The 57,069-nt window shown below is 71.1% G+C and carries 49 protein-coding genes and 3 tRNA genes (2 of these 52 running past the window's edge); 35 read left to right on the forward strand and 17 right to left on the reverse strand.

All coding sequences use genetic code 11. The features are described from left to right. The 4 genes in view from AB0F72_RS23140 to gatB are tightly spaced (at most 10 nt apart) and all read left to right on the forward strand, a layout consistent with a single transcriptional unit that may run on beyond the window. A protein-coding gene (locus AB0F72_RS23140) for a bifunctional diguanylate cyclase/phosphodiesterase (protein ID WP_360434933.1) crosses the window boundary here: on the forward strand, nt 1-1,049 show its end. Its footprint begins 1,210 nt before the window's first position; 1,049 of the gene's 2,259 nt are visible here — the last part of the coding sequence; its start codon lies off the left edge, out of view; the stop codon is at nt 1,047-1,049. Nucleotides 1,050-1,059: 10 nt separating this feature from the next. Continuing rightward, a complete protein-coding gene (gene gatC / locus AB0F72_RS23145) occupies nt 1,060-1,359 on the forward strand; it encodes an Asp-tRNA(Asn)/Glu-tRNA(Gln) amidotransferase subunit GatC (protein ID WP_360434935.1) in 300 nt (99 codons plus the stop codon). 2 nt (nt 1,360-1,361) lie between these two features. Further along, on the forward strand, nt 1,362-2,825 hold the full coding sequence (gatA, locus tag AB0F72_RS23150) for an Asp-tRNA(Asn)/Glu-tRNA(Gln) amidotransferase subunit GatA (protein ID WP_360434938.1): 1,464 nt from the start codon (nt 1,362-1,364) through the stop codon (nt 2,823-2,825). Between the two features lies 1 nt (nt 2,826). After that, nucleotides 2,827-4,308: an Asp-tRNA(Asn)/Glu-tRNA(Gln) amidotransferase subunit GatB gene (gatB, locus tag AB0F72_RS23155; RefSeq protein ID WP_360434940.1), complete on the forward strand. Its 1,482-nt coding sequence runs from the start codon at nt 2,827-2,829 to the stop codon at nt 4,306-4,308. 324 nt (nt 4,309-4,632) lie between these two features. Here the strand turns inward: gatB and AB0F72_RS23160 are convergent, their stop codons facing one another. The 3 genes from AB0F72_RS23160 to AB0F72_RS23170 all read right to left on the reverse strand — a co-directional run bounded on the left by AB0F72_RS23160 (nt 4,633) and on the right by AB0F72_RS23170 (nt 7,977). Further along, nucleotides 4,633-6,237 (reverse strand): metallophosphoesterase, encoded by a 1,605-nt coding sequence (locus AB0F72_RS23160; RefSeq protein ID WP_360434942.1) that lies wholly within the window; start codon nt 6,235-6,237, stop codon nt 4,633-4,635. Nucleotides 6,238-6,322: 85 nt separating this feature from the next. Beyond that, entirely contained in the window at nt 6,323-7,486 is a 1,164-nt protein-coding gene (locus AB0F72_RS23165) for a PQQ-dependent sugar dehydrogenase (RefSeq protein ID WP_360435097.1), read from the reverse strand. Nucleotides 7,487-7,590: 104 nt separating this feature from the next. Continuing rightward, a complete protein-coding gene (locus AB0F72_RS23170) occupies nt 7,591-7,977 on the reverse strand; it encodes a PH domain-containing protein (RefSeq protein WP_360434943.1) in 387 nt (128 codons plus the stop codon). A 207-nt stretch (nt 7,978-8,184) separates the two neighbouring features. On the opposite strand from AB0F72_RS23170, the gene AB0F72_RS23175 reads away from it, so the two are divergent. Then, nucleotides 8,185-10,794 carry an EAL domain-containing protein gene (locus AB0F72_RS23175; protein ID WP_360434945.1) on the forward strand — a complete coding sequence of 870 codons (2,610 nt, stop codon included), beginning with the start codon at nt 8,185-8,187 and terminating at the stop codon, nt 10,792-10,794. On the opposite strand, the gene AB0F72_RS23180 is transcribed toward AB0F72_RS23175, so the two are convergent. Beyond that, a complete protein-coding gene (locus tag AB0F72_RS23180; RefSeq protein WP_360434947.1) occupies nt 10,791-11,804 on the reverse strand; it encodes a LacI family DNA-binding transcriptional regulator in 1,014 nt (337 codons plus the stop codon). The two genes, AB0F72_RS23175 and AB0F72_RS23180, sit on opposite strands and share 4 nt — an antisense overlap. A gap of 290 nt (nt 11,805-12,094) precedes the next feature. On the opposite strand from AB0F72_RS23180, the gene AB0F72_RS23185 reads away from it, so the two are divergent. The 4 genes from AB0F72_RS23185 (at nt 12,095) to AB0F72_RS23200 (ending at nt 16,018) form a co-directional block, all read left to right on the forward strand. Then, the gene (locus AB0F72_RS23185) at nt 12,095-13,369 is read left to right on the forward strand and encodes an extracellular solute-binding protein (RefSeq protein WP_360434950.1); all 1,275 of its coding nucleotides are present in this window, start codon (nt 12,095-12,097) and stop codon (nt 13,367-13,369) included. A 72-nt stretch (nt 13,370-13,441) separates the two neighbouring features. Then, nucleotides 13,442-14,422 (forward strand): sugar ABC transporter permease, encoded by a 981-nt coding sequence (locus AB0F72_RS23190; RefSeq protein WP_360434952.1) that lies wholly within the window; start codon nt 13,442-13,444, stop codon nt 14,420-14,422. Next, nucleotides 14,419-15,270, forward strand: a complete 852-nt coding sequence (locus AB0F72_RS23195) for a carbohydrate ABC transporter permease (protein ID WP_360434954.1) — start codon at nt 14,419-14,421, stop codon at nt 15,268-15,270. The genes AB0F72_RS23190 and AB0F72_RS23195 overlap by 4 nt, the downstream gene beginning before the upstream one ends. 277 nt (nt 15,271-15,547) lie before the next feature. Beyond that, nucleotides 15,548-16,018, forward strand: coding sequence for an NUDIX domain-containing protein (locus AB0F72_RS23200; RefSeq protein WP_360434956.1), 471 nt, complete (start codon nt 15,548-15,550; stop codon nt 16,016-16,018). A 140-nt stretch (nt 16,019-16,158) separates the two neighbouring features. Here AB0F72_RS23200 and ilvD read toward each other — a convergent pair whose 3' ends face one another. Beyond that, a complete protein-coding gene (ilvD, locus tag AB0F72_RS23205; RefSeq protein ID WP_360434958.1) occupies nt 16,159-18,006 on the reverse strand; it encodes a dihydroxy-acid dehydratase in 1,848 nt (615 codons plus the stop codon). 80 nt (nt 18,007-18,086) lie between these two features. On the opposite strand from ilvD, the gene AB0F72_RS23210 reads away from it, so the two are divergent. From AB0F72_RS23210 to serA, 5 genes are all read left to right on the forward strand, one after another. After that, nucleotides 18,087-20,468, forward strand: coding sequence for a bifunctional diguanylate cyclase/phosphodiesterase (locus tag AB0F72_RS23210; RefSeq protein ID WP_360434960.1), 2,382 nt, complete (start codon nt 18,087-18,089; stop codon nt 20,466-20,468). 141 nt (nt 20,469-20,609) lie between these two features. Next, nucleotides 20,610-22,439, forward strand: coding sequence for an acetolactate synthase large subunit (locus AB0F72_RS23215; RefSeq protein WP_360434962.1), 1,830 nt, complete (start codon nt 20,610-20,612; stop codon nt 22,437-22,439). Beyond that, complete coding sequence (ilvN, locus tag AB0F72_RS23220; protein WP_014447226.1) at nt 22,436-22,954, forward strand: acetolactate synthase small subunit; 519 nt, start codon at nt 22,436-22,438, stop codon at nt 22,952-22,954. Before AB0F72_RS23215 ends, ilvN begins: the two co-directional genes overlap by 4 nt. A 28-nt stretch (nt 22,955-22,982) precedes the next feature. Further along, complete coding sequence (gene ilvC / locus AB0F72_RS23225) at nt 22,983-23,996, forward strand: ketol-acid reductoisomerase (RefSeq protein ID WP_360434964.1); 1,014 nt, start codon at nt 22,983-22,985, stop codon at nt 23,994-23,996. A 236-nt stretch (nt 23,997-24,232) separates the two neighbouring features. After that, nucleotides 24,233-25,810 (forward strand): phosphoglycerate dehydrogenase, encoded by a 1,578-nt coding sequence (gene serA / locus AB0F72_RS23230; protein ID WP_360434966.1) that lies wholly within the window; start codon nt 24,233-24,235, stop codon nt 25,808-25,810. Between the two features lie 27 nt (nt 25,811-25,837). Here serA and AB0F72_RS23235 read toward each other — a convergent pair whose 3' ends face one another. Beyond that, nucleotides 25,838-26,200: a hypothetical protein gene (locus AB0F72_RS23235; RefSeq protein ID WP_360434968.1), complete on the reverse strand. Its 363-nt coding sequence runs from the start codon at nt 26,198-26,200 to the stop codon at nt 25,838-25,840. A 355-nt stretch (nt 26,201-26,555) separates the two neighbouring features. On the opposite strand from AB0F72_RS23235, the gene AB0F72_RS23240 reads away from it, so the two are divergent. After that, on the forward strand, nt 26,556-27,581 hold the full coding sequence (locus AB0F72_RS23240) for a 3-isopropylmalate dehydrogenase (protein WP_360435099.1): 1,026 nt from the start codon (nt 26,556-26,558) through the stop codon (nt 27,579-27,581). 146 nt (nt 27,582-27,727) lie between these two features. After that, nucleotides 27,728-28,825 (forward strand): branched-chain amino acid aminotransferase, encoded by a 1,098-nt coding sequence (locus tag AB0F72_RS23245; protein WP_360434969.1) that lies wholly within the window; start codon nt 27,728-27,730, stop codon nt 28,823-28,825. A 446-nt stretch (nt 28,826-29,271) separates the two neighbouring features. Here the strand turns inward: AB0F72_RS23245 and arfB are convergent, their stop codons facing one another. Then, on the reverse strand, nt 29,272-29,697 hold the full coding sequence (gene arfB, locus AB0F72_RS23250; protein ID WP_360434971.1) for an alternative ribosome rescue aminoacyl-tRNA hydrolase ArfB: 426 nt from the start codon (nt 29,695-29,697) through the stop codon (nt 29,272-29,274). A gap of 76 nt (nt 29,698-29,773) precedes the next feature. Between arfB and AB0F72_RS23255 the strand changes: the two genes are divergently transcribed. The 4 genes from AB0F72_RS23255 to AB0F72_RS23270 are packed head-to-tail and all read left to right on the forward strand — an operon-like array spanning nt 29,774 to nt 34,046. Beyond that, nucleotides 29,774-31,120 (forward strand): pitrilysin family protein, encoded by a 1,347-nt coding sequence (locus AB0F72_RS23255; protein WP_360434973.1) that lies wholly within the window; start codon nt 29,774-29,776, stop codon nt 31,118-31,120. Then, the gene (locus AB0F72_RS23260; RefSeq protein WP_360434975.1) at nt 31,117-32,445 is read left to right on the forward strand and encodes a pitrilysin family protein; all 1,329 of its coding nucleotides are present in this window, start codon (nt 31,117-31,119) and stop codon (nt 32,443-32,445) included. The genes AB0F72_RS23255 and AB0F72_RS23260 overlap by 4 nt, the downstream gene beginning before the upstream one ends. Before the next feature lie 51 nt (nt 32,446-32,496). After that, a complete protein-coding gene (locus AB0F72_RS23265) occupies nt 32,497-33,498 on the forward strand; it encodes an endonuclease/exonuclease/phosphatase family protein (RefSeq protein WP_360434977.1) in 1,002 nt (333 codons plus the stop codon). Further along, on the forward strand, nt 33,495-34,046 hold the full coding sequence (locus AB0F72_RS23270; protein ID WP_360434979.1) for a GNAT family N-acetyltransferase: 552 nt from the start codon (nt 33,495-33,497) through the stop codon (nt 34,044-34,046). The genes AB0F72_RS23265 and AB0F72_RS23270 overlap by 4 nt, the downstream gene beginning before the upstream one ends. On the opposite strand, the gene cimA is transcribed toward AB0F72_RS23270, so the two are convergent. Beyond that, on the reverse strand, nt 34,024-35,595 hold the full coding sequence (gene cimA, locus AB0F72_RS23275; RefSeq protein ID WP_360434981.1) for a citramalate synthase: 1,572 nt from the start codon (nt 35,593-35,595) through the stop codon (nt 34,024-34,026). The genes AB0F72_RS23270 and cimA overlap by 23 nt on opposite strands. Before the next feature lie 220 nt (nt 35,596-35,815). On the opposite strand from cimA, the gene AB0F72_RS23280 reads away from it, so the two are divergent. Further along, nucleotides 35,816-36,562, forward strand: a complete 747-nt coding sequence (locus tag AB0F72_RS23280; protein WP_360434982.1) for a tyrosine-protein phosphatase — start codon at nt 35,816-35,818, stop codon at nt 36,560-36,562. Nucleotides 36,563-36,767: 205 nt separating this feature from the next. Here AB0F72_RS23280 and AB0F72_RS23285 read toward each other — a convergent pair whose 3' ends face one another. After that, nucleotides 36,768-37,709, reverse strand: coding sequence for a 3-methyladenine DNA glycosylase (locus AB0F72_RS23285; RefSeq protein WP_360434984.1), 942 nt, complete (start codon nt 37,707-37,709; stop codon nt 36,768-36,770). A gap of 260 nt (nt 37,710-37,969) precedes the next feature. On the opposite strand from AB0F72_RS23285, the gene AB0F72_RS23290 reads away from it, so the two are divergent. From AB0F72_RS23290 to AB0F72_RS23315, 6 genes are all read left to right on the forward strand, one after another. Continuing rightward, nucleotides 37,970-38,212: a helix-turn-helix transcriptional regulator gene (locus AB0F72_RS23290; protein WP_360434986.1), complete on the forward strand. Its 243-nt coding sequence runs from the start codon at nt 37,970-37,972 to the stop codon at nt 38,210-38,212. A gap of 46 nt (nt 38,213-38,258) precedes the next feature. Then, entirely contained in the window at nt 38,259-39,053 is a 795-nt protein-coding gene (locus AB0F72_RS23295; protein WP_360434988.1) for a fumarylacetoacetate hydrolase family protein, read from the forward strand. 62 nt (nt 39,054-39,115) lie between these two features. Further along, the gene (locus AB0F72_RS23300) at nt 39,116-39,922 is read left to right on the forward strand and encodes an NmrA family NAD(P)-binding protein (protein ID WP_360434990.1); all 807 of its coding nucleotides are present in this window, start codon (nt 39,116-39,118) and stop codon (nt 39,920-39,922) included. A gap of 63 nt (nt 39,923-39,985) precedes the next feature. Continuing rightward, nucleotides 39,986-40,057 (forward strand) — tRNA-Gln (locus AB0F72_RS23305). A gap of 57 nt (nt 40,058-40,114) precedes the next feature. After that, nucleotides 40,115-40,187: transfer RNA gene (locus AB0F72_RS23310), tRNA-Glu, on the forward strand. A 201-nt stretch (nt 40,188-40,388) separates the two neighbouring features. Beyond that, nucleotides 40,389-40,461: transfer RNA gene (locus AB0F72_RS23315), tRNA-Glu, on the forward strand. A 162-nt stretch (nt 40,462-40,623) separates the two neighbouring features. Here the strand turns inward: AB0F72_RS23315 and AB0F72_RS23320 are convergent. The 4 genes from AB0F72_RS23320 to AB0F72_RS23335 form a co-directional block, all read right to left on the reverse strand. After that, the gene (locus tag AB0F72_RS23320; protein WP_360434992.1) at nt 40,624-41,376 is read right to left on the reverse strand and encodes an MBL fold metallo-hydrolase; all 753 of its coding nucleotides are present in this window, start codon (nt 41,374-41,376) and stop codon (nt 40,624-40,626) included. Further along, entirely contained in the window at nt 41,373-42,161 is a 789-nt protein-coding gene (locus AB0F72_RS23325; protein WP_360434994.1) for an alpha/beta hydrolase, read from the reverse strand. The genes AB0F72_RS23320 and AB0F72_RS23325 overlap by 4 nt, the downstream gene beginning before the upstream one ends. An 89-nt stretch (nt 42,162-42,250) precedes the next feature. Beyond that, entirely contained in the window at nt 42,251-45,022 is a 2,772-nt protein-coding gene (locus AB0F72_RS23330; RefSeq protein ID WP_360434996.1) for a LuxR family transcriptional regulator, read from the reverse strand. Nucleotides 45,023-45,053: 31 nt separating this feature from the next. Beyond that, a complete protein-coding gene (locus AB0F72_RS23335; RefSeq protein ID WP_014447202.1) occupies nt 45,054-45,740 on the reverse strand; it encodes an IclR family transcriptional regulator in 687 nt (228 codons plus the stop codon). Nucleotides 45,741-45,789: 49 nt separating this feature from the next. Here AB0F72_RS23335 and leuC point away from each other — a divergent pair, with 49 nt between their 5' ends. From leuC to AB0F72_RS23355, 4 genes are all read left to right on the forward strand, one after another. Next, nucleotides 45,790-47,244, forward strand: a complete 1,455-nt coding sequence (leuC, locus tag AB0F72_RS23340) for a 3-isopropylmalate dehydratase large subunit (protein WP_360434998.1) — start codon at nt 45,790-45,792, stop codon at nt 47,242-47,244. A gap of 19 nt (nt 47,245-47,263) precedes the next feature. Continuing rightward, entirely contained in the window at nt 47,264-47,854 is a 591-nt protein-coding gene (gene leuD / locus AB0F72_RS23345; protein WP_360435000.1) for a 3-isopropylmalate dehydratase small subunit, read from the forward strand. Between the two features lie 162 nt (nt 47,855-48,016). Then, nucleotides 48,017-48,799, forward strand: coding sequence for an HU family DNA-binding protein (locus tag AB0F72_RS23350; protein WP_360435002.1), 783 nt, complete (start codon nt 48,017-48,019; stop codon nt 48,797-48,799). 89 nt (nt 48,800-48,888) lie between these two features. Next, nucleotides 48,889-49,320: a hypothetical protein gene (locus tag AB0F72_RS23355; protein WP_360435004.1), complete on the forward strand. Its 432-nt coding sequence runs from the start codon at nt 48,889-48,891 to the stop codon at nt 49,318-49,320. Here the strand turns inward: AB0F72_RS23355 and AB0F72_RS23360 are convergent. The 4 genes from AB0F72_RS23360 to cofC are packed head-to-tail and all read right to left on the reverse strand — an operon-like array spanning nt 49,277 to nt 53,581. Next, nucleotides 49,277-50,155, reverse strand: a complete 879-nt coding sequence (locus AB0F72_RS23360) for an NUDIX hydrolase (RefSeq protein ID WP_360435006.1) — start codon at nt 50,153-50,155, stop codon at nt 49,277-49,279. The genes AB0F72_RS23355 and AB0F72_RS23360 overlap by 44 nt on opposite strands. Beyond that, nucleotides 50,155-52,668: an RNA degradosome polyphosphate kinase gene (locus AB0F72_RS23365; RefSeq protein WP_360435008.1), complete on the reverse strand. Its 2,514-nt coding sequence runs from the start codon at nt 52,666-52,668 to the stop codon at nt 50,155-50,157. The genes AB0F72_RS23360 and AB0F72_RS23365 overlap by 1 nt, the downstream gene beginning before the upstream one ends. A 56-nt stretch (nt 52,669-52,724) precedes the next feature. Beyond that, complete coding sequence (locus AB0F72_RS23370; RefSeq protein ID WP_360435010.1) at nt 52,725-52,922, reverse strand: cold-shock protein; 198 nt, start codon at nt 52,920-52,922, stop codon at nt 52,725-52,727. Between the two features lie 20 nt (nt 52,923-52,942). Next, nucleotides 52,943-53,581: a 2-phospho-L-lactate guanylyltransferase gene (gene cofC, locus AB0F72_RS23375; protein ID WP_360435012.1), complete on the reverse strand. Its 639-nt coding sequence runs from the start codon at nt 53,579-53,581 to the stop codon at nt 52,943-52,945. 333 nt (nt 53,582-53,914) lie between these two features. Between cofC and AB0F72_RS23380 the strand changes: the two genes are divergently transcribed. The 4 genes in view from AB0F72_RS23380 to AB0F72_RS23395 are tightly spaced (each overlapping or abutting the next) and all read left to right on the forward strand, a layout consistent with a single transcriptional unit that may run on beyond the window. Beyond that, complete coding sequence (locus AB0F72_RS23380; RefSeq protein ID WP_360435014.1) at nt 53,915-54,640, forward strand: lysophospholipid acyltransferase family protein; 726 nt, start codon at nt 53,915-53,917, stop codon at nt 54,638-54,640. Continuing rightward, the gene (locus AB0F72_RS23385; protein WP_360435016.1) at nt 54,637-55,629 is read left to right on the forward strand and encodes an NAD(P)H-dependent glycerol-3-phosphate dehydrogenase; all 993 of its coding nucleotides are present in this window, start codon (nt 54,637-54,639) and stop codon (nt 55,627-55,629) included. The genes AB0F72_RS23380 and AB0F72_RS23385 overlap by 4 nt, the downstream gene beginning before the upstream one ends. Beyond that, nucleotides 55,626-56,735, forward strand: a complete 1,110-nt coding sequence (locus AB0F72_RS23390; protein WP_360435018.1) for a cystathionine gamma-lyase — start codon at nt 55,626-55,628, stop codon at nt 56,733-56,735. Before AB0F72_RS23385 ends, AB0F72_RS23390 begins: the two co-directional genes overlap by 4 nt. Next, on the forward strand, nt 56,732-57,069 hold the 5' portion of the coding sequence (locus AB0F72_RS23395) for a hypothetical protein (protein ID WP_360435020.1). Its footprint extends 19 nt past the window's final position; the window shows 338 of its 357 coding nt (coding positions 1-338); its start codon is at nt 56,732-56,734; the stop codon falls past the right edge of the window. The genes AB0F72_RS23390 and AB0F72_RS23395 overlap by 4 nt, the downstream gene beginning before the upstream one ends.

Genomic DNA, 57,069 nt, shown 5'->3' on the forward strand with positions numbered 1-57,069 from the left:
GCCCGGCGTCGGCCCGCCGCATCGCGCAGCACCTCGGCGAGGCGCTGAGCCGCCCGTTCCCGCTGGACGGCATGCCGGTGGAGCTGAGCGCCTCGATCGGGATATCGCTGCAGTCCGGCCGCCGGGACGCCGGCACGCTGCTGCGCGAGGCCGAGGCCGCCATGTACGAGGCGAAGCAGCGCGGCGACCAGGTGGCGGTGCACGGGCCGGACGCCGCGCACCACTCCCCGGACCGGCTGGCGCTGCTGGCCGAGCTGCGGACCGCCCTGCGCGAGAACGACGACGGAATAACGCTCTTCTACCAGCCGCAGATCGCGATCGCGACCGGCGAGGTGATCGGGGTGGAGGCGCTGCTGCGCTGGTGTCACCCGCGGCGCGGCACGGTCGGGCCGGAGGAGCTGCTGCGGGTGGCCGAGCCGACCCCGGTGATGCGGATGCTCACCGCCCGCGTGCTGGAGGAGGTGATCGCCCAGCTGGCGCTCTGGTGCGCGGAGGACCGGCCGTTGCGGGCCGCGGTCAACGTGAGCGCCCGGGACCTGCACTCCGGTGACATCGCGGACCGGGTCGGCGCCCTGCTCCAGCGGTACGCGGTCCCCGCCGAACTGCTCCAGCTGGAGATCACCGAGAGCGCGTTGATGGTCGATCCGTTCCGGGTGCTGGAGACCGCCACCCGGCTCAGCCGGATGGGCGTGGCGATCTCGCTGGACGACTTCGGCACCGGGTACTCGTCGTTGCAGCACCTGCGGCGGCTGCCGCTCTCCGAGGTGAAGATCGACAGGTCGTTCGTGCTGGGTATGGCCACCGATCGGGGGGACGCGGCGATCGTACGCTCGGTGGTGGCTCTCGCCGATTCCCTGGGCCTGCGGGCCGTGGCGGAGGGGGTCGAGGACGAGGCGACCTGGCGGCTCCTGGCCGCCGCCGGGTGCCACACCGCGCAGGGCTGGTTCCACGCGCGCCCGATGCCGGCCGCCGATCTCGCCGAGTGGCTGGCCCGGTACCGGCCGGTCCAGCCCCGGAAAATAGAATCAGGCAAACCGTCGAACCAATAGAGGGGGCAGGATGGCCGCCATCTCCCGCGAAGAGGTAGCGCATCTGGCGCGCCTGTCGCGGCTCGCCGTGACCGAAGAGGAGCTCGATCGATTCGCGGGTCAGCTCGATGTGATCCTGCAGTCGGTCGCCCGGGTCGGTGAGGTGGCTGCGGACGACATCCCGCCGACCTCGCACTCGGTTCCGCTGACCAACGTGTACCGCGACGACGTCCCCACCCCGAGCCTGACGCAGGAGGCGGCGCTCTCCGGCGCGCCCGACGCCTACGAGGGCCGGTTCCGGGTGCCGCGCATCCTGGACGAGGAGGACTGATCGTGACCGATCTGACCAGGGAAAGCGCTGCGTCGCTGGCCAAGCTGATCTCGGCCAGGGAGGTGTCGGCGGTCGAGGTCGCCACCGCACACCTCGACCGGATCGACGCCGTCGAGTCGCGCGTCCACGCCTTCCTGCACGTCGACCGCGAGGGCGCTCTTGAAGCCGCTCGTAAGGTGGACAACGGGGAGATCACCGGGCCGCTGGCCGGTGTGCCGATCGCGGTCAAGGACGTGGTGACGACCAAGGGCGTGCCCACGACCGCTGCGTCCAAGATCCTTGAGGGCTGGAAGCCGCCGTACGACGCGACGATCGTGGAGCGTCTCAAGCAGGCCGGCATGCCGATCCTCGGCAAGACCAACATGGACGAGTTCGCGATGGGCTCGTCGACCGAGTACAGCGCGTACGGCGCCACGAACAACCCGTGGGACCTGGGCCGGATCCCGGGTGGCTCGGGTGGCGGTTCGGCGGCCGCGCTCGCGGCCTACGAGGCGCCGCTCGCGATCGGCACCGACACGGGTGGCTCGATCCGCCAGCCGGGCGCTGTCACCGGCACGGTGGGCGCGAAACCGACTTATGGCGGCACGTCCCGCTATGGCCTGATCGCCTTCTCGTCCTCGCTGGACACGCCGGGTCCCTGTGGCCGGACCGTCGAGGACACGGCCCTGCTGCACTCGGTGATGGCGGGTTACGACCCGCGTGACTCCACGTCGATCAACCAGCCGGTGCCGGCGGTGGTCGAGGCCGCGCGACTCGGCAAGAACGGTGATCTGTCGGGCGTCAAGCTCGGCGTGGTCAAGGAGTTCGCCGGTGACGGCTCCGAGCCGGGCGTGCTGCGCAGCTTCAACGAGTCCCTGGAGGCACTGGTCAAGCTCGGCGCCGAGATCGTCGAGGTCTCCTGCCCGAACTTCCAGTACGCCCTCCCGGCCTACTACCTGATCGCCCCCAGCGAGGCGTCCAGCAACCTGGCCCGCTTCGACGGCGTGCGCTACGGGCTCCGCGAAGGCGACGACGGCAACCGCTCGCTCGAAGAGGTCATGTCGCTGACCCGCGAGGCCGGCTTCGGGGCCGAGGTGAAGCGCCGCATCATCATCGGCACGTACGCGCTCTCCAGCGGTTACTACGACGCGTACTACGGCCAGGCGCAGAAGGTCCGGACGCTGATCACCCGCGACTTCCAGTCCGCGTTCGAGCGGGTCGACGTGCTGGTCTCGCCGACCACCCCGTTCGTGGCGTTCCCGTTCGGATCGCGGACCAGCGACCCGTACCAGATGTACCTCGCCGACCTCTTCACGATCCCGACGAACCTGTACGGCGGACCGGCCATCTCGGTACCCTGCGGGCTCTCCGAGGGCCTCCCGGTCGGCTTCCAGATCATGGCCCCGACCATGGCCGACGACCGGATGTACCGGGTCGCCGCCGCGCTGGAGTCCGCTGTCGGCTCGTTCACTCCTCCGGAGCTGTGAGATGACATACGAAGAGATCCTCACGAAGTACGAGCCGGTGATCGGGCTCGAGACCCACGTCGAGCTCGGCACGCGTACCAAGATGTTCTGTGGTTGCAAGACCGACTTCGGCGCCGAGCCGAACACCCAGGTCTGCCCGGTCTGCCTGGCCCTGCCGGGCGCGCTGCCGGTGATGAACAGGGCCGCCATCGAGGCGACCATCCAGATCGGCCTCGCGCTGAACTGCGAGATCGCCGAGTGGTGCCGGATGGCCCGGAAGAACTACTTCTACCCGGACATGCCGAAGAACTTCCAGACCTCCCAGTACGACGAGCCGCTCTGCGTCGACGGTTACGTCGACGTCGAGGTGGACGGCGTCACGCACCGGATCGGCATCGAGCGGGTGCACATCGAGGAGGACACCGGCAAGACGCTGCACGTCGGCGGCGCCACCGGTCGTATCCACGGCGCCACCGAGTCGCTCGTCGACTACAACCGGGCCGGCATCCCGCTCGTCGAGATCGTCACCAAGCCGGTCCCCGGCCTCGGCGCGCTCGCCCCGGAGATCGCCAAGGCCTACGTCGCCGAGCTGCGCGACATCGTCCGCTCGCTCGGGGTCTCCGACGTGCGCATGGAGCAGGGCTCGATGCGCTGCGACGTGAACACCTCGCTGAACCTGCCGGGGGAGGAGTGGGGCACGCGCACCGAGACGAAGAACGTCAACTCGCTGCGCTCGGTCGAGCGCGCCGTCCGCTCCGAGATCATCCGCCAGGCCGCCATCCTGGACGAGGGCGGCAAGATCTTCCAGGAGACGCGGCACTTCCAGGAGACCACCGGCGACACCCGTCCGGGCCGCTCCAAGGAGACCGCGACCGACTACCGCTACTTCCCGGAGCCCGACCTGGTGCCGATCGCGCCGGACAAGGCCTGGGTGGCCGAGCTCAAGGCGGCTCTCCCGGAGCGGCCGAGCGCGAAGCGGGCCCGGCTCCGCGAGGTCTGGGGCATCTCCGAGATCGACATGCAGTCGGTGGCGAACGCCGGCGCGGTCGAGCTGATCGAGGAGACCATCGCCGCGGGTGCGTCCCCGGCCGGCGCCCGCAAGTGGTGGATGGGCGAGCTGGCCCGCCGCGCCAACGAGCTGGACGTCGAGCTGGCCGCTGTCGGCGCCACTCCGGCCCAGGTGGCCGCGCTGCAGAAGCTGGTCGACGACGGCAAGCTGAACGACAAGCTGGCCCGTCAGGTGCTGGAAGGCGTCGTGGCCGGCGAGGGCGACCCGGCCGAGGTGATGGCGGCCCGTGGCCTCGAGGTGGTCAGCGACACCGGCGCGCTCACCAAGGCCGTGGACGACGCGATCGCCGCCAACCCGGAGATCGCCGCGAAGATCCGCGACGGCAAGGTGGCGGCCGCGGGCGCTCTGGTGGGCGCGGTCATGAAGACCACGCGCGGCCAGGCGGACGCCAAGACCGTCCGCGAGTTGCTCTTGCAGCGCCTCGGCGTTTCCTAGATCGGGTACGGACGTAGCCGTCCGCCGACGCACCAACCCCGTCCCGTGGCAGTCCGCGCGAGCGGACTGCCACGCCGGGCCGTCCGGCGACTTCCGCTACCGGTGCATGGCCAGGCGCCCAAAACCGCCCCAGCTCCCACCGAGTACCCTCGCTTCCGCCCCGCCTCCGCCCGCGTCCCCTCCGCGATCTTGGCGTTCTACGCGGTGACGGACGCGGTGACGGACGGACTCAACTCGCCAAGATCGCCCGGGTGCGGGGCGGGGTGTGCGGGACGCGGGGCGCGGGACCGGCCGGGGGAGTGGCGGCGTGGTGAGCTTGCGGTGTCAGCTTGTGGACGGGGTGGGGGAGGGCGACTCCTCCGGCGAGATGCCGACGACATTGCGCTGCATCTCCACGTTCGACTCCCCGGTACCCCCGAGCTGGATGTCGTCGTACGCCTTGAGCTCGTTGTTCTCGTCGAAGTAGAGGACCGACAACGCCAGCGGAGTCGGCTCGTCGTTCTCCAGGCCGCGCAGCCCGGCGCCGCCCGTCGAACCCTCCACCATGAGACGTGTGGTCATCAGTGGTTCGGTGGCCGCGGAGGGCGCCGGCGCCGGTGACGCGGACGCTGACGGGTCCGGGGCGGGTGCGGCCGGCGGCGGCAGGATCGCGACCGAGCGCTGATGTTTGTGGCCGGCCAGGACGAGCGGCACCAGGCCGGAGAGCGGCTGGGCCATGGCCGGGTCGTGGACGAGCGCGATGTCGACAGGGTCCGCCGAGCCGCGGACCGTGGTGGCGAGGGTCTCCCCGGCGGCGGTGAGCAGTTCCGGGCCGGCGTCGTCGCCGGTCGCGTCGTTGGACTCGCTCTTGTCCGGGGTGAACTGCGGGTCGCCGATGCCGGCGATGGTCAGCCCGTCGACCGTGGTGATCGCGTTGTCGAGGACGACCGCGTTGCGCTGGCGGGCCACGGCGGCCTGGATGGCCGTCGAGTCGTGGTTGCCGCGCACGTAGATGTACGGCACCTGGATCGACGGGATCGAGGAGACGTACGACGTCTCGGCCCCGCTGCCCCAGTCGACGATGTCGCCGGTGTCGATCACGGCGTCGATCTCGAAGGTCTCCACGACGGTCCGGATCAGGCCCCACGACGACGGGTTCAGGTGCAGGTCGGAGACGTGCAGCAGGCGGGTGGTGTTCCCGGCCGGCTCGTAGACGGGCAGTGCCGAGATCGTCGAGTAGACCCGGCTCACGTTGCTCACGATCGTCTGGAGCTGCTCCGCGTACCGGCCGTAGTTGTCCGCGATCCGGCGGGCGTCACCGACCACGGCGGGCGCGTTGATCAGCAGGCCCTCGTACCGGGGCTCGCTGATCGCGTCGGGCCGCAGCGTGCCGGCCGCCACGCCGAAGCTGCCGGCCGTGATCACCAGGGCGGTGACCCCGGCCGCCGCGGTGCGGCGGACGTCGCGGAAGACCAGCGCGGCGAGGATGAGCGCGCTGAGGACGGCCAGGCCGAGGGTACGCAGGCCGAGGCGGGTCACCCCGTCGACGACCTCGTCGACAGCGCGGTCACCGGCCGAGGTGATCCCGGCCGGGTTGTCGAGCAGGGCCTCGGTGCGGCTCTGGTCCAGGGAGCCGAGGGCGACCTTGAGGTGCAGCGGCCCGCGGTGGCTGTCCAGGTGCAGCGAGCCGAGCGGCGGGATGTCCACCTCGGTGCCGCCGTGCACGGAGGGCGCCACCGACATCTCCGCGCTGAACGGTCCGACGTTGATGCTCGCGTGCGCGAAGAGCATCACGCCGATCACCGCGCCGACCACGCTGACCAGCCCGACCGCGACACCGGTCCGGATCCGGCGGGTCCACCTGCTGCGCAGGACCCGCCCGGTCAGCCGGGTGGTGGAGCTCAAGCGGCGGCGCCACGCGGGCGGCGTCGCTGCGGTATCCGGAGTCATCGAGCGCTCACCTGCCCGAATTCGCGCCACGTGAAACAACCGTCAGCCGCCGGGCAACAACCGTCAGCGCCCCCTGAAACAGCCATCAGCTCCGGCCGGCGCCGCCGTCCGAGAACACCAGGCGGATCAGGCGGTCATCCTCCGGGCCGGGCTCACCGCCGTCCTCCTGGTTCGACGTGCTGACCCAGATCGAGCCGTCGGGCGCGGCGGCGAGCGCGCGGAGCCGGCCGAACTCGTCGGTGAGCAGCTCCTGCGGCTCGCCGAGCACGGTGCCGTTGCCGGTGACGGAGAGGACGTAGAGCTTCTCGCCGAGGAGGCAGGAGGTGGCGACCAGGCTCTCCACCGCGGCCACCCCGCCGCACGACGACTCGGCGGCCGGCCAGGAGACCATCGGGTTCACGAGTTTCGCGTCGGTGCTGTCGCCGTCGGCTTTCGGCCAGCCGTAGTTTCCGCCCTTGCGGATCACGTTCAGCTCGCTGGCCTTCGGCTGGGTGCTGTCCGTCGCGTACATCTTGCCCGTCGCGTCCCAGGCGAGACCCTGCACGTCGCGGTGACCCGAGGACCAGACCGCGGAGTTCTTCACCGGGTTTCCGCTCGCCGGTTTGCCGGCCGTGGTGATCCGCAGGATCTTGCCGCCGAGGCTTTTCGGGTCCGGCGCGAGGGTGCCGGTGGGTGTGCCGTCGCCGGTGCCGACGTAGAGCATGCCGTCCGGGCCGAAGGCGAGCGCGCCGCCGTTCTGCTGAGCGGATCGCGGGATGCCGGTGAGGATCGGCTGGAGCTTGCCGTCCACGAGCTTGCCGACCCGGTTGTCGCGCTCGGTGGAGTAATAGACGTACAGCGTCTTGTCGGTCTGATATTTCGGTGAGGCCGCGATGCCGAGCAGGCCGCCGCTGCCGGACGGGCGCACCTCGGCGAGCCGGTCCAGCTCGGTGACCTTGAGACCGCCGGCGTCGGAGTCCGGGCCGACCTTGAGGATCCGGGCGGTGTCCCGCTCGGTGACCACGGCCGATCCGTCGGGCAGGAACGCGATGCCCCACGGAACCTCGAGGTTCTTGGCGAGGACGGTGAGCGCGGCCTCCCGGTCACCGGTGTCCTGGCTGGAGGTGGGCGCCGCCGAGGGGCGGGGCAGGTTGGGCGGTGAGCCGGCCTGGTCCGGGCCGGGCGGTCCGAAGCTGCATCCGGTGGTCAGCGCCAGAACGGCACCGACCGTCACGACCGCGGCACGGCCCCGGCGGGAACGCACGACCAGACCACCCCCTCAGGCTGTTCCATCCAACCGCCCCCACCCGCCACCCTGATGCGGACCGAAGGCTGTCGACCAGGGTAGCCGTGCGCGCTGAGAGATCCCGGCGATCACTGGTCGGTCGCGGTGGTGGCGTCGACGGCCTGGCCGCCCGCGGCCAGCACCATCGGCAGGTTGTCGCTGGTGACACCGGTCAGGCGAATTACGTTGCCGTTGTCGAGAAGGGCTGAGACACGCCCCCGGGCGTCCGGCGCGAGCTCGGCGATCCGGCTCCACGGCACCCGGGTGCCGCCGAAGAGCGCACGCACCCGCAGCTCCTCGGGGTAGACGTCGGTGCCGGCCCGATAGGTCCAGATCAGCACAGCGAGTGGGATCAGCAGAATCGGGGCGAGTGCCCAGGACGACCCGGCCAGCGGCAACGCGCCGATCAGGGCGATCAGGGCCGCGACGAGCACGGCGCCGGATTTGCGGACACGAAGGGCGGGACGACTGCGCACGTATCCATCCTCCCACCACCGCTCGGACCGGGACCCGCAGCACCGCTCGATTTGACCACCGTCGTTGCATGGCTGACGATTTCGTTCGGGGCCCGCACCGTTACCCGTTCCGGGGACACTCGTTGACCGGGTGCCAGTCCCTCCTCCCGTAACCCGCCTCTCCCACCCTCCCCGGATCCCGCAGGGGAACACCGCAGAGGACACGCCGTGGCTGTGTCGCATCCCGCGCCGGCCCCGCCCCGAGTTCCTGGCCGGGCGGTCCTGGTCGCTGTGCCGAGCGTCGCTGCCGTGCTGCTCGCCGCCGGCGGCGCCGGCCTGCTGCCGGGCGCGTTCGCCCTGGCCTGCGCGGTGGGTTGCGCGGGTCTGTGCGCCGCGGCTTTCCTTTTCGGTACGGCGATAGCCCTGCACCGCTCCGAGCGGGCGTTCGTCTCCTGCCGCGGCGCGGGCATCGTCGGCCTCGGCACGGTCGCCGCGACCGCCACCGCGATGGTCCCGTGGTGGAACCCGCCGGACGTGACCGGATGGCTCACCGCCGGCCTGACCCTGGCCACCGGCTGTTACGTGGCAGGCATCTCGCTGCTGCCGGGCGCCGCGCGGGACTGGCCGGTCCGGTTGCGGCGGGCGTTCGACGGCGCCGGGCTCGGTGTGAGCCTCGGCTTCGCGGCGTACCTGGTGCCGGGTGTGTCGACCCGGCCGGCGGCCGTGCCGGCGATGCTCATCGCGACCGGCGGCGTCTCGATCGTCACGGTCATCGTGCTGCGGGCCCGGCCCCGCCCCCGCCCGGCCGTCTGGTGTGCCGCCGGCTCGGTCCTGATCCTGCTCGCGCTCGGCGTCGTGACGGCCCTGATCGATGCCGGCGCGGACGACGCTCTGCTGGCGCTCACCGGTGTGCCGATCGTCGCGGGGATGACCGCCGCGGCGGTCGGCGGCTCCCGTCGCGATCTCCCGCCGCCGGTGCTGGAGCCGCGCAACCCGGATCAGTACCTGGCGAGCTACCCGCTGCTCGCCGTGCCGGCCGCGGTCGGTGTGCTGTCCGCCGTCTGGCACCTCGCGACCGTGCGCAGCTTCGACAACAGGGCCATCATGTTCGGCCTCGTGATGGTCAGTGTGCTGGTGGTCCGGGAACTGCTCGTGGTCCGCGACATCCGTCGCTACGCCGGCCGGCTGCGGGTCGCCGAGGCGCACTTCCGCTCGCTCGTCGCCGGCGCGACCGACCTGACCCTGGTTCTCGACGAGCGGCTCACGGTCCGCTGGCAGTCGCCGGCCGCGGCCCGGCTCTTCGGCCTGCGCGACGACGAGGTGATCGGCCGGGAGTTCCGGGATCTGATCCATCCCGAGGACGTGGCGGACGCCCAGGCGGTGATCGAGTCGGTGCTGGCCGGTGAGCACGAGGGCGGGCCGCCGGTGCTGGTCAGCGCCCGGATACGGGACGGCGCCCGGCTCTGGCGCGACACCGAGTCCACCATCTCCGACCAGCGTGGCGTACCCGAGGTGGCCGCTTTGGTCGTGCACGTGCGGGACGTCGGCGAGCGGGTGCACCTGGAACGTACCCTGCACCGGCTCTCCTACCTGGACCAGCTGACCGGCCTGGCGAACCGCCGGGCGCTGATGCGCGACCTGCTGGCGTACCGCCGCCGCCCGGGCCGCCGCGGCAACGTCATCGTGATTGACCTGCACGGCCTCGCCGAGATCAACAACTCCCGGAGCCGGGAGGTCGGCGACGCGGTGCTGATCGAGGTGAGCCGCCGGATCAAGGGGCTGATCGGCGAAGAGGACGTGCCGGCCCGGCTCGCCGGCGACGAGTTCGCGGTGCTGACCACGGAGTCGGCCGTCGCGGCGTACGCGCTGGCCACCCGCATCGTGACGATCCTCAGCGAGCCGTTCCAGCTGCCCGGCGGCCCGGTCGACCTGCAGTGCAGCGTCGGTCTGGCCGAACTGGGCGGCGGCGCCGACTCCGACGAGGTGCTCCGCCACGCCGACCTGGCCCGGCAGCGTGCCCGCCAGCTCGGCCGTAACCGCGTCGAGTGGTACGACCCGGACGTGGAGATCCAGCTGCACCGCCGGATGGAGCTGGAGAAGCAGCTGCTCGGCGCGGCCGGCCGGGGCGAGCTGGACCTGGTCTTCCAGCCGGTGGCGGGCCTGCGCGACGGCCGCCCGGTCGGCGTCGAGGCGCTGCTGCGCTGGCGGCACCCGGAGCTCGGCACGATCCTCCCGGAGGAGATCCTGCCGATCGCCTCCGCGCTGGGCATCACCGCCGAGCTGGACGAATGGGTGCTCGACGCGGCCTGCCGCAGCCTGACCGCCTGGGACGGCGGTGACGAGGACTTCTGGCTATCGGTGAACGTGGGGCCGCGCGAGCTGCTCACCGCGCGCTTCCCGGACCGGGTGGCCGGCACCCTGAAACGTTACGGCCTCGCCCCGGAACGCCTGGTCGTCGAGGTCGCGGAGACTTGGATCGCCGAGGACGTCCCGGCCATCGTGGCGGCCCTTTCGGGCCTCCGGAAATTGGGGGTACGGGCGGCGCTGGACGACTTCGGCTCCGGGCAGACGTCCCTGTCCCACCTGCGGCGGCTGCCCGTGGACATGCTCAAACTCAGTCAGTCACTCGTCGCCGGAGGCCCCGACTCGGTGCTCGACGTGGTGGTCAGCCTCGGTCGCCGGCTGGGCCTGGAGATCGTCGCCAAGGGGCTGGAGTCCGCGGAGGGCATCGAGCGCGCCGCGGCGGCGGGTTGCCGTTACGGCCAGGGTTTCGCCCTCGCCCACCCAGCCCCGGCCGAGCGCATAGAGGCCTACCTGGAAACCCACCGAACCAGCTAGCGCGGCGGGGCGGTGCTTCCCCTTGGGGTTAAATGCACGCGGCCGGCCTCGACGTTGCCGACCCGCTTGCCGTCGATCGCGTTGAGCAGCTCGCGGGCGGCCTGCGCGCCGTAGGCCGAGATGTCCCTGCTCAGCGCGGTGAGTGGCGGGTGGACGAGGCTGCACAGCGGCGAGTCGTCCCAGGCCACGATCGACAGGTCGCCCGGCACGGACAGTCCCATCTCCTGTGCCACCGCCAGGCCGGCGACCGCCATCACGTCGTTGTCGTAGATGATCGCGCTCGGCCGGTCGCCGCCGATCAGCAGCCGCCGGGTCGCCCGGCTGCCCTCCTCGCCGGTGTAGTCGGCCGGCACGGTGATCGTGTTCTCCAGGCCGAGCGACGCGCAGATCTCGTCGAACGCCTTCGTGCGGACCTGGGTGTGCAGCAGGCCGGGGACGCCGCTGACCCGGGCGATCCGGTGGTGGCCGAGGGCGACCAGGTAGCGGACCGCCTCGGTGATCGCGCCGGCGTCGTCGGACCAGATCTGCGCGATGCTGCCGGTGTCGCCGGGGCCGCCGATCACCACGGCGGGCAGCTGGAGTTCCTGCAGCACCGGGATGCGGACGTCGTCCGCCCGGATGTCGGTGACGATCACCCCGTCGATGCGGCGCTCGCCCCACCAGCGGCGATAGACCTCGACCTCCTGCTCGGGGCTGGCCACGACCTGGAGGGTCAGAGCGTACGACTGTGCGCCGAGCTCGGCCTCGAAACCGCTGATCAGGCCCATGAACCAGGGCTCGATGCCGAGGATCCGGGCGGGGCGGCACAGGGTCAGGCCGACGGCGCGGGCGCGGGCGCCGGAGAGGGCCCGGGCGGCGCTGTTCGCGTTGAAACCGATCTCCTGGGCGATCGCGATGATCCGTTTCCGGGTCGCTTCGGAGACGCCGGGCTGACCGTTCAGCGCGTACGAGACAGCGCCTTTGGACACGCCCGCCCGCCGCGCGATGTCGGCGATCGTGGGCCGCTTCACTCGATCTCCTCTGTCCCCACTGCTGCCGAGCTTATCGGGACCTGAACAGCATTCAACGGACTCCCTCGACCCGGGCCGGAAGCTTGATCGGTTCAGTGTTACGGCACCCGTCGCGCAATGTAAACCAGTCATCGCCCATACGTCCGTTTAATCCTGCTTGGCAGGGAGCGTGATCACGGCTGTAACACGCTATTGACACTCCTCGAATCGACGCCTACCGTTCTGCCAACTTACCCGGTTCAGTGATCTAGCTCTCCTTGATGGAGAGAGCAGTCTTGATGGAGGTAGCAGTGGGACGTTCAGCACGCAGCGCCGCGGCCGTCGGCCTGGTGGCCGCACTGGCCCTCGCCGGCTGTAGTGGGCAGAGTCTGGAGAACGGCGGCGACGAGGCGAGTGGCGGCCAGGTCTCCCTGAAGATCAACTTCTGGGGCGACATGGGCCTCGACAAGCTGAAGGCCAAGTACGAGGCCGAGCACACCAACGTCAAGATCGTGCTGAACTCGGGCGAGTACAACGCCCAGCACGAGGACCTGCAGAAGAAGCTGGTCGCCGGCTCCGGCGCGCCGGACATCTCGGCGGTCGACGAGGGCTTCATCGTGCAGTTCCGCAGCCAGGCCGACCAGTTCGTGAACCTGCTCGACAAGGGCGCGAGCAGCTACGAGTCGAAGTACCTGGGCTGGAAGTGGCAGGCCTCGCAGTCCGCCGACGGCAAGCAGATCGGCCTCGGCACCGACGTCGGCGGCCTCGCCATGTGCTACCGGACCGACCTGTTCAAGGCGGCCGGCCTGCCCACCGACCGCGAATCGGTCTCCAAGCTCTGGCCGACCTGGGACGCGTTCATCGAGACCGGCAAGAAGTACACCGCGGCGACCGGCAAGAAGTTCGTCGACTCCGGCACCAACCTGTTCAACCCGGTCCTCGCCCAGCAGCCGGTCGGCTTCTACGACCCGCAGGAGGCGCTGCGGATGGAGGGCGGCCCCAAGGTCGCGTTCGACGTCAGCATGAAGGCGATCGAGGCCGGCATCTCGGCGAACCTCGCCAGCTTCCAGCCGAACTGGGACCAGGGCTTCAAGAAGGACCAGTTCGCGGCGCTCGCCTGCCCGGCGTGGATGCTCGGCCACATCCAGGACACCGCGCCCGACCAGAAGGGCAAGTGGGACATCGCCAACATCCCCGGCGGCGGCGGCAACTGGGGCGGCTCCTGGTGGACCATCCCGAAGCAGGGCAAGAACGTCGACGAGGCGTACAAGTTCGTCGAGTGGCTGGTCCAGCCGGAGCAGCAGATCGAGGTCTTCAAGACGGTCGGCAACCTGCCGTCGCAGCCGGCGCTCTACAAGGACCCGGCCGTCCTCGACTACAAGAAGGAGTTCTTCACCAACGCCCCGACCGGCCAGATCTTCGCGGCGACCGCGGAGAACCTGAAGCCGCAGTACCTGGGCAAGAAGAACGGCCCGACCCGGGTCGCCGTGGAGAACGTGATCACCCGGGTGCAGCAGGGTGGTCTGACGCCGGAAGCCGCCTGGGCGGAAGCCGTCAAGGAAGCCGACAAGGCCTCCAAGGCCTGACCCGTCGCTGACCGCGGGGCTCCTCCCACCAGGTGAGGAGCCCCGCCTGCCGGCCTTTCGACAGGAGTTCCCGTGTCGCTCACCCAGACCCGTCCCGCCCCGCCGGGCGAGCCGAAACACGCACCGCCGCCGCGCTCGCGGTACTGGTGGTACCGCTTCGACACCAAGACCGTCCCGTACCTGCTGATCGCGCCGTTCTTCCTGCTCTTCGCGATCTTCGGGCTCTTCCCGATCATCTTCAACGCGGTGGTGGCGCTGCGTGACTGGCGGCTCGACGAGCCGGACGAGCGAGGCTGGGCCGGCTTCGCGAACTTCTCCCGGCTGCTGACCGACGGCGACTTCTGGAACGCGCTCGGCAACACCTTCGGGATCTTCGTGCTCTCCACGGTCCCGCAGCTGTTCGCCGCCCTGATCATCGCGAACCTGCTGAACCGCAAGCTGCGCGGCACCAGCTGGTGGCGGGTCGGGATCCTTCTTCCGTACGTCACACCGGTCGCCGCCTCGACGCTGGTCTTCGCGATGTTCTTCGCCCGCGACTACGGCCTGGCGAACTGGTTCCTCTCGCTCGTCGGCTTCGGCGAGGAGAACCCGATCGACTGGCGCGCCGCGAAGTGGAGCAGCTGGATCGCGATCGCCACGATGGTCAACTGGAAGTGGATCGGCTACAACGCGCTGCTCTACCTCTCCGCGATGCAGTCCATCCCGAAGGACGTCTACGAGGCGGCCGCTGTCGACGGCGCCGGCCCGTGGCGCCAGCTGTGGAGCATCACGGTGCCGATGATCCAGCCGGTCATCCTCTTCACCGTCGTGCTCTCCACGATCGGCGGGCTCCAGCTGTTCAACGAGCCGATGCTCTTCGACGAGAACCCGGCCTCCGCCAGCGGCGGTTCCAACGGCCAGTTCCAGACCATCGCCCAACTGATCTACAAGGTCGGCTGGAAAGACCTCAACCTGGGGTACGCCGCCGCGATGTCCTGGGCGCTGTTCCTGATCATCCTCATCGTGGCCGCCGTGAACGCGCTCGCCACCCGCCGGCTCGGAGGCGAGAAGTGAGCACGCTCGTGAACCGGGCCCCGCAGGAGACGCGTGGCACCTGGAAGACGTACGCCGGGCTCGCCGCGGTCCTGTTGATCTCGGCCTTCCCGGTGTACTGGATGTTCGTCATCGCCACCAGCACCGACGAGAAGGTGATGGGCTTCCCGCCCACGGTGATCCCCGGCGACCAGCTGCTGGTGAACCTCAGCGAGGTCTTCGGCATGCAGGACGTGTTCTTCACCGCGTCCCTGATCAACAGTGTGATCGTGGCGGGCGTCGTCACCGCGACGACACTGTTCTTCTGCTCGCTGGCCGGCTTCGCCTTCGCCAAGCTGCGCTTCAAGTACCGCGGCGCGCTGATGGTCATCGTGATCCTGACGCTGACCGTGCCGAACCAGCTCGGTGTGGTGGCGCTCTACATCCTGATGAGCCGCCTGGAGTGGAACGGCACCCTGCTCGCGGTCATCGCGCCGGGGCTGGTCAGCGCGTTCGGCGTCTTCTACATGCGCCAGTTCATCGGGCACGCCATCCCGGACGAGCTGATCGAGGCGGCCCGCATCGACGGGGCGCTCACGCTGCGCATCTACTGGACCGTCGTCCTGCCGGCGATCCGCCCCGCCCTCGCGGTCCTCGGCCTGCTCACCTTCGTGGCGACCTGGAACGACTTCCAGTGGCCGTTGATCACGCTGAACGGCACCGACTTCCCCACCTCCATGGTGGCGCTGTCGGACCTGGCCAGCGGCAACTACGTGGTCTACCGCCGGGTCCTCGCGGGGGCGTTCGCTGCCACGGTGCCCCTGGTGATCCTGCTGCTGATCGGCGGCCGCCAGATCGTCCGAGGAATCATGGAGGGCGCCCTGAAATAGCCCCCGCGTCGCCGCCCTGCCCCGCCCTGCCCCGCCCTGCCCTGCCTGCCCTGCTCGCCCTGCCCCGCCCCGCACCGCACCGCACCGCGCACCGCACCGTGTCCCGCCGCCCCCGCGATCTTGGCGTTTTCCGCACGGGCACCCCGAGCGCAACTCTCCAAGATCGGCCAAGGTGGGAGCGGGGCCGGGCGCGGGCGTGGGTGACGGCGGGGGCGTGGGCGACGGCCGGGGGTGAGGGCTGCGGGGGCGGGTGGTTGCGGTCGTTTAGGGTGGCTTTGTGGCTACTCCGGAATTCATCCTGGAATTGCGCAAGTACATCGGGCACGCGCCGCTGCCCCTTCCCAGCGTCACCGCCGTCGTCTTCGACGGGGACGGGCGGGTGCTTCTCAACCAGCGGAGCGACGATCGGCGCTGGTCGCTGCTGAGCGGCGTGCTGGACCCGGGGGAGCAGCCGGCCGCCGGCGCTGTCCGGGAGGTCTGGGAGGAGACAGCGGTCGACATCGTCGTGGAGCGGATCGTCGGTGTGGAGGCACTGCCGCTGCGGACGATTCCGAACGGGGACCAGGTCTACTGGTACGAGACGGTGCTCGCCTGCCGTGCGGTGGGCGGCGAGGCCCGGGTCAACGACGACGAGTCGATCGATGTGGCCTGGTTCGAGCCGGGGGCGGTTCCCGCGCTGGACGAGCGGCAGACGCGGTACCTGCGGCAGGCACGGGACACGGCGGCGCCGGCGTTTTTTCTGGCTTGACCCGGCAGCGGTAGCGAAAGACGCGCAACGGCCGGGAGTGGGCAGCGGGCCGCGCGGACTCACGCGAGCGCGGCCGCTGCGGTTGCCGGCCCCGATCACGCGTACCCGGAAGGGAGCGTGACCGGGGCACTCGGCGTGCGTTACTCCGGGACGAGGCGGTAGGCGCCGTCGCTGGCGCTGGTGGCCATCGAGGCGTAGGCGCGCAGCGCCGCCGAGACCGGGCGCTCGCGCGCGACCGGCGTGTACGGCTTCGGGCGGCGCTCCTGCTGGTGCCGGCGCTGGGCGAGGACGTCGTCGTGGACGTTCAGCGTGATGCTGCGGCCGGGGATGTCGATGGTGATCTCGTCGCCGGTCTCGACCAGGGCGATCAGGCCGCCGCCGGCCGCCTCGGGGGAGACGTGGCCGATCGACAGGCCGGACGTGCCGCCGGAGAAGCGGCCGTCGGTGATCAGCGCGCAGGCCTTGCCGAGGCCACGGCCTTTCAGGAAGCTCGTCGGGTAGAGCATCTCCTGCATGCCGGGGCCGCCCTTCGGGCCCTCGTAACGGATGATCACGACGTCGCCCTCGACGACCTCCTTGCCGAGGATGCCGGTGACCGCGTCGTCCTGGGACTCGTAGACCCGGGCCGGGCCGGTGAATTTCCAGATCGACTCGTCGACGCCGGCGGTCTTCACGACGCAGCCGTCCGGGGCGAGGTTGCCGAAGAGGATCGCCAGGCCGCCGTCGACCGTGTAGGCGTGCTCGACCGAGCGGATGCAGCCGCCCTCGGCGTCGGTGTCGAGTTTCGCCCAGCGGTTGGTGGTGCTGAACGCCTTGGTGGTGCGGACGCCACCGGGCGCGGCGTGGAAGAGCTCCAGCGCCTCGGCCGACGGGTTCGAGCCGCGGATGTCCCACTTGTCCAGCCAGGCGGACAGGGAGGGCGAGTGCACGGCACGCACGTCGGTCTTGAGCGAGCCGCCACGGTTCAGCTCACCGAGCAGGGCGGGGATGCCGCCGGCGCGGTGCACGTCCTCCATGTGGTATTTCGGGCTGTTCGGCGCGACCTTGGCGAGGCACGGCACCCGGCGCGAGATCGCGTCGATGTCCGAGACGGAGAAGTCGAGGCCGGCCTCCCGGGCCGCGGCGAGCAGGTGCAGCACCGTGTTGGTGGAGCCGCCCATCGCCACGTCGAGCGCCACCGCGTTCTCGAAGGCGTCCCGGTTGGCGATCGAGCGCGGCAGCACCGACTCGTCGTTCTTCTCGTAGTAGTCCTTGGCGATCTCCACGATCAGCCGGCCGGCCTCCTCGAAGAGGGCCTTGCGGGACGCGTGCGTCGCCAGCGTCGAGCCGTTGCCGGGCAGCGACAGGCCGATCGCCTCGGTCAGGCAGTTCATCGAGTTCGCCGTGAACATGCCGGAGCACGAGCCGCACGTCGGGCAGGCCGAGCGCTCGATGGTGTCCAGCTGGGCGTCGGTGACGTTGTCGTTGGCGGCGGCGCTCATCGCGTCGACCAGGTCGAGTTTCTCGTGCACGATGCCCTCGATGGCGACCGTCTTGCCGGCCTCCATCGGGCCGCCGGAGACGAAGACCGTCGGGATGTTGAGCCGCAGCGCGGCGATCAGCATGCCGGGCGTGATCTTGTCGCAGTTCGAGATGCAGACCAGGGCGTCGGCGCAGTGCGCGTTCACCATGTACTCCACCGCGTCGGCGATCAGCTCGCGGCTGGGCAGCGAGTAGAGCATGCCGCCGTGGCCCATCGCGATGCCGTCGTCGACAGCGATCGTGTTGAACTCGCGGCCGACGCCGCCGGCCTCGGCGATCGAATCGGCGACGAGACCACCGAGATCCTTGAGGTGCACATGCCCGGGTACGAACTGGGTGTAGCTGTTGGCGATCGCGACGATGGGCTTGCCGAAATCGTCGTCGGTCATGCCGGTGGCGCGCCACAGGGCGCGCGCGCCGGCCATGGTGCGACCATGGGTCGAGGTCCGGGAGCGCAGCTCAGGCATTCCCCCATAGTGCCACCGGTCCCCTGGTGAAACGCCAAGGACGTCCACAGCGCGGGACGCCGGGACTGTTCGAATCGACGATGATCGGGCAGAGTGTGTCCGTGCACTCACCGTCCGGTATGGAGCTGGCGGGTCTCGCGGGCCTGCTCGCCGCGGTGCCCGCGGTCGCCTATCTCGGTCAGTCCGGACGCCGGCACACCGGCGCGGCCCGGCGTGCGCACCTGCTGCTCGCCGCCGGTGGGGCGCTCTCCACCGCCGGCGCCCTGGCCGGGCTGGCCAGCGCGCTGCTGACCGGCGGCCACCATCACCACGATCCGGCGCACGCCAGGTCGCTGGCCACCATGGTCGCGATCGCGATGGGCATCGGCACGCTGACCCTGCTGGCCGGCACCGTGGCGCTGCCCGGCGCCACCCGCGGCCCGGCCGCCGCGCTGCGGCACGTGCTGGACGGCCTGGTCATCGCGGCCGCGATCTGGTTCGTCGGCTGGGTGCTGATCTCCCGGCCGACCCGGATCCTCGGCGACCTCACGCCGTACCCCTGCCCCGCGGTCCTGCTGCCGGCGGTGCTGGCGGCCCTCGCGCTCGGCCTGACCGCGGTGATGGCGCTGCACGCGCACCGGCCCCGGCGCAACAGCATCCGGATCGCGGCCGGGGTGAGCGTCGTGGCGGTCGCGGCGACCGCGATCTCCACGGCGATCTGCCGGGAACGCGACACGCTCGCTCTCTCCGGCGTGCTGCTGCTCGCCGCCGGGCTGATCGCGGTGGCCCTCGCGGTGAAGGCCGCGGACCGGCCGGTCGAGGTCACCGGCGACGTGCTGGAACGCGGCGGGGCCTACGCGGTGGTGCCGATGCTCGCCGTGATCGGCGCCCTCGGCTATCACCTGACCAGGGGCGGGGCGCTCGACGCCCTCGGCTACTTCGGCGCCAGCGTGGTGGGTCTGGCGCTGGTGGCCCGGCAGTACCTCGCTCTCGACGACGTGCGGCGGTACACCGTGCGGCTGCGCCAGCGCGAGGCGCACTTCCGCGAGCTGGCGCACACCGACCCGCTCACCGGGCTGGCGAACCGGCGCGGGCTCCAGCGGGCGCTGCGCGACTCGCCGGACGGCGCCGTGCTGATCGGCATCGACCTGGACGGCTTCAAGACCGTCAACGACATGCGCGGGCACGACGTCGGCGACAGCGTGCTCGCCGAGGTGGCCGCCCGGCTGCGGCGCAACCTGCTCGGCGGCGACGTGGCGGCCCGGCTCGGCGGTGACGAGTTCGCGGTGCTCATGCACGGGGACGCCGACGAGGCGATGCTCGCGGCACACCGGCTGCTGGCGGTGCTCGGCGAGCCGTACGAGGTCGACGGCGGCTCGATCTTCCTCTCCGCCAGCCTCGGCGTGGCCGACACCGGTGAGCTGCTGCACGACGCCGACCTGGCGCTGCGCTACGCGAAGCAGCGCGGCAAGAACCGGGTGGAGCGCTACCAGGCCGGATACGACGAGCTGCTGCGCCGGCGCGGCACGCTCCAGGGCGAGTTGCGGCACGCGATCGACCGCGGGCAGCTGCGCCTGGTCTTCCAGCCGGTGGTGGCCCTGCCGTCGATGCGGCCGGTCGGCGCCGAGGCGCTGCTGCGCTGGACCCATCCGGATCTCGGCGCGGTCCGCCCGGACGAGTTCATCCCGGTCGCCGAGGAGTCCGGCCTGATCAACCGGATCGGCGCCTGGGTGCTGGAGCAGGCCGTCGTGCAGCTCGCCGCGTGGCGGGCGTCCGGGCACGACGTCTGGGTCTCGGTGAACCTGTCGCCCAAGGAGCTGCACAACGCCGACTACGCGGCCCAGGTCGCCGACGTGCTGGCCGAGCACAACGTGCCGCCGCAGCGGCTGGTTCTGGAGGTGACCGAGCACGCGGTCGCCACCGACATGGAGGAGCTGGTCCGCCGGCTCGCCGAGGTGCGGGAGACCGGCGTGCGGATCGCGCTGGACGACTTTGGCGCCGGGTACTCGTCGCTCACCCAGCTGCGCACTCTTCCGGTGGACATTCTGAAGATCGACCACGCCCTGGTGGCGGAGCCGGAGTCGCGGACCGGCACGGCCGCCCCGCTCGTCGACGTGGTGGTCCGGCTCGGGCACCGGCTGGGTCTGGAGGTGCTGGCCGAGGGGATCGGCACCACGGCGCAGCGCGAGGTGGTCGAGGAGGCCGGCTGCCGGCTCGGCCAGGGCTCGCTCTTCGGCTGGGGAGTGCCGGCCGAGCACTTCGAGACCCGCCTCCGGACGCTGCAGCCGGTGGGCCCGCGGCCGCTGCCGGCGCCGCGAACCATCCCGCGGAGTGACGCACCGGCGCGGAGTCAAGTCGTCCGCCTCGGACCCGGAATGCGGCAGGTCAGAGCGTTGCTGCCGAGCGATCCGGATTTCCGGGGATCGCGAGGTGATCAAAATGTGGGATCAGTTGACTCAGGGCGTGAGATGGGGCAAGGTTAGCCGCATGTGCTTCGCGTCCCGAGTACTTATCTGAGCGCGCTCTCCACCGACAGGAGAGTGCGCTAGGTCCCGTGCATTGCACGTGGGCCTTTTTTGTTGCTCAAGTTTCCGGACGCCATCGATGAGAAGGTCTGAACAGCCATGACGAGACCCACTCCTGAAACGCTCGCCCATCGAGTCAACCCGGCCACCGTGGCCGCGGCCGCGAACACCGCTCCGGCCGCCGTCGCTCCGGTGGCCACCACCGGCGCCGGCGCGCTCGTCCGGTCGCTCGAGGCGCTCGAGGTAGAGGTCGCGTTCGGCATTCCGGGCGGGGCGATCCTCCCGGCGTACGACCCGCTGTTCGACTCCACGGTCCGGCACATCCTGGTTCGCCACGAGCAGGGCGCGGGCCACGCGGCGACCGGATACGCGCAGGCCACCGGCAAGGTCGGCGTCTGCATCGCGACGAGCGGGCCGGGCGCCACGAACCTGGTCACCCCGATCGCCGACGCGTACATGGACTCGGTCCCGATCGTCGCGATCACCGGGCAGGTGGGCCGGCCGTACATCGGCACGGACGCCTTCCAGGAGGCCGACATCCAGGGCATCACGCTGCCGATCACCAAGCACAACTTCCTGGTGCAGACCCCGGAGGAGCTGCCCCGGATCCTGGCCGAGGCGTTCCACCTGGCGGTCACCGGCCGTCCCGGCCCGGTTCTAGTCGACATCCCGAAGGACGTGCTGCAGGCGCAGACCACGTTCCAGTGGCCGCCGACGCTGGACCTGCCCGGTTACCGGCCGACCCTGCACCCGCACGGCAAGCAGATCCGCGAGGCGGCCCGGCTGATCGCCGCGGCGAAGCGCCCGGTGCTGTACGTGGGCGGCGGCGTCCACAAGGCCGGCGCCACCGACGGCCTGCGCAAGCTCGCCGAGCTCACCGGCATCCCGGTGGTCACCACGCTGATGGGCATCGGCGCGTTCCCCGACTCGCACCCGCAGCACCTGGGCATGCCCGGCATGCACGGCACGGTCCCGGCGGTCTACGCGCTGCAGAAGGCCGACCTGCTGGTCACCCTCGGCGCCCGCTTCGACGACCGGGTCACCGGCAACCTCGACTCGTTCGCGCCGGACGCCAAGGTGGTGCACGCCGACATCGACCCGGCGGAGATCGGCAAGAACCGGCACGCGGACGTCCCGATCGTCGGCGACGCCCGGCACGTCATCGACGAGCTGATCGCGGCGGTCTCGGCCGGCGCCGGCGGCACCGAGCAGTACGAGTCCTGGTGGCGCACGCTCAACGACATCCGCGAGCGGTACCCGCTGGGCTACGAGGAGCCGACCGACGGCAGCCTCTCCCCGCAGTACGTGATCGAGCGGATCGGCCAGCTGGTCGGCTCGGACGCGATCTACTGCGCGGGCGTCGGACAGCACCAGATGTGGGCGTCCCAGTTCATCAAGTACGAGAAGCCGGGCACCTGGCTCAACTCGGGCGGCGCCGGCACGATGGGCTACGCCGTCCCGGCCGCGATGGGCGCGAAGGTGGCCAAGCCGGACACCCAGGTCTGGGCGATCGACGGTGACGGCTGCTTCCAGATGACCAATCAGGAACTGGCCACCTGCGCCCTGGAAGGCATCCCGATCAAGGTCGCCGTGATCAACAACGGCAACCTGGGCATGGTCCGGCAGTGGCAGACCCTGTTCTACGACGGCCGCTACTCCAACACCGAGCTGGGCACCCACAAGCACCGGATCCCGGACTTCGTGAAGCTGGCCGAGGCGCTCGGCTGCATCGGCCTGCGGTGCGAGTCGAAGGACGACGTCGACAAGGTCATCAAGCAGGCCATGGAGATCAACGACGCCCCGGTGGTCATCGACTTCACCGTCGGCAAGGACGCGATGGTCTGGCCGATGGTCGCGGCCGGCACGAGCAACGACGAGATCATGTTCGCCCGGGACGTGCGCCCGACGTTCGAAGAGGACGACCTGTGACCAACAAGCACACGCTCTCCGTGCTGGTCGAGAACAAGCCCGGCGTGCTCGCGCGTGTCAGCGGCCTGTTCTCCCGCCGGAGCTTCAACATTGACTCCCTGGCGGTGGGCGAGACGGAGAACCCGGACGTCTCCCGCATCACGATCGTCGTCAACGCGGACTCGTCCCCGTTGGAACAGGTCACGAAGCAGCTCAACAAGCTGGTCAACGTCCTGAAGATCGTGGAGCTGGACCCCTCGCAGTCGGTCCAGCGTGAGCTCCTCCTGGTCAAGGTGCGTGCCGATCGGGCGCAGCGCAGCCAGGTGCTCGAGACCGTCGAGCTGTTCCGGGCGCGAGTGATCGACGTCGCTCCGGACACCCTGACGATTGAGGCCACCGGTAATCCCGACAAACTGGATGCGTTACTGCGCGACCTCGAGCCGTACGGCATCAAGGAGATGGTGCAGTCGGGACTCGTGGCCATCGGCCGCGGATCCCGCTCCATCACCACCGGCCCGGCCCTCCGCGCCGCCTGAAGTTTTCCCAGAGAGAAGAAGGAAGTTCATGACCGCCGAAGTGTTCTACGACGACGACGCCGACCTGTCGATCATCCAGGGCAAGAAGGTCGCCGTCATCGGCTACGGCAGCCAGGGCCACGCGCACTCGCTGTCGCTGCGTGACTCGGGCGTCGACGTGGTGGTCGGCCTGCAGGAGGGCTCGAAGAGCCGCTCCAAGGCCGAGGAGCAGGGCCTTACGGTGAAGACCCCGGCCGAGGCGTCCGCCTGGGCCGACGTGATCATGGTGCTCGCGCCGGACACCGCGCAGCGCAAGATCTACGCCGAGTCGATCGCCCCGAACCTGTCCGCGGGCAAGGCGCTCTTCTTCGGGCACGGCCTCAACATCCGCTTCGAGCTGATCAAGCCGCCGGCGGACGTCACCGTGGCGATGGTCGCGCCCAAGGGCCCCGGCCACCTGGTCCGCCGCCAGTACGTGGACGGCAAGGGCGTCCCGGCCCTGGTGGCGGTCGAGCAGGACCCGGCCGGTGACGGCCTGGCCCTCGCTCTCTCCTACGCGAAGGCGATCGGCGGCACCCGCGCCGGCGTCATCAAGACCACCTTCAAGGAGGAGACCGAGACCGACCTCTTCGGCGAGCAGGCCGTCCTCTGTGGCGGTACGGCGGCGCTGGTGCAGACCGGTTTCGAGGTGCTCACCGAGGCCGGTTACGCCCCGGAGATCGCGTACTTCGAGTGCCTGCACGAGCTCAAGCTGATCGTCGACCTGATGTACGAGGGCGGCATCTCCCGGATGCGCTACAGCGTCTCGGACACCGCCGAGTTCGGTGACTACGTCTCCGGCCCGCGGGTGATCAACGCGGACACCAAGAAGGAGATGAAGGCGATCCTCGCCGACATCCAGTCCGGCGAGTTCACCCGGCACCTGATCGCCGATGACGAGGCCGGTGGCCCGGAGCTGAAGAAGTACCGGGAGCAGGGCGCTCAGCACCCGATCGAGATCACCGGCGCGAAGCTGCGCGGGATGATGAGCTGGGTGGACCGGCCGATCACCGAGACCGCCTGATTCCCGCTGTTTCCTGAAATGCCCGGCCGGCTCCCCCCGGCCGGGCATTTCGCTGTCCGCGGCCAGGTCACCCGCCCGAGTGATTCTCGCCCGTGAGTGAACTGAACTCCGGGATGACATCCATCCGTATCATTCGGCATCGTCGATGAGGGCTAGAGCCGATGAAGGCGACAGCCGATGAAGGCGACAGCCGATGAGTCCGAGAGCCGATGAGCGCGAGGATCGGATGGAGAACCATGACTGACGTAGTCCTGGTGACCGAGGAATTGGCGGGGGCCGCGATCGACATGCTGGCCGCCGGCTCCGAGGTCCAGAAGATCGACGGCGCCGACCGGCCCGCCCTGCTGGCCGCGCTGGCCGGGGCCGACGCGGTGATCGTCCGCAGTGTCACCCGGATCGACGCCGAGGCGCTCGCCGCCGCCACCCGGCTGCGTGTCGTGGCCCGGGCCGGGGTGGGCCTGGACAACATCGACGTCCCGGCGGCCACCGCCCGGGGCGTCCTCGTGGTGAACGCGCCGACCAGCAACATCGTCTCGGCGGCCGAGCAGGCGGTGGCCCTCACCCTCGCGGTGGCCCGGCACACCGCCGCCGCGAGCGCGGCCCTGCGCGCCGGTTCCTGGCGGCGGTCCGCGTTCACCGGTGTCGAGGTGCACGGCAAGACCGTGGGAGTGGTCGGGCTGGGGCGGATCGGCGTGCTCTTCGCCCAGCGGATGGCCGCTTTCGGGGTGCGGCTGATCGCGTACGACCCGTACGTCCAGCCGGCCCGCGCGGCGCAGCTCGGTGTCCGGCTGGTGACCCTCGACGAATTACTCCGGGACAGTGATTTCATCTCGGTGCACCTGCCGCGTACCCCCGAGACGCTCGGCCTGATCGGGGAGAAGGAGCTCGCCGTGGTGAAGCCCGGCGTGCGGATCGTCAACGCGGCCCGCGGCGGCCTGGTCGACGAGCGGGCCCTGGCCGAGGCGCTCGCCGACGGCCGGGTGGCCGGCGCCGGCCTGGACGTCTTCGAGACCGAGCCGCTCACCTCGTCGCCGCTGTTCGCCTTCGAGAACGTGGTGGTCACCCCGCATCTGGGCGCCTCAACCACGGAGGCGCAGGACAAGGCCGGGCTGGCCGTGGCGGAGAGCGTGCGGCTGGCGCTGCGCGGCGAGTTCGTGCCGGACGCGGTGAACATCCGGGCCGGCGGGGCGGTGGACGAGGACGTACGCCCGCTGTTGCCGCTCGCCGAGCGCCTCGGCCGGATCTTCACGGCGGTGGCCGGCGGGGTGGCCGCCCGGATGACCGTCGAGGTGCACGGCGCGGTGGTCGCGCACGACGTCTCGGTGCTGGAGCTGGCCGCGATGAAGGGCCTGTTCGCGCCGATCGCCGCGGAGGCGGTCACCTATGTGAACGCGCCGCACATGGCCGCTGACCGGGGCGTCGAGGTGGAGCTGGCGACGGCGGACGGCGCCGGCGGCCCGGCCACTCTGATCACCGTGTGCGGCGCGATGCCGGACGGCGGCACGCTCGCGGTGGCGGGTGCCTTCGCCAGCGAGTCCAGGCTGGTCGAGGTGGACGGCTTCGAGCTGGATCTCGCTCCGGAGGGCGTGCTGCTCTTCTTCCGTTACCGGGACCGGCCCGGCGTGGTCGGGACGATCGGCACCATGCTGGGCCGGGCCGGGGTGAACATCGCGGCGATGCAGGTGTCCCGGCGGGCGGCCGGCGGTGAGGCGCTGATGGCCCTCACCGTGGACTCACGGGTCGAGCCGGAGCTGCTCGCCGAGGTGGCCGCGGAGATCGGCTCGACCCGGGCGGCGGTTGCCGACCTGCTGTAGCCGGCTGATGCCTGCTTCGGATGGCTCTCAAGACACCCGTGCGGGTGGTGGATAAACCGTGCCGTCCTGGAGGTCCAGCAGGTCGAGGTTGAGCTCGCCGGCCAGCCTCTCGATCGTCTCCAGGACCACGTCCGGGCAACTCTCGTCGAGCCGCATCTGCACGTGATCGGCGGCGGCGTGCAGCGGCGCGCTGGCCCAGGGCGACCCGGGGGCTGTCGCGCGTGGCCCGCGATCCGGGTACGTGCTGGTCAGCGCGTCGTAGAACGCGACGACGCGGGGATCGGCGGGCCGCTGCCGGTGCTCGCCGCGGGCGCATCGCGCGTTCGCGTCGCGGACGGCGTCCGGCGCCGCCGACGGGGCCATGGCCCACACCACTAGGTCGAAACTCACCGGCGCATGGTGCCACCATCGGGGGTCGGCGCACCGAAACCGTGGGCCGACACGCGGGGGCCCGTCTTGCGCGTCTTCAGTCCGCATCGCTAGCGTTGTCCCTGCCGCACGACCCGGGTGGACCCGTCTTCGGGTGACGCCGTCTGTCGCAGGGCCGTGTGTGTTCCCGGCGGGACCGAACCACGTGTCATCGTCGCAACAGCCCCCGAGCCGTTTGCCGCGGCCCGGGGGCTGTTCCCGTTCGGGCCAATTTCAATTAATGGGACTCTCGTTCCGCACCTCGGGATAGCGCGCTACCGTGTCCTGGTCTATTCGGCAGTGGGCCGATTCGACAGTTGGGGAGTGTGACGTGAGCGTGGCGCGGATCGCGGTGGTCGCCGGCGACGGCATCGGGACCGAGGTGACCGCTCAGGCTCGCAAGGTGATCGATGCCGTGCTCCCCGGGGTCGACTACAACGAGTACGACTTGGGCGCCCGCCTCTACAACCGGACCGGCGAGGTGCTTCCCCGCGCGATCCAGGACGAGCTGGCCGGCCACGACGCCATCCTGCTCGGCGCGATCGGCGACCCGAGCGTCCCGCCGGGCGTTCTGGAGCGCGGCCTGCTGCTGAAGCTCCGCTTCGACTTCGACCAGTATGTGAACCTGCGCCCCTCCAAGCTCTGGCCCGGCACCACGAGCCCGCTGGCCGGCGTCAAGCCCGGCGAGATCGACATGGTCGTGGTCCGCGAGGGCACCGAGGGCCTCTACGTCGGCGCCGGCGGCGTCCTGCACAAGGACACTCCCGCCGAGATCGCGACGGAGGAGAGCCTCAACACGCGGTACGGCGTGGAGCGGGTCGTCCGTGACGCGTTCGCCCGCGCTCAGCGCCGCGACCGCCGGCACGTCACGCTCGTGCACAAGACGAACGTGCTGACCCACGCCGGCAGCCTGTGGTCCCGGGCGTTCGCCGCGGTCGCCGCGGAGTACCCCGAGGTCACCACGGAGTACCAGCACATCGACGCCGCCAGCATGTTCATGGTGAGCAACCCGCAGCGGTTCGACGTGGTGGTGACCGACAACCTCTTCGGTGACATCCTCACCGACATCGCCGCGGCCGTGACCGGTGGCATCGGCATGGCGGCCAGCGGCTCCGTGAACCCGGAGCGCACCTACCCGTCGACCTTCGAGCCGGTGCACGGCTCCGCCCCGGACATCGCGGGCCAGGGCATCGCCGACCCGGCGGCCGCGATCCTCTCCGCCGCGCTGCTGCTGGAGCACCTGGGCCGCCACGACGAGGCCCGCCGAGTAACCGAGGCGGTCGCGGCTCATGTCGCGTCCCGGACCCCGGGCGCGGCGCTGCGTACCGCCGAGATCGGCGACCGGGTCGCCGCTGCCGTCTGACGAAGACCGGCCCGGCGCACCCGCCTTCACGTCCGCGAAGCCCCGAGCGGCAATTGTTTTAACGACCGTTCGGGGTAAGTTTCATGCGCGGCACTACGGGTGCCCGCATGCCCTCAGTCTTTCTGCAGAAAGCAGGTCTTCTTGTCATGAGCGGTGGTGACAACCTCGAATTCGAGATCCGTCCGAACCCGGCACCCGTAGGCGACGCTGACCGCGCCGCCCTGCTGGCCAACCCCGGCTTCGGCCGCATCTTCACCGACCACATGGCGACCATCAGGTACGCGGACGGCAAGGGGTGGTACGAGCCCCGGGTCGAGGCCCGCGCGCCGATCCCGATGGACCCCGCCAGCGCGGTGCTGCACTACGCCCAGGAGATCTTCGAGGGTCTGAAGGCGTACACGCTGCCGGACGGCGGCGTCGCGATGTTCCGCCCGGACGCGAACGCGAACCGTTTCAACTCCTCCGCCCAGCGGATGGCGATGCCGCAGCTCCCGGTCGAGACGTTCCTCCGGTCGCTGCACGAGGTCATCAAGATCGACCGGAGCTGGATCCCCGAGGTCGAGGACGGCAGCCTCTACCTGCGTCCGTTCGCCTACGCGAGCGAGGTCTTCCTCGGCGTGCGCCCGGCGACGGAGTACCTCTACCTGGTGATCGCGTCGCCGGTCGGCTCGTACTTCTCCGGCGGCGTGAAGCCGGTGAACCTCTGGGTCACGCCGGACTTCACCCGGGCGGCCCCCGGCGGCACCGGCGCGGCCAAGTGCGGCGGCAACTACGCTGCGGGTCTGTCGGCGCAGGCCGAGGCCGCCGAGCACGGCTGCGACCAGGTGGTCTACCTGGACGCGGTGGAGCGCAAGTACATCGACGAGCTGGGCGGCATGAACGTCTTCCTGGTCCTCGACGACGGCGCGCTCGTGACACCGCCGCTGACCGGCACGATCCTGCCGGGCATCACCCGCGACTCGGTGATCAAGCTGGCGCGGCGTGCCGGCCGCCGCGTCGAGGAACGCCAGGTGAGCCTCGACGAGTGGCGCGAGGGAACCGCCTCGGGCCGCGTCCGCGAGGCCTTCGCCTGCGGCACCGCCGCAGTGATCACCCCGATCGGCGTGGTGAAGAGCGAGAGCGGCGAGTTCACGAACGGCGACGGCGGCCCCGGCGAGGTCACCATGAGCATCCGCAAGCAGCTGGTCGACATCCAGCGCGGCCTGGCCGACGACCCCTTCGGCTGGGTCCACCGGGTCCTCTAACCCATTTTGTACGAGTAAAAGCAGTCCCCAACCGCAACCGGCCCGTCCCGGGAGTCGGCGCGACCGCGCCACCCGGTCCGGGCCGTTGCGCGTCTTGCGCTACCGCTGCCGGGTCAAGCCCTGACCCGCCCCGATCCAACGCGCGCGGGCAGCCCCAACCCGCGTGTGGATTTCGGGTGCGGAGCGCGCCCCAACTCAACACGCACGGGCAGGCCCAACCCGCGTGTGGACTTCGGGTGCGGAGCGCGCCTCAATTCAACACGCCGCCGGGCGCCGGCCAGTGCGTGTGGATTTCGGGTGCGGAGCGCGCCCCAATTCAACACGCGGGAGTGGCCACGCGCCGGTAGCGCTAGGCGCGCAGCGGCCTTGGGCGGGCAGGTGGTCGCGGGGGACTCTCGGGGATGGGGCCGGTGCGGTTGGGGGCGGTCGTGCGCGTACTCGATATTTCAGTCTATGTCGCCTCGGCGGCCCTTTTTCACCTGGCCGCGACGCTTCTTCTCGGCGATGCGGCGCTCGACCGCGCCGCGGGACGGCCTGGTGGCGCGGCGCTGACGGGGTGGCGCGGCGATCGCCCCGGCGATCAGGCCGGCCAGCCGGGCCGCGGCAGCCTCCCGGTTGCGCAGCTGGGAACGGTGCTCGGAGGCGGTGATCGTGAGCACACCCTGGACGAGGCGGTTGCCGAGGCGGTCGGCGGCGCGCTCCTTCAGGACCGTGGGCAGCAGGTCGCTGCCGAGCACGTCCCACGACAGCTCGACCCTCGAATCGGTGGTGTTGACGCCCTGGCCACCGGGGCCGCTCGCACGGGAGAAACGCCATGAGAGCTCGGCCGCCGGGATGGTCAGGCGGTCGTTCACCCGGATGTCCTCCAGCACGCGCCAAGCATTCCACCCTTCACGATCATGCGCCACGCGGTTATCGGCGGCTCTCCGGCAGTGCAAGATTGGTGGGGTGACGTCACCAACCGCACCGGTCGCCACGACCGGGTATCCGTGGCCCATCGAAACAACGCGGCTCGCGAACGGCCTCCGGGTCGTCGTGAGCGAGGACCGGACCGCACCGGTCGTCTGCGTCAACCTCTGGTACGACGTCGGCTCACGGCACGAACCGGCCGGCCAGACCGGGTTCGCCCACCTCTTCGAGCACCTGATGTTCGAGGGTTCGCAGCATGTGAAGAAGACCGAGCACATGAAGCTGGTGCAGGGCAACGGCGGCTCGCTGAACGCCACCACCAACCCGGACCGGACGAACTACTTCGAGACGATGCCGTCGGAGCACCTCGAGCTGGCTCTCTGGCTGGAGGCGGACCGGATGGGCGGGCTGGTCCCCGCGCTCACCCAGGAGACGCTGGACAACCAGCGCGAGGTGGTGAAGAACGAGCGCCGCCAGCGGTACGAGAACGTGCCGTACGGCGACGCCTGGCTGCGCCTGCTCCCGCTGCTCTACCCGCAGGGCCACCCGTACCACCACGCCACGATCGGGTCGATGGAGGACCTGAACGCGGCCGCCCTGGAGACGTTCCAGGCGTTCCACCAGCAGTACTACGCGCCGAACAACTGTGTGCTCACGGTCGTCGGCGACACCACGCCGGCCGAGGTGTTCGCGCTGGCCGAGAAGTACTTCGGCGGGATCGCGGCGGTGCCGGGCATCCCACCCGCCCCGGACGGTAGCCTGCCCGCCCCGGCGACCGAGCCGGCCGCCGAGACGGTGACCGCCGACGTGCCCGCGCCGCGGATCTACCTGTCGCACCGCACCTACCCGTTCGGCACGGCCGGCTACGACACGATCACCGTGCTGGCGACGGTGCTCGGCAGCGGCCGGGGCAGCCGGCTCTACCAGCGGCTCGCCGACGGCGCCCGGATCGCCCAGCCGGACTACATCGGGTCGTACGGCGTCGACCTGGCGCACGCGCCCGCCCCGCTGATCGTCACGGCGACCGCGAAGGACGGCGTGCCGATGGAGACGCTGGAGGCGGGTCTCGCCGAGGTGATGCAGAGCCTGATCGACGAGCCGGTGACCGGCGACGAGCTGAACCGGGCGAAGGCGCTGCTCACCACGGCCTGGTGGCGTCAGGTCTCGACGGTCGGCGGCCGCGCCGACACGCTGGGCCGGTACGCCACGCAGTTCGGCGACCCGGCCGCCGCCGCGGACCGCCTCTCCGGGTGGCTCGCGGTGACCGCCGAGGACATCGCGAACGCCGCCGCCGAGACCCTGCGTCCCGAGTCCCGCGTGACGCTGCGATACCTGCCGCAGGAGAAGACCGACCTGCCGCAGGAGAAGACCGAGGAGCAGGCATGACCCTGATCACCGAACGACCGCTTCCGGGAACCGCCCGGCCGTACACGTTCCCGCAGGTCCGGCGGGTGGGCAACGTGATCGCCGCGCACCTGCCCGGCCAGATCCTCGCCAGCGCGGTGCTGCTGCTCGACGCGAGCGCCGCCCGCGAGACCGAGGGCCGGGAGGGCACCGCCACGGTGCTCGCGAAGTCGCTGGAGGAGGGCACGAAGAAGCGCGACTCGGCGGCGTACGCGCTGGCCCTCGAAGGACTGGGCGCCGAGCTCTCCCCGTCGGTCGACTGGGACGCGTTCCGGGTGGGTGTCTCGGCCCCCGCGCCCATGCTGGCCGACGCCGTGCGCCTGGCCGCCGAGGCCGCCCGCACGCCGCGGCTGGACCCGTCGGACGTCGCCCGGGTGCGTGACGACGAGGTGACCGCCCTGCGGATGGACTGGGCCCAGCCGGGTCCGCGGGCCGACGCGGCTCTGCGCAAGGACCTGTTCGCGGCGGACGGGCGCTACTCCCGGCCGCTGCACGGCGACCCGGCGAGTGTCGCTGCGGTGACCGTGGAGGACGTGCTCGCCTTCCACGAGGCGTGGATGCTGCGGCCGGGTGTGCTGCTGGTCGCCGGAGACCTGGACGCGCTGAACCTGGACGCGCTGGCGGAGGCCGCTTTCGCCGGCACGTCCGGTGAACCGCTGACGCCGGAGGGCCCGCTCGGCGTGCCGGTCCGGCCGGGCCGCCGCACGATCCTGGTGGACCGGCCCGGTTCGGTGCAGTCGACGCTGCGGATCGGGCACCGCGCTCCGGAGCGGGCGACGCCTGACTACGTGGCGATGACCCTCGCGGCGACGGTGCTGGGCGGCGCGTTCACGTCCCGGCTGAACCACCTGATCCGGGAGGTGAAGGGCTACACGTACGGCATTCGCGGCTCGTACGGGATGACCCGCCGCGCCGGCCGTTTCGAGGTGGCCGCCGGGGTGCAGACCGCGGTGACCGGCCCGGCCGTCGCCGACACGCTCGGCGAGATCCGCCGGACCCAGCAGGAGGGTGTCACCGAGGCGGAGCTGGAGGTGGCCCGGTCGTGGCGGGCCGGCCAGCTGTCGGTGGAGATGCAGACGCCGGGCGCGATCGCCGGCGCGCTGTCCACGCTGGTGGTGCACGGCCTGCGGGACGACTACTACGAGACGCTGCGCCGGGAGTACCTGGAGGCGACAGTGGAGCAGGTGTCCGACGCGGCCGCCCGGCATCTGGCGGTGGACGGGCTGACGCTCGTGGTGGAGGGTGACGCCGCCGTGATCCGCGATGATCTGGCCGAGTTCGGCGAGCTCGTCGACAGCGACATCTGAGGCGACGGCCGCCGGGGAGCACCCTGGCGGCCGCCCGCTAACGTCACCGCCATGACGATCACCGACGCGCCCGCCGAGACGCGCCCGGCCCATCGCCCCCGGCTCACCCGCACCCTGCTGATCTGGCTGCTGGTGGTCCCGGCCGTGGTCTGGTTCGTCATCCGGGCCTTCGGGCTCGAGGGCGGCCGGATGATCCAGGGCATCGCCTTCACCCCGTACGTCGCTCTCTGGTCGCTGATCCCCGCCCTGGTCGCGCTTCTCGCGCGGCGCTGGGGCGCCGCGGCCGTGGCGGTTCTGACCGCTTTCGGACTGGCGATGGGCGTGGTGCCGCGCGCGCTGCCGAACCTCGACCGGGGACCCGCGGACGGCGTGACGCTGACCGTGATGACGGCGAATCTCCTGTTCGGCGGCGCCGACCCGGCGGCCGTGGTGCGGCTGGTCCGGGAGAACGACGTCGCGGTCCTGGCCGTGCAGGAGTTCACCGAGCCGGCCCGGGACGGTCTGCGCGCGGCCGGTCTGGAGGAGCTGCTGCCGCATCACGAGTTCGCCGCCGAGCCGGGCGCGAGCGGCTCCGGCCTCTATTCGCGGTTCCCGATCACCGCGCCGGCGTCGCACCGCACCGATGGCGGCTTCCTCCAGTCGTACGGGACGATCACGCCGCCGGGCGCCGGTCCGGTGCTGGTCGAGTCCGTGCACCCGCTGGCGCCCGCGGTGCCGGAGAGTTTCGGTGGCTGGCGGTCCGACCTGGCCGGGCAGCCGGCGGCGGATCCGGAGGGCACGCCGCGGATCCTGGTCGGCGACTTCAACGCGACGCTCGACCACAAGCTGCTGCGCGACTTGATCAAAACCGGTTACCGGGACGCGGCGGAGACCACGGGTGAAGGCCTGATCGGCACCTGGGGCCCGTACGACGGCGACCTGATCCCGCCGGTCACGATCGATCATGTGCTGGTCGACGAGCGGATCGGCGTGCGCGACATCTCCGTACATGGTGTGAAAAATTCTGACCATCGTGCCGTGGTCGCGGCCCTCACCCTCCCGGAGGCGAAATGATCAGGCCGGTCACCGTCGAGGACGCCGCCGAGCTGGCCGCGCTCCTGACCGCCAACCGCGACTACCTCGCCCCGTGGGACCCGATCCGCGACGACGGCTTCTACACCGAGGACGGCCAGCGGGAGCTCATCGCGCACGCGCTGCGGTCCGGCGCCGCCCACCCGTACGTGATCGTCGAGGACGACACGATCGTCGGCCGGGTGAACCTCAACAACGTGGTGCGCGGGCCGTTCCTCTCGGCGAGCCTCGGTTACTGGGTCGCCGAGAGGGCGGCCGGGCGCGGGGTCGCGACCGCCGCTGTCGCAGCCGTGGTCGGCAAGGCGTTCACCGAGCACGGCCTGCACCGGGTGGAAGCCGGGACGCTCACCCACAACGTACGGTCGCAGCGGGTCCTCGAACGCAACGGCTTCACCCGGTTCGGCCTGGCGCCGCGCTACCTGAAGATCGCCGGCGAGTGGCAGGACCACATCCTGTTCCAGAGGCTCAACGATCCAGACCGCACGCTCACCGAGCCAGACCGCACGCTCAACGAGCCAGACCGTACGTGAGGGCGTCGACGAGCGCGGTCCACGAGGCGTCGACGATGTTCTCGTGCACGCCCACGGTGGTCCACTCGCCGCGGCTGTCGCTGGTCTCCAGCAGCACCCGGGTGATCGCGTTGGTGCCGTGGCTGCCCTCCAGGATCCGCACCTTGAAGTCGGTCAGCTCGAACGTCTTGAGCTGCGGGTAGTTGTTGGACAGCGCGGTGCGCAGCGCCTCGTCGAGCGCGTTGACCGGGCCGTTGCCCTCGGCGGTCGCGATGATCCGCTCGCCCTCGACGCGTACCTTCACGGTCGCCTCGGAGATCACCTTGCCGTCCTCGCGGTGCTCGACCAGCACCCGATAGCTCTCCAGCTCGAACGGCCGCGGCACCTCGGCGCCCGGCAGCTCGCTGCGGACCAGCAGCTCGAACGACGCGTCGGCGGCCTCGAACGACCAGCCGTCCGCCTCCAGCTCCTTGACCTTGTTGGTGACGGCGGTCGTGGTCTCCGGGTGGCCGGCCAGGTCCAGCCCGAGCTCGGCGCTCTTGAGCTCGATGCTGGCCCGGCCGGCCATCTCGGTCACCAGGATCCGCATGTCGTTGCCGACAACCGACGGGTCGATGTGGTTGTACAGCAGCGGATCCACCTTGATCGCGCTCGCGTGCAACCCCGCCTTGTGGGCGAAGGCGGCGGCCCCGACGTAGGCCTGGTGGGTGTCGGGGGCGATGTTCGCGATCTCGGCGAGCGCGGTGGAGACCCGCGTCGCCTTCTCCAGGCATCCGTCCGGTAGGACCTTCAGCCCGAGCTTGAGTTGCAGATTGCTGACCGTGGCGAACAGGTCGGCGTTGCCGGGACGCTCGCCGTACCCGTTGGCCGTGCACTGGAAGTGCTTGACCCCCGCCTCGACCGCGGCGACCGTGTTGGCGACCGCGCAGGAGGTGTCGTTCTGGCAGTGGATGCCGAGCTGCCCGGGATCGACTCCGGTGAGCTCGACCACCTGGCGGATCGCCGCGGTGATCATCGACGGGAGCATGCCGCCGTTGGTGTCACACATCACCACCCGCTCGGCGCCGGCCTCGAAAGCGGCAGTGACCACGCTGGCGGTGTACGCCGGGTCGTACCGGAACCCGTCGAAGAAGTGCTCACAGTCCACGAACGCCCGCCGGCCGTTCGCCACCAGGTGCCGCACAGTGTCCCGGACCATGGCGAGGTTCTCCTCACCGGTGGTGCGCAGCGCCCGCTCGACGTGCCGGATGTCCGACTTGGCGACCACGCAGACGACCGGCGTCTCGGCGTCCAGCAGCGCCTTGACCTGCGCGTCCTCGGCCACGTCGACGCCCGCCTTGCGGGTCGAGCCGAACGCGACGAGCACCGCGTGCGCCAGGTCCAGCTCGGTCTTGGCCCGCTCGAAGAACTCGGTGTCCTTGGGCATCGCGCCCGGCCAGCCGCCCTCGATGAAACCCACGCCGAATTCGTCCAGCAGGCGCGCGACCGCGAGCTTGTCGGCGACGGTGTAGCTGATTCCCTCGCGCTGCCCGCCGTCGCGCAACGTCGTGTCGAACACCTGGTAGTCCATCGGGGAAGTCCTCTCGGTTGGTCACCCACCACAACAAAAAGACCCCCCGCGGATGCGGGAGGTCTGCGCGTCGGCTCTGTGCTCGTCAGAGGCGTTGCTCGTCGGAGGCGGCCGGCGCGCTGGTGCGAATAATCAGCACGGAGTGGGTCACGAGATGAAGCATGCCACTAACCGGGTTCGTGGGAAGCGCCGTTCCACTTTTCGAGACTAAGTTGGTCGCGTGGTGGACGAATCGTATTCACGAAACCTGCCCTTCTCGAAGGCGTACAACTTCCGTGACGTCGGCGGTTACACCGGCCTTGATGGACGGACGGTGCGCTGGCGCCGCCTCTTCCGGGCCGACTCGCTGCACCGGCTCGGTGAGCAGGACGCCGAGGCGTTCGCGGCGCTCGGCGTCCGGACCGTGATCGACCTCCGCCGGCCGCACGAGGTGGAGAAGTTCGGCCGTGTCGCCGAGGAGCACGGCGCCGACTACCGCAACCTGGTCCTGCGCCACGTGGACTGGGAGGAGGTCGGCCACCCCGAGGACACCGTGCACGAGCGCTGGCTGGCCGACCGCTACCTGAACTTCGCCGAGGACGGCCACGAGGCGCTGCTGGAGTCGCTGCGGGTGATCGCGAATCCTGCGGCGGCGCCCGTCGTCGTGCACTGCATGGCCGGAAAGGATCGCACCGGCACGGTCTGCGCCCTGGCCCTCTCCCTGCTCGGCGTCGGCGACGAGGAGATCGCCGCCGACTACGCCCTGACCACCGAGGCGATGCGCCCGCTCACCGAGTACCTGTTGCGCACCAGCCCGGAGTCGATCCTCGGCAACGAGCACATGTTCGACTCGCCGCCCGAGGCCATGCTGATGTTCCTCGCGGACCTGCGCGCGATCCACGGATCGGTCGAGGGCTACGCCAAACAGATCGGCCTCACCGACGACGAGATCGCTGCGATGCGCGCCCACCTCCTCAACCCCATCTAGGCGCGACAACGGGCGGCCCGGCCCGTAGCTCCCGCGGCGACAGTCGATGAGGGCACACCGTTGCCGTCCGTGTGGCCTGGTCTCGGCTATGGCGGAGGTCAGGGTTCACGATGACGTTGGGTGCGACCTCGTCCACCCTCGTTCCCGATGGTGGACGGCTCGCGGGCGAGGAGGGCTCGCCTCGCCTGGCTCGCGTCTCCGCTGGTCAGCGCTGGTTGAAGGGGGCCACTGCCTCGCGGTTCTGCGCGGAGGCCTCGGGGCCGAGCAGCTCCTCGCAGACGCGGATCAGGCGGCTGCGCAGGCCCGCCGCGCGACGGGCGAGTTCGCGCTGGCGGGCGACGTACTCCGCCTTGCCCTCCGGGGTCTCGATCTTCACCGGGGGATGGCCGTAGGAGGCCAGGTCGTAGGGGCTGGCCTGCATGTCGAGCAGGCGGATCTCGCCGGCCAGGGCGAAGCAGTCCAGGGCCAGCGCGCCGGGGACCGCGGGGCCCAGTTTCTGCGCCCACTTGTGCACGTCCATGGCGGCGTGCAGGCAGCCGGGCTGATCGAGGTCGACCTGGGTGGCCCGGGTGGGCTGCAGGCGGTTGAGGCCGACCGCCTCGGGGGTGAAGAAGCGGAACGCGTCGAAGTGGGTGCAGCGGATCGTGTGCTGCTCCACCACCTTGTCGGTCTCCGCCTGGCCGAGGCGTAGCGGCAGCTCGTGGCGGTGGTCGGGGTCGCGGTAGACCATCGCCCACTCGTGCAGGCCGAAGCAGCCGGAGAAGACCGGGCGGGACGCGGTCGCGGTGAGCAGGCCGTGGATGTAGCGCACGCTCTCGCCGCGGGCGTGCAGGAACGCGTCCTGGTCGAGTGTCACCACCCCGTCCGGATGGGTGACGTAGAACTTCCACCCGGCGTGCTCGGCCACGCCGTCGGGCGCCGGGGCGAGGCCCGCGCCCACGCCCGGATGCCAGCGGCGCAGCAGCGACGGGCGGGTGTTGTAGTAGTCGTAGAGAAAGTCCTCGATGGCGTGTTTCTCGCCGGCGGCCCGGCGGGCACGGTGGTCCGCGGTCATCTGGTCGGCGCGCTCGGCGTGCGCCCGGGCAAGGGGTATCCAGGTGACCGAGGGCAACGTGGTGGTGAGTGCCCTCACCTGCTTGATCCCCATCGCACCAATGTATATAGCCAAGGCGATCAACACGATCACCGTTTGGCGCGAATGAGTTCCGCCACGGTATGTACGCCGATCGAACCCGTACCGTCATGAAGTACAGCTGCTCAAACGTGTAGTACATCTACTACAAAATTGATAGTGTGCTGGACATGACAGCAGCGGTCATCGAGGTGCGTGACCTCCGGATGAGTCCGGCTCGGTCATGGCGGCCCGTCGTGAGCGTGCGATGACGCGCATGGGCGTTTGAGGGAGCGATGGGCAGCGAGGTCACGTTCAACCGGATCGCGATGCTGCGCGCCGAGCGGGGGATCTCCCGGCGGCAGCTCGCGGATGCCCTCGGAGTGCACTACCAGACGGTGGGCTACCTGGAGCGCGGCGAGTTCAGCCCCAGCCTGCACCTGGCGTTGCGGATCTCGGAGTACTTCGGGGTGCCGATCGAGGTGGTGTTCTCGCTGCGGCCGTTCCCGCGCCTGGGCGCGACGGCGGAGTCGGCGTGAGAGCGTAGATTTCGAGGGAATCTGCGTTCCTAGAGATGGGGTTACCGTGCGTTTCGCCCGATTTGTTCATGCCGGTGGAGTTTCGTTCGGCGTCGTCGAGGGCGACGGCTCCTCGGGCCTGACGGTGGCCGAGATCAACAGCCTGCCGTTCGAGGAGGTCCGCTTCACCGGTCAGCGGTGGGCGCTCGCCGACGTGCGGCTGCTCGCGCCGATCTTCTCCAGCAAGGTGATCGGAGTCGGCCGCAACTACGCCGACCACGCGGCCGAGATGGGCAACGAGGTGCCGAAGGAGCCGCTGATCTTCATCAAGCCGTCGACCTCGGTGATCGGGCCGAACGACGCGATTCGCATCCCCAGCGTCACCCAGCGGGTCGAGGAGGAGGCCGAGCTCGCCGTCGTCATCGGCGCGACAGGCGCCCGCCGGGTCGACCGGGCCGGCGCCGAGAAAGCGATCTTCGGCTACACCTGCGGCAACGACGTCACCGCCCGCGACCTGCAGCGCAAGGACCCGCAGTGGACCCGCGCCAAGGGCTTCGACTCGTTCTGCCCGATCGGCCCGTGGATCGTCACCGGCCTGGACGTGAGCGACGTCGAGGTGCGCTGCGAGGTCGGCCGCGACCCGGAGAACATGGAGGTGCGGCAGATCGGCCGGACCAAGGACATGGTCTTCGACATCCCGAGCCTGATCTCGTACGTGTCGCACGTCATGACGCTGCTGCCCGGCGACATCATCCTCACCGGCACGCCGGCCGGCGTCAGCCAGATCGTGCCCGGCGACACCGTGTCGGTGAGCGTGCAGGGCATCGGTGAGCTGCGGAACCCGGTCGTGGCGCTGGATTGAGAATCGGCCGGCCGCACCCGGCCGGCCTTTTTTCGTGAGCTAACTCCGTATACCGTACGGAAATGAAGATTCTAGTGACCGGCGCCACCGGCAACGTCGGCCGGATGGTCGTCGACGAACTTCTCGCGCTCGGCGTCAGCGGCATCCGTGCGCTCACCGTCGATCCCGCCGCGGCCGCGCTGCCGGCCGGTGTGGAAGTGGTGCGCGGCTTCGTCGGCCGGCCTGCCACCATGCCCGCCGCCCTTGCGGGCGTCGAGCGGATGTACCTCGCGCCGCACCCCGCTTCCGCTGCCGAGGTGTGCCGGCTGGCCGCCGAGGCCGGGGTACGGCACATCGTCGACATGGCCGGCGCGAAAGGCGAGCACTGGCAGGCCGTCGAGGACGCGGTGGAGGCGTGCGGGGTGGCGTACACGCATCTCGAGCCCGGAGAGTTCATGTCGAACGCGGACCTCTGGGCGCCGCAGATCCGGGCCGGAGACGTGGTCCGGGACGCCGGCGGTGACGTCGTCAACGCGCCGGTCGCCCAGGAGGACATCGCGGCGGTGGCCGCCCGGGTGCTGCTCTCTCCGGCTGATCATGTGGGCCGCTCCTACGAGCTGACCGGCCCGGAGGCGCTCAGCCGGCGGCAGAAGGTCGCGGCGATCGGGCGGGCGCTCGGCCGGGACCTGGAGTACGTCGAGCTCACCGGCGACGAGGCCCGGTCGCTGTTCACGTCGCTGATGGGCGAGTACGGGGACTGGTACCTGGACGGCCTCGCCCAGCTGGCCGGCCATCCGCAGCCTGCGGTATCGACTGTCGCTGATCTGCTGGGCCGCCCGGCGATGACATACGAAGAGTGGGCGCGCCGTCACTCGGATCTATTTCGGTAACCCGATTTGGCGGGCCGGGTGGGCTCAGGTAAAGTTCTCAACGGCTCGGCAAGCCGGGCCAAATGGGGTATGGGGTAATTGGCAGCCCGACTGATTCTGGTTCAGTTAGTCTAGGTTCGAGTCCTGGTACCCCAGCGCTTCTCCTCCCGCGAGGGAGGGGAGTGCTGGAGCTTCTCACGAAGTGCAGCAAGGGGTCCCGTCGTCTAGCGGCCTAGGACGCCGCCCTCTCAAGGCGGTAGCGAGGGTTCGAATCCCTTCGGGACTACATCAACGAACGGCCCGCATCGAACTGATGCGGGCCGTTCGCGTTCCCCGGGTGTAACGCGCTGCCCGCTGCCCGCTGCCCGCTGCCCGCTGCGAGCGGGCGGGGTGACTGCCGCGGCGGCGGTGGCCGATTTCGGGTGGGGGACTGGGGCTGATAGAGTTCAGCCCGCCGCACGGGGGAGTTCGCACCGAGCGGCAAAAGGGTCCCGTCGTCTAGCGGCCTAGGACGCCGCCCTCTCAAGGCGGTAGCGAGGGTTCGAATCCCTTCGGGACTACATCCAGAGAACGGCCCGCATCGAACTGATGCGGGCCGTTCTGCTTGCCGGAGACAGACGTGACTCAGGGCGGCCCGGCGGGAAGACTCACCCGCATGACCGACATCACTGTCCGCCGGATCGACTACGGCTGGTTCGTCCGGCCGGCGCCGTCTGGGAACCCTAGATCTGCTGCGGCACCCCGGGGGTGAGCCAGGTCAGGGCGGAGGACGGGAAAGCCGCCTCCACCCCGGCCCGCCCCTCATGGAAGTGCGACCACCCCTCGTAATGCACCGGCACCACCCGCCGTGGCTTCACCGAGGCGATCAGCCGGGCCGCGTCCCGGCCGTTCATCGTGTACTTGATCGGCCCGGTCAGCCCGAATCTCACCTCGCCCAGATGGACGATCGCGGTGTCGACGGTGAGCCGGGACGCCACCTCGCGTACCCCGCCGAAGAGCACCGTGTCCCCGGTGATCCAGACCACCGACGGCGATCCGGCCGGGCGCAGCGCGAACCCGATCGCGTCGCCGACGAGGCCGCGGCTCAGCGGTGGTCCGTGCCGGGCCGGGGTGGCGATGATCCCCAGATCGCCGACGGTGGCCCCGGCCCACGGCGTCAGGCCGACGGAGGTGCAGAACGGATCGAGACGCCGGGCGCCGCTGGTCGTGGTCACCACCACCGGGGCCGACGGCAGCAGGGCCCGCCCGGCGTCGTCCAGGTTGTCCGCGTGGTGGTCGTGGGTGAGCAGCACCGCGTCGATCCGGCCCAGCTGGTCCGGCCGCAGCGCCGGCCCGGTGACCTTCACCGACGACGTGCCGAGGCCGAACGCGTACCGCCGGCCCGGCTCGTCGAACGTGGGGTCGGTGAGCAGGCGCACACCGTCCAGCTCGATCAGCGTGGTGGGGCCGCCGATGTGGGTGATCGACAGCTTCACCGGGCGTGCCGCAGGGCCCAGTCCAGCACCTCGTCGGCGATCTGCTCCCAGCCCTTCTGCGCGGGAAGCAGGTGGGCGTAGCCCTCGTACTCCCGGCGTTCGGTGATGGTGTTCGACTTGTAGTGCTTGGCGTTCGACTCCTGGATCGCCGGCGGCATGATGTGGTCCTCGGAGCCGGAGACGAAGAGCAGCGGCGCCCGGTCGTCGTTGTGATAGTCGACCCAGGTGTCCTGGTGTCCGGGCTGGAAGTTGGCGAGCACGCTGCCCCACAGGATGCCGCCGTTGGCCGGGATGGCGTACCGCTCGTAGAGGTACCGGGACTCTTCCTCGGAGAACGTGTTGGTGAACGCGTAGGTCCACTCCTCGAAGCTGAGCGGCACGGCCCGGTGCCGGTTCGCCGGGCTCTTCAGCACCGGGAAGGTGGACTTCACCTGGGAGAGCGGCACGACCCGGACGCCTTCGGTGGGCGCCGAGTTCATCGCGACGCCGGCCGCCCCGTACCCGTGGTCGAGCAGGATCTGGGTGAACGCCCCGCCGGCCGAGTGACCGATGATGATCGGTGCCTCGGGCAGCTTCCGGATCTCCTCCTCGTAGTGGGCGATGATCTGCGGCACGGTGACGTTCAGAATCGGGGCGGGGTCGGCGTTGAGCGCCTCCACCTCGACCTCGAAGCCCGGGTATCCGGGTGCGATCACCGGGTGCCCCTTGGCCTCGTAGTGCGCGATCCAATTCTCCCAGCTGCGCGGCGTCACCCAGAATCCATGGACCAGAACGATCGGTTTCAAGATCGATACCCCCTGTCGAGAACCTGCGTCGATCCTCATGGGAGCGATCCCGCACGCGCATCACGTGTCACGCGTAGTCGCGCGTGCGATCAGTCCCGCGGAGCCTCCCGGATCGCCTCCCGCAGCTGCCGCCGGGAGCTGACGCCGAGTTTCCGGAACACCTTGCGCAGGTGGTAGTCGACGGTGCTGGCGCTGAGGAACAGATGCGCCGCGATCTCGGCGTTCGTCGATCCGGCGCGGGCCAGGCGCGCAACGGCGGCCTCCTGCGGGGTCAAGGCCGTTTCGTCGCTTGCGGGTACGGGGGACAGCGCGTGCTCGCCGAGCGCCGCGAGCTCCTGCCGTGCCCGGTTCGCGAAGGCGCTCGCCCGGACGTCCTCGAACATCTCCAGCGCCCCGGCGAGCTGGTCACGGGCGTCGCGTCGCCGTCGCCGCCGGCGCAGCCATTCCCCGTACAGCAGCCGGGCGCGGGCCAGATCGCCGTAGCCGGCCGTCCCGCCGAGCAGCTCGATCGCGTCCCGGTAATGCTGCTCGGCCCGCTCCGGCCCGCTCATCAGCGCCTCGCACCGGGCCAGCAGGCCCAGCGCCAGGGGAGTGTCGCTGGCCCGGGCGGCCAGGGCCAGGTCGTCGTGCGCGGCGGTCGCGGTCGCCCGGTCGCCGGAGCGCACGGCGGCCTCGACGAGATCCGGGAGCGCGTAGGCGTACCGCCGGGGCCGGCCCAGGTCGACGATGCGCAACAGCGCCTCGCGGGCCGCGCGGTAGTCGCAGCTCGCGTTCTCCAGGACGCCCATGGCGAGCAGGGTGACCGACCGCATGCCGCCGAGGTGCAGCATCTCGAAGACTCCGAGCGCGTGCGGCACGGTCTCCCGGAAACCGGCCGGCGCCCGCCAGGCCACCAGCTCGGGGTGCCGCCACACCTGTTCCTGCTCCGAGGTGACGCCGATCGACCGGCGCACCCGCATCCCGGTGGCGTCGTGCTGGTCGGCGTGGTTGAGCCGGCCCAGGGTGGCCTCGGTCATCGCCCCGACGAAGTGCACCAGATCGAGCGCGTGCAGCGCGCCGGTGCGCCGGGCCGCGCCCTCGGCCCGCTCGATCAGCAGCATCCGGCCGGCGTCGTCCCAGAGCTGGTTGGCGAAGTTGATCCCGACGACGAATCGCCGGAGCAGCGTCTCGTCCGGGACGGCCGGGTCGGTGATCGCGGCGACCGCCCGGCGCAGCGCCGGTGTGCCGGTCCGGTAGCCGCCCAGGACGAACGCCGCGTACCCGGCCAGCAGCAGCCCGTCCAGCCCGTCCGGGTCGGTGCCGGCCAGCCGGGCCGCCTCGGCGGCGACCACCGTGTCGTCGATCGAGGCGAGGTGCTCGGCGGCGCTGGCGTGGTCGACGGCCTGTACGACGGCCCGGCGAGCCCGGGGGTGGTCGTCGCCGAACGCCGCGGCCGCCCTCAGGCACAGCTCCGAGGCGTCCCGCAGCCCGGTCGGCGCACCCACGTTGACGGTGGCGAGCGCCCGGGTGAGCAGGGCGGAGCCGAGTGCCGGGCCGGTCAGCAGGTCACCGTCCACGGTGTCCAGCAGCGCCAGGGCCCGGGCCGGCGCGCCGGCGGTCATCGCGGCGGCGGCCGCCTCGACCTGCCGCCCGGCGCGGACGGTGGTGTCCGGGGTGAGCTCGGCGGCCCGGCTCAGGAAGGCGACCCGTGCGCTGTAGCCGCCGCGCGCTCCGGCCCGCCCGGCGCGGCGCTCCAGCTCGGCGGCGACGTCCTCGTCCGGCGCGGGGGTGGCGGCCGCCAGGTGCCAGGCGCGCCGGTCGGCCTCGGCCGGATCGGTGGTGCCCGCGGCGAGCGCGGCGTGCACGGCCCGGCGCTGCGCCGGCGCCGCGTCGCCGTAGACGGCGGATCGGACCAGCGGGTGCTTGAAGCGCACCGGAGGCGAGCCGGCGATCAGCCGGTCGGCCTCGGCGGGGGCGGCGTCCTCCGGCGCGGCGGCGAGGAGCCGGGCCGCGGCCAGCAGGTGCTCGTCCCGGCCGCCGGCGCCGGCCGCGGCCAGCAGCAGCCAGGTCCGGGTCTCCGCCGGGTAGTCGCGGACCCGCGACGAGTAGTGCGCCTCCAGGCGGCTGCCGATCGGCAGCGGCTCGGGCAGCGGCGCGGCGCCACGCCACTGGTCGCCGGTGAGCTCGTGACCCAGGTCGGTGAGGGCCAGCGGGTTGCCGCCGGTGGACTCGGCGAGGTGCTCGGCCAGGGCGAGGTCGAGGTCGCCGGTGACCACGTCGGAGAGGAGCGCGATCGCCGCGTCCCGGGTCAGCCCGCCGATCTCGAGCACGTCGATGCCGGCGAAGACGTCGGCCTCCTCCTCGGTGCCACGCCGGCCGAAGAGGCCACGCCGGCCGAAGAGCAGGACCACGCCCTCGGCGTGCAGCCGCCGCGCCACGAACGCGAGCGCCCGCGCCGACTCCCGGTCCAGCCACTGCACGTCGTCGACGACGCAGAGCCGGGGCGCCGCGGCGATCAGGGTGAGCGCCGCGAGGCTGACCAGGTAGAGATCGGGCGGCGGGCCGCCGGCGAGACCGCAGGCCACCTCGAGCGCGGCGCGCTGACCGGCGGGCAGGTGGTGACGCCGGCGCAGCAGCGGGAGCAGCAACCGGTGCAGTCCCGCGTACGGGAAGCCGGCCTCGGACTCGACACCGCTGACGGACAGGCTCTCGGGTGCGGTGCTCGACGCGTACCGCAGGAGGGTGGTCTTGCCGACGCCGGCCTCGCCGCGCAGCACCAGGGCCGCGCTGCGACCGGATCGCGCCGCCGTGAGGAGGCCGTCCAGGACGGCGCACTCAGCTTCGCGTCCGAAGAGCCGATCATCGCGTCCGAAGAGCCGCACGGCGGCAGCCTATCGGACGGTGATCGATGGATTACAGACCGGAGAGCCGCTGGCCGGCCCGGACGACTGCCATGGCGTGGCGTTCGCCGGGGCGGCGGCCCAGACGTTCGATCGGACCGCTTATCGAGATCGAGGCGATCACCCGGCCGGTCCGGTCGCGGATCGGCGCGGAGACGCTGGCCACACCGGGCTCGCGCTCGGCGACGCTCTGCGCCCAGCCGCGGCGGCGGACCTCGGCCAGCGTGCGGCCGGTGAACTTGCAGCGGGGCAGCAGCGGCATGACGGCCTCGGGCGGCTCCCAGGCGAGCAGGATCTGCGCGGCGGAACCGGCCACCATCGGCAGCACCGAACCGACCGGGACGGTGTCGCGAAGACCACTCGCGCGCTCGGCGGCGGCCACGCAGATGCGCTCGTCGGCGCGGCGCAAGTAGAGCTGCGCGCTCTCCCCGGTCGCGTCCCGCAATGCGGACAGGAGAGGCTCCGCGGCGGTCAGCAACACATCCGGAGCGGCGTTCGCCAGCTCGCCCAGACGGGGTCCCGGACGCCACCTGCCCTGGGTGTCACGGACCAGCATCCGATGAATCTCCAGGGCCTGTGCCAGGCGATGTGCTGTTGCTCGGGGCAGCTTCGTTCGCTCGACTAGTTCGGCCAGGCTGGCGCCGTCGACGCAGGCGGCAAGAATGACCACCGCCTTGTCGAGAACGCCGACACCGCTCATACTGTGTCCCACAAGCCGAAACATACATTCCAGAATTTAGGATGTCCAGATGGTGGGAGTCACTCCCCAGAGCGGGAAACCCAGGACCCTGGCCGAGAAGGTCTGGGATGACCACGTGGTGCGCACGGCCGAGGGCGAGCCCGACCTGCTCTACATCGACCTGCACCTGTTGCACGAGGTCACCAGCCCGCAGGCGTTCGACGGTCTCCGGATGGCCGGTCGCCCGGTCCGCCGGACCGACCTCACGCTGGCGACGGAGGACCACAACACCCCGACCGGGTACGCGGATCCTGCCTTCAACACCCGCCGTGGCGAGCTGCTCACGATCGCCGACACCGTCTCGCGTACCCAGATCGAGACGCTGCGGAAGAACTGCGCCGAGTTCGGCGTCGAGATCCGTCCCCTGGGCGACGTGAACCAGGGCATCGTGCACGTGATCGGCCCGCAGCTCGGCCTCACCCAGCCGGGCATGACGATCGTCTGCGGCGACTCGCACACCGCGACCCACGGCGCGTTCGGCGCGCTCGCCTTCGGCATCGGCACCAGTGAGGTCGAGCACGTGCTCGCCACCCAGACGCTGCCGCAGGCCAAGCCGAAGACGATGGCCGTCACGGTCGTCGGCGAGCTCGGCCCGGGCGTCTCGGCGAAGGACCTGATCCTCGCGCTGATCACGCAGACCGGCACCGGCGGCGGCAACGGCCACATCGTGGAGTACCGCGGCGAGGCCATCCGCAAGCTCTCCATGGAGGGCCGGATGACCATCTGCAACATGTCCATCGAGTGGGGCGCCAAGGCCGGCATGATCGCGCCGGACGAGACCACGTTCGCGTACCTGAAGGGCCGCGAGCACGCGCCGCGGGGCGCCGACTGGGACGCCGCTGTGGCGTACTGGCAGACCCTCGCCACCGACGCGGACGCCGAGTACGACACCGAGATCATCCTGGACGCCTCGACGATCAGCCCGTTCATCACCTGGGGCACCAACCCGGGTCAGGGCGCCGCGCTGGACAGCGTCGTGCCGAGCCCCGAGGACTTCCTGGACGAGGTCGAGCGGTCCGCCGCCGAGCGCGCCCTGGAGTACATGGATCTGACGCCGGGCACCCCGTTCCGCGAGGTTCCGGTCGACGTGGTCTTCGTCGGCTCCTGCACCAACGGCCGGCTCGAGGACCTGCGTGCCGCGGCCGAGGTGATCCGCGGCCACAAGGTGCACGAGGGCGTCCGGATGATGATCGTCCCCGGCTCGTACCAGGTGCGCGAGCAGGCCGAGGCCGAGGGCCTCGACAAGGTCTTCAAGGAGGCGGGCGCCGAGTGGCGCTTCGCCGGCTGCTCGATGTGTCTCGGCATGAACCCGGACACGCTCAGCCCCGGCCAGCGTGCCGCCTCGACCTCCAACCGCAACTTCGAGGGCCGGCAGGGCAAGGGTGGCCGCACCCACCTGGTCTCGCCGCAGGTCGCCGCCGCCACCGCCGTGGTCGGCAAGCTGGCCGCCCCGGCCGACCTCTGATCTTCCGGGAGAAGAACCCATGGACAAGTTCGTCACCCACAGCGGCACGGTCATGCCGCTGCGCCGCTCTGATGTGGACACCGACCAGATCATCCCGGCGGTCTACCTGAAGCGGGTCACCCGGACCGGCTTCGAGGACGGCCTCTTCAACGCCTGGCGTGAGGACCCGGACTTCGTGCTGAACCGGCCGGCCCACGCCGGCGCCACGATCCTGGTGGCCGGCCCGAACTTCGGCACCGGCTCGTCCCGGCAGCACGCCGTCTGGGCGCTGCGCGACTGGGGTTTCAAGGCCGTCATCGCGTCCCGGTTCGGCGACATCTTCCGGGGCAACTCCCTCAAGGAGGGCCTGCTCCCGATCCAGCTCGATCAGAAGATCATCGAGAGCCTCTGGGACCTCGCCGAGAGCGAGCCGGAAAAGCAGATCACGGTCGACCTCGAAGCGCGCGTGGTTCGCGTGGACGACGCCGCCTACGGCTTCCCGATCGACGATTTCAGTCGCTGGCGGCTGATGGAAGGCCTCGACGACATCGGACTCACGCTTCGCAACGAAGAGGCGATTACCGCGTACGAGAAGCGGCGTCCCGCTTTCAAGCCGGTCGTCGTCCTTTAGCTCATCGGTTGCAATTCGCCCCGGCCGGTCGCCCGGCCGGGGCGAATTCGTTGGGACACAACGGCTTTTTTGCCGCGAATGTTTGTGTCTCCAGGTCACAGGGCATACCGTGCGCGCAGAATGGCCCGTGACGGGCCAGTTCTCACGTCCGGGAGGAAAACCGTGAACAAGGCCGAGCTCATCGAGGCGCTCGCCGTCCGACTGGGTGACAAGAAGGTCGCGACCCAGGCACTGGACGCGTTCATCAGCGAGGTGCAGAACGCCGTCGCCAAGGGCGACAAGGTGGCCCTCACCGGCTTCGGCTCTTTCGAGAAGCGAGTGCGCAATGCGCGTACCGCACGGAATCCGCGAACCGGTGAGCCGGTAAAGGTCAAGAAGACGTCGGTCGCAGCGTTCAAACCGGGAAGCGCGTTCCGGGAGCTGGTGGCGAGTGGCAAGCCGGCCAAGGCCGCCACCGCCGGCAAGAGCACCGCGGCGAAGAAGACGACGGCCACCAAGGCGACGGCTGCCAAATCCACGGCTGCCAAAGCCACGGCCAGCAAGGCGACAGCCACCAAAGCCACGGCGACCAAGGCCACGGCGGCGAAGTCGGCTGCCAAGGCCACCGCGAGCAAGGCCACGGCGAGCAAGGCCACCGCGAGCAAGGCGACGGCCACCAAGGCGGCGCCGGCCAAGGCGGGCGCGGCGAAGGCCACCGCCACCAAGGCCACGGCGAGCAAGGCGACCGCTGCCAAGGCCACCACGGCCAAGTCGGCGGCCGCGAAGAAGACCACGGTCGCCAAGACCGCGCCGGCGAAGAGCGCGGCGAAGAAGACGACGAGCAAGGCGGCGCCGGCCGCCCCGAAGGCGACGAGCACGGCTGCCAAGAAGACGGCACGCAAGTCCACCACGCCGGCGGCGGCGCCGGCCCGAGCCCGTACCGCGTCGTCGCGCAAGGCGCGCTGACCGCTGTCGCACCGAAGGCGTCCACCCGCTGGGTGGACGCCTTTCGTGTTCCGGGTCCGCAGGCGTCGGGCCGGTCCTACCGTCCGGGCATGGGACACCGTTCGACGCCGCGGGGCCTGACCGCGCGATCCACCGTGGCCGCGGCGCTGTTCGCGGTGGCCGTCCTGCCCGGATGGACACTCGGCGACCTGGCCGAGCAGTGGACCGGCCGGCCGGTGCTGGACTGGCTGGTCACCTGCGGCTGGTCCGGTCTGGCCGTCACCGTCTACGCGCCGTGGTGCTCGTACCGGCGGCGGGACGGCTGGCTCGGCGCCGTCCCGCTCTACGGCTGGTACCTGCTCGGCGTGCTGAGCTGGCGGCTCGCCCTGCTGCCGTACCGGGACTGGGATCCCCGGCGCGACGAGCTCTGGCGGGCCCGCTGGCTCACCGGAGACCTGCTCGGTTACTGGCGGGCCGACCTGCTGTCCGGCCGGGCGGTCACAGCCGGGAAGCGCCCAGCAGCCGCTCGCCGGACCAGGTGAGCAGCCAGCCGTCGCCCTTGCGGGTCTTGAACGGCTCCGGGTCGTCGCTGCCGTGCAGCGCGGCCAGCAGCGGTGGCATCACCTTGCCCTGACTGCAGATCACCACCCGGCCGTCCGCGCGGAGCTGGGCGATCCGGGCCCGGGCAGCCGTCAGCCGGGCCGGCAGACCCGCCACGTCGGACGGCTCGGCGAACGCGCCGTCCAGAATGATCGGCTGGGCGCCGAGCGCGGCGGCCAGCGGCTCCAGCGTCTGCGAGCAGCGCAGCGGCGGTGCGGACACCAGCCGGCGCGGCCGGAACGAGGTCAGCGTCGCCGCGATCCGGTCGGCCTGCTTCGCGCCCTCCGGGTCGATCGGGCGCAGCTCGTCCCGGCCGTTCCACTTCTTCCGCTCGCCCGCGTGGGCGTGCCGGACCAGCGCCGTCACGGCGGTCACCGGCGGCAGCGCCGACACGTGGTCCAGCAGCTCCCGCTCGCCGGCGTAGGTGAGCCTCTCCCGTGCCGCCGCGAGCGGCAGCCAGGCGAGCTCGTCGACCTCCTCGACGTCCTGCACCGGACCGTTCGAGGACGCCAGCATCAGCCAGTACGCCACGTTCTTCGGGCGGCCGCCGGGCAGCACGTAGTTCACGTCGGGCAGGCGCAGCTGCGGGATCCCGGCCGTGCCGGTCTCCTCCTCGACCTCGCGCAGCGCGCCGAGAAGCGCCGGTTCGCCGGGCGTCAGCTTGCCTTTCGGCAGGCTCCAGTCGTCGTAGCGCGGCCGGTGCACCAGGCAGATCTCGATGCCGTCCGGGTGCGGCCGGCACAGCACCGCGCCGGCGGCGAGTTCCGTCTCGGGCATCAGCTCTTCTTGCCGATGACGCGGCGGAGCAGGGCCTCCTGGAGGTGGACCTGCGGGCGGCCGGGCGTGCCGGCGTTGCGGTGCCAGATGCCGTCGCCGTCCAGGTCCCAGCCCTCCGACTGATCTCGCATCGACAGATCCAGCACGGTGCGCAGCTCCTCACGGGCGGACGGAAGGGTGACCCGGACCAGCGCCTCCACCCGGCGGTCCAGGTTGCGGTGCATCATGTCGGCCGAGCCGATCCAGTACTCCGAGTCGGCGCCCGGCCCGAACCGGAAGACCCGGGAGTGCTCCAGGAACCGGCCCACGATCGAGCGCACCCGGATGTTCTCCGACATCCCCGGCACGCCCGGCCGCAGCGCGCACATGCCACGGATCACCAGGTCGACCTTCACACCGTCCTGAGAGGCGCGGTAGAGGGCGTCGATGGTCTCCTCGTCCACCAGCGAGTTCACCTTGATCTGGACGAGCGCCTCGCCACCGGACCGGGCGATCCGGGACTGCTCCTCGATCCGCTCGATCAGGCCCTTGCGGACACCGTGCGGCGCCACCAGCAGCCGCCGGTACGTGGTCTGCCGGCTGTACCCGGTCAGGACGTTGAACAGGTCGGTGACGTCCGCGCCCACCTCCGGGTCGGCGGTCAGCATGCCGAAGTCCTCGTACAGCCGGGCGGTCTTCGGGTGGTAGTTGCCGGTGCCGATGTGGCAGTACCGCCGGATCTGGTTGCCCTCCTGGCGGACCACCAGCGCGGTCTTGCAGTGCGTCTTGAGGCCGACCAGGCCGTAGACCACGTGACAGCCGGCCCGTTCCAGGGTGCGCGCCCAGGCGATGTTGGCCACCTCGTCGAAGCGGGCCTTCACCTCGACCAGGACCACCACCTGCTTACCGGCCGCCGCCGCGTCGACCAGGGCGTCCACTATCGGGGAGTCGCCCGAGGTCCGGTACAGCGTCTGCTTGATCGCCAGCACGTTCGGGTCGGCCGCGGCCTGTTCGATGAAGCGCTGCACGCTCGTCGAGAACGAGTGGTACGGGTGGTGGACCAGGATGTCGGACTCACGGAGCCGGTTGAAGACGCTCCGCGGCACCTCCCCGTCCGCCAGCTGCGGATGGGTCGCCGGCACGAAAGGGCGGTCCTTCAAATCGTCCCGGTCGACCTCGCCGAACACCTGCCAGAGCGCCGACAGGTCGAGCAGGCCGGGCACCCGCAGCACGTCGTGGCTGTCCATGTCGAGCTCGCGGACCAGCAGGTCGAGCACGTGGTCGCTGATCGACGCGGCCACCTCGAGCCGGACCGGTGGGCCGAACCGGCGCTGCGCGATCTCCCGTTCCAGGGCCTGCAGCAGGTCCTCGTCGCGGTCCTCGTCGACCTCCAGCTCGGCGTTGCGGGTCACCCGGAACGCGTGCGTCTCGAGGATCTGCATGCCCGGGAAGAGCTGGTCCAGGTGGTTCGCGATGAGCTCCTCGATGGGCAGGAACCGCACCCCGCGGCTGTCGTTCTGCACCGTCACGAAGCGGGACACGTTGTTCGGCACCTTGATCCGGGCGAACAGCTCGGCGGCGTCCTCACCCGGGTAGCGCAGCGCCACCGCGAGGTTCAGCGAACGGCTCGAGATGTACGGGAACGGGTGCGCCGGGTCCACAGCGAGCGGCGTCAGGACGGGGAAGACCTGCTCACGGAAGAAGGTGCGCAGCCGCCCCTGCTCGGGCGCGTCCAGCTCCTTCCAGCTGACCAGCTCGATGCCCTCGGCGGCCAGTTTCGGCCGGACCTCGTCGGCGAAGCAGGCGGAGTGCCGGGTCACCAGGTCGGCGGTCCGCTCGGTGATCATCTCGATCTGGTGGCGCAGCGGGGAACGGTCACCGCCGCGCACCGGCAGGCCGGCGCTGAGCCGCCGCTTCAGGCCGGCGACCCGGACCATGAAGAACTCGTCGAGGTTGCTCGCGAAGATCGCCAGGAACTTCGCCCGCTCCAGCAGCGGCGTGCCGGGGTCCTCGGCGAGGGCCAGCACGCGGGCGTTGAAGTCCAGCCAGGAGAGTTCCCGGTTCAGGAACCGGTCGTCCGGGAGCACGTAACGCTCGTCCGGGACGGCCTCCGACGCGTCGTCGTCGGCGTCCTCCTCGAAAGCCTCGGCTGCCTCGTCTGTCACCACAGTCTCGATTCCCACGGGTTCCGCCTCGGGTTTCACCACGACCGCTGTCCCGGCCTCCGTCCTGGCTGCTGTCCCGGCCTCCGGCCCGACAATCGGCCCGGCCTCCGGCCCGACAATCGGCCCGGCCTCCGGCCCGACAGCCGGCCCGGCCTCCGGCCCGGCCTCCGGCCCGACAGCCGGCCCGGCCTCCGACCCGGCCTCCGGCCCGACAGCCGGCCCGGCCTCCGACCCGGCCTCCGTCTCGGGGAGAGGATCGGCGGGCTCGAGGGTCGCGGCCGGTTGTGCCTCCGCGAGTTCCCAGGTGCGGAGAAAGCGGCCGTTCGGGCCACGCCTACGGGGGTCGGGGGTCCGGGGCGGGGTCTGCATGAAGCTTATTCTTGCCGCTTCCGGCGGAACGTGAAACGAACTACTGGGTGATCAATTCAGTCGACTCCGGGAATGGAGACCCTACGCACGGTACCGTCGTCGCCCGGCTCGACGGTGACCCGCTGCCCGAGCCGTAGCAGCCGCAGACCGGACCGCTGAAAGGCGTCCGCTCCGAACCCCAGTTCAGAGCCGTCGTCGAGGAGCAGCGTGCCGCTGCGGGTGTCGGGGTCGAAAGTCGCGACGGTGCCCTGCATAACGCTGCACGCTACCCGGCTCAGGCCGCCGGGGCGCACTCCGCCGTGAGTCCGAGATCACGTAAGAGCTCGCAGGTGCGGCGCCCGGCGCCGAGGCTCAGCACGGTGCCCAGGTCGGCGGCGGTGTCGACGTCCTGCCGCAGACCCGGCCAGTCACCGGTGAGCGGCGCCGCGCCGGAGCCGGCGTGCGCCTGCGCCGAGTGCGGGCCGAAGAGCGGCCGGAGGGACTCGCCGGGCGGGACCGCGAGCAGCACCGTGCCGGTGCCGGCCGCGTCCGGCACGAAACTGCGGCCGGTCACGGCGCCCAGCGCCTGGTCGAGCTGGCCGGGGGTGAGCGCGGGCAGGTCGCCGGTGAGCACCGCCCGGTACGCCTCCGGGCCCGCGACGTCGTCCGCGCCGAACCGCAGAGCCGCGTTCAGCCCCGCGCCCGGGTCGGGAGCGACCTCGGCCCCGAGCCGGCCCACCGAGGCGGCGACCGCGGCGTCGTCGGTCACCACGATCAGCCTGGTCACCGCGGGCGTGGAGAGCACCGCGGCCACGGTGTCGCGCACCATGGCGAGCGCCAGATCCGGATGCCGGTCGGCGGGCACGGCGCCCCGCAACCGCGTCTTCGCCGCCCTCAGCCGCTTGACCGGGATCACCACAGTCCACTTCCGCACCTCGCAAGTTTGCACGACGCGACACGCGCAAGGCGCCGCCGGTGAGCATCGTGCCGCCGGTGACACGGCCCGCGTCTTCCGACGCCGTGGGGGTTTGGAAAATCGTGTGCCGTCTCATCGGGTATCAGGCGCCGTGCCGCGGAGCGAAGCGAGCCGGTCAGCATCGCGTCTTGCCGCGGAGCGCCGCGGAGCCGGTCAGAACTGCGCTTTTGCTTACTCCGGCAGACCCCTGCCTGGTTCTCCCGGTCCCCAGCGGGCATGATTTCTCCGCAGGTGAACAGGTGGAGTCGGCGCGGCGCGGGGTACGTCGCCGATCGAGGGACGGGAGAAGCCGTGGCGCAGCTCAGGCTGGGATTCTGGCAGCGTGTCGCGGTGATGCTGGTTCTTCCCGTCATGACCGTTCTCACCAGGAAGACCTGGATCGGCCGGGAGAACGTCCCGCGCACCGGACCGGTGATCCTGGTTCCGAACCACGTCTCGCACTTCGACCCGCTGGTGGTGGCCCACTTCATCTACCGGGTGCCGCGGTGGCCGCGGTTCCTGGGCAAGGCCAGCATCTGGAACGTGCCGATCATCGGCTACCTGCTGCGCAAGACCCGGCAGATTCCGGTCGAGCGGGGCAGCGCGGAGGCCGTGAGATCGGTGGAGGCCCTGGTCACGGCGCTGGACGAGGGCGGCGCCGTGGTGATCTACCCGGAGGGCACGACCACCCGCCACCCGGACCTCTGGCCGATGCGGGGCAAGACCGGCGCGGCCCGCCTCGCGCTGCTCACCGGGGCTCCGGTCGTGCCGATCGCCACCTGGGGACCGCAGACGATCTTCGACCCGCGGACCAACAGACTGCGGCTCCGGCGTACGCCGGTGACGGTCATCGCCGGAAGACAGGTCGACCTGAGCCGGTGGGACGGCGCCCCGCCGACCCGTGCGGTGCTGCAGGAGATGACCGACGCGATCATGCTCGACATCCGGGACCTGCTCGCTGAGATCCGCGACGGCGAACCGCCGGCGCTCTACGATCGGCCCGCACGCCGGGCCTCTACCTCGGAGGACGCTTCATGAGGGCCGCCGTCATCGGATCCGGAGCCTGGGGTACCGCGTTCGCGAAGGTGCTCGGTGACGCCGGATCGCAGGTCACCATGTGGGCGCGGCGTGAGGCCGTCGCCGCCGAGATCAGGGAGCGGCGCGGCAACGAGGGATCACTTCCGGGTGTCCGCCTCGCCGACTCGGTGACCGGCACGACCGACCTGGCCGAAGCGGTGGCCGGGGCCGAGCTGATCGCCATCGCGGTGCCGTCGCAGACCCTGCGCGGCAACCTGGCGGACTGGGCCGGCGCGTTCCCCTCCGACGCGACAGTGGTCTCGCTGATGAAGGGCATCGAGCTCGGCACCCTGAAACGGATGAGCGAGGTCATCGTCGAGACGGCAGGTGTCGCCGCGGACCGGGTGGTGGTGGTCTCCGGGCCGAACCTGGCGCCCGAGATCGCCGCGCGGCAGCCCACCGCCACGGTGGTGGCCTGCTCCGACGAGGGGCGCGCCAAACAGGTGCAGCACGCGCTCGCCACGCCGTACTTCCGGCCGTACACCAGTGACGACGTGATCGGCTGCGAGCTCGGTGGCGCCACCAAGAACGTGATCGCGCTGGCCTACGGGATGGCGGTCGCGATCGGCCTCGGCGACAACACCCGGGCGTCGCTGATCACCCGCGGCCTGGCCGAGACGGCCCGGCTCGGTGTGGCGCTCGGCGCCGACCCGCTCACGTTCGCCGGCCTGGCCGGTCTCGGCGACCTGGTCGCCTCCTGCTCCTCGCCGCTGGCCCGGAACCGGACCTTCGGTGAGCACCTCGGCCGGGGCGAGACGCTGGAACAGGCGCAGGTCGCCACCCGGCAGACCGCCGAGGGCGTCAAGAGTTGCCTCTCCATCCGCGACCTGGCCCGGGCGAACGGCGTCGAGATGCCGATCGTCGAACAGGTGGAACGGGTCTGCCACGAGGGCGCCGACCCGCGGGTCGCGGTGAAACTACTGATGACACGAGAGATGAAACCCGAGTGAGTGACTCCTTTTCCGACGGCACCCGTTCCGTCCACGCCGGTCTCCCCGCACCGGCCGTCGGCGAGCCGTTCCTGCCCGGCCCGGTCTTCGCGGCGCCCTACCACCTGGACCCGGCGACCGGTCCGGGCACGCACGGGTACGCCCGCACCGAGCACCCCACCCGGGAGCTCCTGGAAGCCGCGATCGGCGAGCTCGAAGGCGGGTCCGCGCTGGCCTTCGCCAGCGGCCAGGCGGCGATCACCGCGTTGCTGCTCGCGGTGCTGCGCGCCGGCGACACCGTCGCGCTTCCGGCGGACGGCTATTTCACGGTACGGGCGTTCGCCGAGAGCTTCCTGCGCGATCTCGGGGTGAAAACGGTTCTGGTGCCCACCGCGGGCCCGGTTCCGGACCTCACCGGGGTGCGGCTCGTGCTGCTGGAAACGCCGGCCAACCCGGGCCTGGACGTCTGCGACGTGCGCGCGATCGCCGCGCTGGCGCACGAGGCGGGCGCGCTCGTCGCCGTCGACAACACCACCGCCACGCCACTCGGGCAGAACCCGCTCGCGCTCGGCGCCGACCTGGTGGTCGCGTCCGGCACCAAGGCGCTGACCGGGCACTCCGACGTGCTGCTCGGCTACGTGGCGGCCGCCGACCCGGAACTGCTCGGCAGGATCGAGACGTGGCGCAAGCAGACCGGCGCGGTGCCGGGCGCGTTCGACTGCTGGCTGGCGCACCGCTCGATCGCGACGCTCGACCTGCGGCTGGCCCGGCAGAGCCAGAACGCGGAGGCGCTCGCGTCGTTGCTGGTGAGCCGGGCGGACGTGACGGGGGTGCGATGGCCGGGACTGCCCTCCGACCCGTCGTACGCGGTGGCGTCGGCGCAGATGCGGCGGATCCCCGGGGTGGTCTCGTTCGACCTGGGCACGGCCGAGCGGGTGGCCCGGTTCCTGGACGCGGCGCGCCTGGTGTTCGCGGCGACGTCGTTCGGTGGCGTGCACACCACCGCGGACCGGCGGGCGCAGTGGGGTGACGACACCTCGCCGGGGTTCGTCAGGTTCTCCTGCGGGATCGAGGACACCGCGGATCTGATCGCGGACGTGACGGCGGCCCTGGACGCGTCTCGGTGACCGGCACGTTCTCCGCCGACGAGGTGGCGGCCCTCACCCTCGGGGAGAGCTTCTTCCTGGCGCCGGGGGAGCGGGAGTGCCCGTCGTGCGGCGCCCGGCGGCTGCGGGCCTACGTGACGACGCCGGCGAACGCGCGGCGGCCTACGCTCGTCAGCTATGTCTGGTGCGGCGGGTGCGGCAAGTTCGTGGGCACCCGCGCCAAGCACCCGGAGGGGCTGATCTTCTCGGACCCGCTGGCGCTGCTCCCGGCGGACGAGCGGCGGGAGCTGGAACGCACCGTGACGGGGTTCCTGGCCCATCTGGACTCGCTCTGGGACTCGGGCGTCCTGCCGCA

This window comes from Actinoplanes sp. NPDC023936 (genome assembly GCF_040639325.1).
Classification (GTDB): domain Bacteria; phylum Actinomycetota; class Actinomycetes; order Mycobacteriales; family Micromonosporaceae; genus Actinoplanes.

Bases quoted from the DNA above. Each gene is read 5' to 3' on its own strand.
- gatC (WP_360434935.1), top strand. From the start codon at position 1,060: ATGGCCGCCATCTCCCGCGAAGAGGTAGCGCATCTGGCGCGCCTGTCG.
- gatB (WP_360434940.1), top strand. From the start codon at position 2,827: ATGACATACGAAGAGATCCTCACGAAGTACGAGCCGGTGATCGGGCTC.
- AB0F72_RS23160 (WP_360434942.1), bottom strand. From the start codon at position 6,237: ATGACTCCGGATACCGCAGCGACGCCGCCCGCGTGGCGCCGCCGCTTG.
- ilvD (WP_360434958.1), bottom strand. From the start codon at position 18,006: ATGCCTGAGCTGCGCTCCCGGACCTCGACCCATGGTCGCACCATGGCC.
- AB0F72_RS23210 (WP_360434960.1), top strand. From the start codon at position 18,087: ATGATCGGGCAGAGTGTGTCCGTGCACTCACCGTCCGGTATGGAGCTG.
- AB0F72_RS23215 (WP_360434962.1), top strand. From the start codon at position 20,610: ATGACGAGACCCACTCCTGAAACGCTCGCCCATCGAGTCAACCCGGCC.
- ilvC (WP_360434964.1), top strand. From the start codon at position 22,983: ATGACCGCCGAAGTGTTCTACGACGACGACGCCGACCTGTCGATCATC.
- serA (WP_360434966.1), top strand. From the start codon at position 24,233: ATGACTGACGTAGTCCTGGTGACCGAGGAATTGGCGGGGGCCGCGATC.
- AB0F72_RS23245 (WP_360434969.1), top strand. From the start codon at position 27,728: ATGAGCGGTGGTGACAACCTCGAATTCGAGATCCGTCCGAACCCGGCA.
- AB0F72_RS23260 (WP_360434975.1), top strand. From the start codon at position 31,117: ATGACCCTGATCACCGAACGACCGCTTCCGGGAACCGCCCGGCCGTAC.
- AB0F72_RS23265 (WP_360434977.1), top strand. From the start codon at position 32,497: ATGACGATCACCGACGCGCCCGCCGAGACGCGCCCGGCCCATCGCCCC.
- AB0F72_RS23270 (WP_360434979.1), top strand. From the start codon at position 33,495: ATGATCAGGCCGGTCACCGTCGAGGACGCCGCCGAGCTGGCCGCGCTC.
- cimA (WP_360434981.1), bottom strand. From the start codon at position 35,595: ATGGACTACCAGGTGTTCGACACGACGTTGCGCGACGGCGGGCAGCGC.
- AB0F72_RS23285 (WP_360434984.1), bottom strand. From the start codon at position 37,709: ATGGGGATCAAGCAGGTGAGGGCACTCACCACCACGTTGCCCTCGGTC.
- AB0F72_RS23290 (WP_360434986.1), top strand. From the start codon at position 37,970: ATGGGCAGCGAGGTCACGTTCAACCGGATCGCGATGCTGCGCGCCGAG.
- AB0F72_RS23300 (WP_360434990.1), top strand. From the start codon at position 39,116: ATGAAGATTCTAGTGACCGGCGCCACCGGCAACGTCGGCCGGATGGTC.
- AB0F72_RS23335 (WP_014447202.1), bottom strand. From the start codon at position 45,740: ATGAGCGGTGTCGGCGTTCTCGACAAGGCGGTGGTCATTCTTGCCGCC.
- leuC (WP_360434998.1), top strand. From the start codon at position 45,790: ATGGTGGGAGTCACTCCCCAGAGCGGGAAACCCAGGACCCTGGCCGAG.
- leuD (WP_360435000.1), top strand. From the start codon at position 47,264: ATGGACAAGTTCGTCACCCACAGCGGCACGGTCATGCCGCTGCGCCGC.
- AB0F72_RS23355 (WP_360435004.1), top strand. From the start codon at position 48,889: ATGGGACACCGTTCGACGCCGCGGGGCCTGACCGCGCGATCCACCGTG.
- AB0F72_RS23360 (WP_360435006.1), bottom strand. From the start codon at position 50,155: ATGCCCGAGACGGAACTCGCCGCCGGCGCGGTGCTGTGCCGGCCGCAC.
- AB0F72_RS23365 (WP_360435008.1), bottom strand. From the start codon at position 52,668: ATGCAGACCCCGCCCCGGACCCCCGACCCCCGTAGGCGTGGCCCGAAC.
- AB0F72_RS23370 (WP_360435010.1), bottom strand. From the start codon at position 52,922: ATGCAGGGCACCGTCGCGACTTTCGACCCCGACACCCGCAGCGGCACG.
- AB0F72_RS23385 (WP_360435016.1), top strand. From the start codon at position 54,637: ATGAGGGCCGCCGTCATCGGATCCGGAGCCTGGGGTACCGCGTTCGCG.